50 protein-coding genes and 2 pseudogenes (2 of these 52 only partly in view) are annotated in these 57,671 nt (G+C 39.1%); 25 read left to right on the top strand and 27 right to left on the bottom strand.

All coding sequences use genetic code 11. The annotated features are described in order from the left end of the window. Positions 1–458 carry the 5' portion of a hypothetical protein gene (locus tag I6F49_RS02275; RefSeq protein ID WP_197178179.1) on the bottom strand. 85 nt of this gene lie to the left of the window's left edge, so only the first 458 of its 543 coding nucleotides appear in the window; the start codon lies at positions 456–458; the stop codon falls past the left edge of the window. A gap of 253 nt (positions 459–711) precedes the next feature. Here I6F49_RS02275 and gloA point away from each other — a divergent pair, with 253 nt between their 5' ends. Further along, positions 712–1,239 carry a lactoylglutathione lyase gene (gloA, locus tag I6F49_RS02270; protein WP_165728670.1) on the top strand — a complete coding sequence of 176 codons (528 nt, stop codon included), beginning with the start codon at positions 712–714 and terminating at the stop codon, positions 1,237–1,239. 69 nt (positions 1,240–1,308) lie between these two features. Here gloA and I6F49_RS02265 read toward each other — a convergent pair whose 3' ends face one another. From I6F49_RS02265 to bioB, 7 genes are all read right to left on the bottom strand, one after another. Beyond that, on the bottom strand, positions 1,309–1,824 hold the full coding sequence (locus I6F49_RS02265) for a hypothetical protein (RefSeq protein ID WP_165728671.1): 516 nt from the start codon (positions 1,822–1,824) through the stop codon (positions 1,309–1,311). A 246-nt stretch (positions 1,825–2,070) separates the two neighbouring features. Beyond that, the gene (gene htpX / locus I6F49_RS02260) at positions 2,071–2,934 is read right to left on the bottom strand and encodes a protease HtpX (RefSeq protein WP_197178178.1); all 864 of its coding nucleotides are present in this window, start codon (positions 2,932–2,934) and stop codon (positions 2,071–2,073) included. A 596-nt stretch (positions 2,935–3,530) separates the two neighbouring features. Next, positions 3,531–5,084: an FAD-dependent oxidoreductase gene (locus I6F49_RS02255; RefSeq protein WP_197178177.1), complete on the bottom strand. Its 1,554-nt coding sequence runs from the start codon at positions 5,082–5,084 to the stop codon at positions 3,531–3,533. A 163-nt stretch (positions 5,085–5,247) separates the two neighbouring features. Then, positions 5,248–5,931, bottom strand: a complete 684-nt coding sequence (bioD, locus tag I6F49_RS02250) for a dethiobiotin synthase (RefSeq protein ID WP_197178176.1) — start codon at positions 5,929–5,931, stop codon at positions 5,248–5,250. 28 nt (positions 5,932–5,959) lie between these two features. Then, complete coding sequence (locus I6F49_RS02245) at positions 5,960–6,823, bottom strand: methyltransferase domain-containing protein (RefSeq protein WP_197178175.1); 864 nt, start codon at positions 6,821–6,823, stop codon at positions 5,960–5,962. After that, entirely contained in the window at positions 6,820–7,977 is a 1,158-nt protein-coding gene (locus I6F49_RS02240; RefSeq protein ID WP_197178174.1) for an aminotransferase class I/II-fold pyridoxal phosphate-dependent enzyme, read from the bottom strand. The genes I6F49_RS02245 and I6F49_RS02240 overlap by 4 nt, the downstream gene beginning before the upstream one ends. Before the next feature lie 12 nt (positions 7,978–7,989). After that, entirely contained in the window at positions 7,990–9,030 is a 1,041-nt protein-coding gene (bioB, locus tag I6F49_RS02235; protein ID WP_138583949.1) for a biotin synthase BioB, read from the bottom strand. Between the two features lie 93 nt (positions 9,031–9,123). On the opposite strand from bioB, the gene bioA reads away from it, so the two are divergent. The 8 genes from bioA to I6F49_RS02195 all read left to right on the top strand — a co-directional run bounded on the left by bioA (position 9,124) and on the right by I6F49_RS02195 (position 18,050). Then, on the top strand, positions 9,124–10,425 hold the full coding sequence (gene bioA / locus I6F49_RS02230; protein WP_197178173.1) for an adenosylmethionine--8-amino-7-oxononanoate transaminase: 1,302 nt from the start codon (positions 9,124–9,126) through the stop codon (positions 10,423–10,425). A gap of 178 nt (positions 10,426–10,603) precedes the next feature. Further along, positions 10,604–11,416: a hypothetical protein gene (locus I6F49_RS02225; protein ID WP_197178172.1), complete on the top strand. Its 813-nt coding sequence runs from the start codon at positions 10,604–10,606 to the stop codon at positions 11,414–11,416. Then, the gene (locus tag I6F49_RS02220; RefSeq protein ID WP_197178171.1) at positions 11,417–12,457 is read left to right on the top strand and encodes an extracellular solute-binding protein; all 1,041 of its coding nucleotides are present in this window, start codon (positions 11,417–11,419) and stop codon (positions 12,455–12,457) included. After that, positions 12,457–13,956, top strand: coding sequence for an ABC transporter permease (locus I6F49_RS02215; RefSeq protein ID WP_197178170.1), 1,500 nt, complete (start codon positions 12,457–12,459; stop codon positions 13,954–13,956). Before I6F49_RS02220 ends, I6F49_RS02215 begins: the two co-directional genes overlap by 1 nt. A 14-nt stretch (positions 13,957–13,970) precedes the next feature. After that, entirely contained in the window at positions 13,971–14,987 is a 1,017-nt protein-coding gene (locus I6F49_RS02210; protein ID WP_197178169.1) for an ABC transporter ATP-binding protein, read from the top strand. 427 nt (positions 14,988–15,414) lie between these two features. Next, positions 15,415–16,605, top strand: coding sequence for a sensor histidine kinase (locus I6F49_RS20550; RefSeq protein WP_197178168.1), 1,191 nt, complete (start codon positions 15,415–15,417; stop codon positions 16,603–16,605). Beyond that, positions 16,580–16,945 carry a response regulator gene (locus tag I6F49_RS02200; protein WP_197178167.1) on the top strand — a complete coding sequence of 122 codons (366 nt, stop codon included), beginning with the start codon at positions 16,580–16,582 and terminating at the stop codon, positions 16,943–16,945. Before I6F49_RS20550 ends, I6F49_RS02200 begins: the two co-directional genes overlap by 26 nt. Positions 16,946–16,985: 40 nt before the next feature. Continuing rightward, positions 16,986–18,050 (top strand): HD domain-containing phosphohydrolase, encoded by a 1,065-nt coding sequence (locus I6F49_RS02195; protein ID WP_197178166.1) that lies wholly within the window; start codon positions 16,986–16,988, stop codon positions 18,048–18,050. A 104-nt stretch (positions 18,051–18,154) separates the two neighbouring features. On the opposite strand, the gene I6F49_RS02190 is transcribed toward I6F49_RS02195, so the two are convergent. After that, complete coding sequence (locus I6F49_RS02190; RefSeq protein ID WP_166419606.1) at positions 18,155–18,589, bottom strand: AAA family ATPase; 435 nt, start codon at positions 18,587–18,589, stop codon at positions 18,155–18,157. Between the two features lie 297 nt (positions 18,590–18,886). Between I6F49_RS02190 and asnS the strand changes: the two genes are divergently transcribed. Then, positions 18,887–20,284: an asparagine--tRNA ligase gene (gene asnS, locus I6F49_RS02185; RefSeq protein ID WP_024599551.1), complete on the top strand. Its 1,398-nt coding sequence runs from the start codon at positions 18,887–18,889 to the stop codon at positions 20,282–20,284. 136 nt (positions 20,285–20,420) lie between these two features. Here the strand turns inward: asnS and I6F49_RS02180 are convergent, their stop codons facing one another. Next, positions 20,421–21,347: an electron transfer flavoprotein subunit alpha/FixB family protein gene (locus I6F49_RS02180; protein ID WP_166419608.1), complete on the bottom strand. Its 927-nt coding sequence runs from the start codon at positions 21,345–21,347 to the stop codon at positions 20,421–20,423. Continuing rightward, entirely contained in the window at positions 21,348–22,097 is a 750-nt protein-coding gene (locus tag I6F49_RS02175) for an electron transfer flavoprotein subunit beta/FixA family protein (protein ID WP_197178165.1), read from the bottom strand. A gap of 221 nt (positions 22,098–22,318) precedes the next feature. Here I6F49_RS02175 and I6F49_RS02170 point away from each other — a divergent pair, with 221 nt between their 5' ends. From I6F49_RS02170 to I6F49_RS02140, 7 genes and pseudogenes are all read left to right on the top strand, one after another. Further along, entirely contained in the window at positions 22,319–23,965 is a 1,647-nt protein-coding gene (locus I6F49_RS02170; protein ID WP_197178164.1) for an electron transfer flavoprotein-ubiquinone oxidoreductase, read from the top strand. A 133-nt stretch (positions 23,966–24,098) separates the two neighbouring features. After that, entirely contained in the window at positions 24,099–24,563 is a 465-nt protein-coding gene (locus I6F49_RS02165; RefSeq protein ID WP_058550106.1) for an acyl-CoA thioesterase, read from the top strand. 267 nt (positions 24,564–24,830) lie between these two features. Next, the gene (locus I6F49_RS02160; RefSeq protein WP_166419611.1) at positions 24,831–25,400 is read left to right on the top strand and encodes an outer membrane beta-barrel protein; all 570 of its coding nucleotides are present in this window, start codon (positions 24,831–24,833) and stop codon (positions 25,398–25,400) included. Between the two features lie 203 nt (positions 25,401–25,603). Continuing rightward, complete coding sequence (gene tsaA, locus I6F49_RS02155) at positions 25,604–26,308, top strand: tRNA (N6-threonylcarbamoyladenosine(37)-N6)-methyltransferase TrmO (protein WP_197178163.1); 705 nt, start codon at positions 25,604–25,606, stop codon at positions 26,306–26,308. An 89-nt stretch (positions 26,309–26,397) separates the two neighbouring features. Next, on the top strand, positions 26,398–28,122 hold the full coding sequence (locus I6F49_RS02150) for a proline--tRNA ligase (RefSeq protein WP_197178162.1): 1,725 nt from the start codon (positions 26,398–26,400) through the stop codon (positions 28,120–28,122). A 206-nt stretch (positions 28,123–28,328) separates the two neighbouring features. Next, positions 28,329–28,985, top strand: a pseudogene (locus tag I6F49_RS20600) (UDP-2,3-diacylglucosamine diphosphatase); the annotation flags it as partial. Between the two features lie 210 nt (positions 28,986–29,195). After that, a pseudogene (locus I6F49_RS02140) lies at positions 29,196–29,531 on the top strand (UDP-2,3-diacylglucosamine diphosphatase); the annotation flags it as partial. 42 nt (positions 29,532–29,573) lie between these two features. On the opposite strand, the gene I6F49_RS02135 reads toward I6F49_RS02140, so the two are convergent. The 4 genes from I6F49_RS02135 to I6F49_RS02120 form a co-directional block, all read right to left on the bottom strand. Further along, complete coding sequence (locus I6F49_RS02135; protein ID WP_231615005.1) at positions 29,574–32,633, bottom strand: ATP-binding protein; 3,060 nt, start codon at positions 32,631–32,633, stop codon at positions 29,574–29,576. A gap of 274 nt (positions 32,634–32,907) precedes the next feature. Beyond that, positions 32,908–34,116, bottom strand: coding sequence for an ABC transporter permease (locus I6F49_RS02130; RefSeq protein ID WP_165727903.1), 1,209 nt, complete (start codon positions 34,114–34,116; stop codon positions 32,908–32,910). After that, a complete protein-coding gene (locus I6F49_RS02125; protein WP_166419614.1) occupies positions 34,109–34,897 on the bottom strand; it encodes an ABC transporter ATP-binding protein in 789 nt (262 codons plus the stop codon). Before I6F49_RS02125 ends, I6F49_RS02130 begins: the two co-directional genes overlap by 8 nt. Beyond that, positions 34,894–35,706, bottom strand: a complete 813-nt coding sequence (locus I6F49_RS02120; RefSeq protein ID WP_166419615.1) for a DUF3025 domain-containing protein — start codon at positions 35,704–35,706, stop codon at positions 34,894–34,896. The genes I6F49_RS02125 and I6F49_RS02120 overlap by 4 nt, the downstream gene beginning before the upstream one ends. Positions 35,707–35,819: 113 nt before the next feature. Here I6F49_RS02120 and I6F49_RS02115 point away from each other — a divergent pair, with 113 nt between their 5' ends. Both I6F49_RS02115 and I6F49_RS02110 read left to right on the top strand, forming a co-directional pair. Continuing rightward, positions 35,820–37,445 (top strand): M28 family metallopeptidase, encoded by a 1,626-nt coding sequence (locus I6F49_RS02115; protein ID WP_197178161.1) that lies wholly within the window; start codon positions 35,820–35,822, stop codon positions 37,443–37,445. A 126-nt stretch (positions 37,446–37,571) separates the two neighbouring features. Beyond that, on the top strand, positions 37,572–38,747 hold the full coding sequence (locus I6F49_RS02110) for a putative manganese transporter (protein WP_197178160.1): 1,176 nt from the start codon (positions 37,572–37,574) through the stop codon (positions 38,745–38,747). Between the two features lie 69 nt (positions 38,748–38,816). Here I6F49_RS02110 and I6F49_RS02105 read toward each other — a convergent pair whose 3' ends face one another. From I6F49_RS02105 to seqA, 7 genes are all read right to left on the bottom strand, one after another. Continuing rightward, positions 38,817–39,182 carry a DUF805 domain-containing protein gene (locus I6F49_RS02105; protein WP_197178159.1) on the bottom strand — a complete coding sequence of 122 codons (366 nt, stop codon included), beginning with the start codon at positions 39,180–39,182 and terminating at the stop codon, positions 38,817–38,819. 149 nt (positions 39,183–39,331) lie between these two features. Next, positions 39,332–40,918, bottom strand: a complete 1,587-nt coding sequence (locus I6F49_RS02100; protein ID WP_197178158.1) for a dihydrolipoyllysine-residue acetyltransferase — start codon at positions 40,916–40,918, stop codon at positions 39,332–39,334. An 8-nt stretch (positions 40,919–40,926) separates the two neighbouring features. Next, positions 40,927–41,904: an alpha-ketoacid dehydrogenase subunit beta gene (locus I6F49_RS02095; protein WP_008171214.1), complete on the bottom strand. Its 978-nt coding sequence runs from the start codon at positions 41,902–41,904 to the stop codon at positions 40,927–40,929. Further along, entirely contained in the window at positions 41,904–43,118 is a 1,215-nt protein-coding gene (locus tag I6F49_RS02090) for a thiamine pyrophosphate-dependent dehydrogenase E1 component subunit alpha (RefSeq protein ID WP_197178157.1), read from the bottom strand. The genes I6F49_RS02095 and I6F49_RS02090 overlap by 1 nt, the downstream gene beginning before the upstream one ends. 264 nt (positions 43,119–43,382) lie before the next feature. Further along, entirely contained in the window at positions 43,383–44,435 is a 1,053-nt protein-coding gene (gene astE, locus I6F49_RS02085; protein WP_197178156.1) for a succinylglutamate desuccinylase, read from the bottom strand. 122 nt (positions 44,436–44,557) lie between these two features. Further along, on the bottom strand, positions 44,558–46,195 hold the full coding sequence (gene pgm / locus I6F49_RS02080) for a phosphoglucomutase (alpha-D-glucose-1,6-bisphosphate-dependent) (protein WP_197178155.1): 1,638 nt from the start codon (positions 46,193–46,195) through the stop codon (positions 44,558–44,560). A 9-nt stretch (positions 46,196–46,204) separates the two neighbouring features. Further along, a complete protein-coding gene (gene seqA, locus I6F49_RS02075) occupies positions 46,205–46,801 on the bottom strand; it encodes a replication initiation negative regulator SeqA (protein WP_197178154.1) in 597 nt (198 codons plus the stop codon). Between the two features lie 219 nt (positions 46,802–47,020). Here seqA and I6F49_RS02070 point away from each other — a divergent pair, with 219 nt between their 5' ends. From I6F49_RS02070 to fur, 5 genes are all read left to right on the top strand, one after another. After that, complete coding sequence (locus I6F49_RS02070; protein WP_197178153.1) at positions 47,021–47,788, top strand: alpha/beta fold hydrolase; 768 nt, start codon at positions 47,021–47,023, stop codon at positions 47,786–47,788. Between the two features lie 95 nt (positions 47,789–47,883). Beyond that, positions 47,884–48,105, top strand: coding sequence for a DUF2788 domain-containing protein (locus I6F49_RS02065; protein ID WP_002962930.1), 222 nt, complete (start codon positions 47,884–47,886; stop codon positions 48,103–48,105). Positions 48,106–48,107: 2 nt separating this feature from the next. Then, positions 48,108–48,386, top strand: coding sequence for a LexA regulated protein (ybfE, locus tag I6F49_RS02060; RefSeq protein WP_002962928.1), 279 nt, complete (start codon positions 48,108–48,110; stop codon positions 48,384–48,386). Positions 48,387–48,400: 14 nt separating this feature from the next. Next, positions 48,401–48,928, top strand: coding sequence for a flavodoxin FldA (gene fldA, locus I6F49_RS02055; RefSeq protein WP_007586856.1), 528 nt, complete (start codon positions 48,401–48,403; stop codon positions 48,926–48,928). Positions 48,929–49,115: 187 nt separating this feature from the next. Next, positions 49,116–49,559 carry a ferric iron uptake transcriptional regulator gene (gene fur / locus I6F49_RS02050; protein ID WP_166419623.1) on the top strand — a complete coding sequence of 148 codons (444 nt, stop codon included), beginning with the start codon at positions 49,116–49,118 and terminating at the stop codon, positions 49,557–49,559. A gap of 109 nt (positions 49,560–49,668) precedes the next feature. On the opposite strand, the gene glnS is transcribed toward fur, so the two are convergent. Continuing rightward, positions 49,669–51,327, bottom strand: coding sequence for a glutamine--tRNA ligase (gene glnS / locus I6F49_RS02045; RefSeq protein ID WP_197178152.1), 1,659 nt, complete (start codon positions 51,325–51,327; stop codon positions 49,669–49,671). A 218-nt stretch (positions 51,328–51,545) separates the two neighbouring features. Between glnS and I6F49_RS02040 the strand changes: the two genes are divergently transcribed. Further along, positions 51,546–52,616, top strand: a complete 1,071-nt coding sequence (locus I6F49_RS02040; protein ID WP_197178151.1) for a DUF3083 family protein — start codon at positions 51,546–51,548, stop codon at positions 52,614–52,616. A 61-nt stretch (positions 52,617–52,677) separates the two neighbouring features. On the opposite strand, the gene sucD is transcribed toward I6F49_RS02040, so the two are convergent. The 4 genes from sucD to sucA all read right to left on the bottom strand — a co-directional run. After that, on the bottom strand, positions 52,678–53,550 hold the full coding sequence (gene sucD / locus I6F49_RS02035) for a succinate--CoA ligase subunit alpha (protein ID WP_007586864.1): 873 nt from the start codon (positions 53,548–53,550) through the stop codon (positions 52,678–52,680). After that, positions 53,550–54,716 carry an ADP-forming succinate--CoA ligase subunit beta gene (gene sucC / locus I6F49_RS02030; RefSeq protein ID WP_007586870.1) on the bottom strand — a complete coding sequence of 389 codons (1,167 nt, stop codon included), beginning with the start codon at positions 54,714–54,716 and terminating at the stop codon, positions 53,550–53,552. Before sucC ends, sucD begins: the two co-directional genes overlap by 1 nt. Before the next feature lie 177 nt (positions 54,717–54,893). After that, a complete protein-coding gene (gene odhB, locus I6F49_RS02025) occupies positions 54,894–56,411 on the bottom strand; it encodes a 2-oxoglutarate dehydrogenase complex dihydrolipoyllysine-residue succinyltransferase (RefSeq protein WP_165727884.1) in 1,518 nt (505 codons plus the stop codon). 3 nt (positions 56,412–56,414) lie between these two features. Beyond that, positions 56,415–57,671, bottom strand: partial view of a 2-oxoglutarate dehydrogenase E1 component gene (gene sucA / locus I6F49_RS02020; protein ID WP_197178150.1) — the 3' end only. Its footprint extends 1,563 nt past the window's final position; only the last 1,257 of its 2,820 coding nucleotides appear in the window; its start codon lies beyond the right edge, outside the window — the gene reads right to left on this strand; the stop codon is at positions 56,415–56,417.

Below are 57,671 nucleotides of genomic sequence, written 5' to 3'. Positions count from 1 at the left end.
TGGTTGCCCACCAGCTGTAGCAATAACCCGGTCGCTATTTGGCAATTGCCTAAGGTTGATTTTACAACCACCTTTTTGCCTATAGCGTCTTGCAGCCTTGGCTTTGGTAAATTAGGGTTAGTAACAGGTCTTAACCCTTCTGCTTTTACAAATAAATTTATGCAATAAAGTTTAGCTGCGGCAACTCTTTGTTCGTTCATTTTAGCTATATCAACATTATTCAAAAAATGAATAATGGCTTGGTTAGCACGGCTAAAGTCACTAGTAACATCGTCTAGATCTCGCCCTGCTGCCCACTTTCGGGTAACTAAATACTTGCCAGCTTCCATTCTTACTAAGGTAATTGACGCTCCAGTCATTTTACTAAACCATTCAATACAATAACTTTCTGTATTGATGTTATGAAGTAATACACTCATGCTGCCAAATTCTTTTGTACTTTCATCTAATAAAGTCATATTTGTATCTCAACGTCCTAGTTGTAAAGAGTTTATTAGTAATTATGAAAGTAAAAAATCATCCATATTCCTAATCAACCTAGGAAAATGGCTTAGTAAATAACATGTGCTATTTATAAAACACCATTTACGAGCTTAAACCCATTATTAATGGTTAAAATATTAAGCAGTGGTTTAAATTTATCGTACGGTTGATTATGATTAGTTAAGTACTATATCTCTATTTTCGCTTTATTATTTTGAAAGGATCGCCATGTCTAGCTATAACGAATCTCCAGAGCAAATTGAACAAGCCACACAAGGCTATGTAATGCAGCAAACAATGTTGCGTATTAAAGATCCAAAGCCGTCTTTAGAATTTTATCAAAATGTATTAGGTATGAAGCTGTTAGGTAAGTATGACTTTCCTGGTATGAAGTTTACGCTTTACTTTTTAGGCTACGAACAAGAGTTGCCAGAAGGCGATGATAAAGCAAAAGCTGAATGGGTGTTTCGCCGCCCTGCGCTAATTGAGTTAACCCATAACTGGGGCACTGAAAACGATGACAGTTTTGAGGGCTACCACAGTGGCAATCAAGAACCTAAAGGCTTTGGCCATATTGGTATTAGCGTGCCTGATGTTTACGAAGCTAGTGAGCGCTTTGCAAAATACGATGTAGAGTTTGTTAAAAAGCCAGATGATGGCTCAATGAAAGGGCTTGCGTTTATTAAAGACCCTGACGGCTATTGGATTGAAATACTCTCTGCTGAGGGAATTACCGAAATTATACTTTCTCAGTAACAACTGATTTGTTTATATTAAAAACCAGCTTTTTTGCTGGTTTTTTTATTTTGCTCGTAAAATTTGTCTCTATTTATAAGCCCAAGCATCGGTTATAAACACTTGGCACTTGTTGTAACTAGTAGCAGACTTTTGGGCTATGCCTCTTACTCTAAAATTAGTTAAGCCATTAGCTATTATTAGATCTTCGTCGGTTATTGATAGCGTATCGACTAGTGCGTTTTGCTCTGATAAAAAGTCGACTTTAAACTTTATATTTTTAAACGAAAAGTCTGATTCATTTTTTATTTGCCCTATACACGCAACATACAAACCATCTGTTTCATTTTTAGTGCTTATTTGGCTTACATTAGCAGTTAAGTTTTTTTGTGCTTGTTCTTCAAGCCCTGCTACATAAATATTTTGATAAAAAACAAACCCAAAAATACCAACAATACTTAAGGCCAATGCACCAATAATTATGGGATTATTTTCTAAGTTAGAGTACTTAGCTTGAAGAGAGGTGCATTGCGGGCATTTTTTAGCGCGAGAATCAATTGAGCTGAAACACATAATGCATTCTTTAGTTTGCTGAATATCTACCATTACAATAAGCATCCTTGTTAAGTATTAAAACCAGCAGCAGTGCTGACTTTTAAGGAGTTTAAGTGTACGCATGCAAAGAATATCCGTAAATACAAATAGCTTAAATAAGTAACGATTTTATAAAGCAACGCAAATAACTGTATATAAATACAGTGCATTTGTTTTTAGCATTTTAACGTAAACATAAAAAAGCCAGCGGTTAAGCTGGCTTAGTATATTTACTAATTTATATAGTTACTTACATAGCTACTTACGAAGTGCGTCTATTCGCGCATCAAGCGGTGGGTGAGATGAAAACAGCTCAGCCATACCTTTGCCACTTGCAATACCAAAGGCCATCATTGAACCTTCTAATTGCGATGGGTGGTTTTGCTTTAATCGCTCAAGCGCTGATCGCATTTTGTCTGCACCTACCAATTTAGCTGCGCCACTATCGGCTGCAAACTCACGTTTACGGCTGTAGCTTGCAACCACTATGCTGGCAAGTACGCCAAATAATACTTGGAATAACATATCGAATAAGAAGTAAGTCCAGCTACTGCCGCCCTCTTCTTCATCGCTATTTATAAAGTTATCTACTATGCCTGCCAGTACTTTTGCAGCAAATATTACAAAGGTGTTTACCACGCCTTGTATTAGGGTAAGCGTTACCATGTCGCCGTTAGCAATGTGCGATACTTCGTGGGCAAGTACAGCTTCGGCCTGATCTTGGGTCATGTTGTGCATTAAGCCTGTGCTTACTGCTACTAATGAATTGTTTTTACTCGGGCCGGTTGCAAATGCGTTCATTTCTGAGCTGTCGTAAATTGCCACTTCTGGCATTTTAATACCTGCTTTTTGTGCCTGCGCAGATACCGTTTGTACAAGCCAGCGTTCTGTTTCATTACGTGGCTGCGTAATTACTTGCGCACCTGTTGATTTTTTAGCGATCCACTTAGACATAAACAACGAAATAAACGATCCACCAAAGCCAAACACCGTAGCTATCAGTAAAATTCCGCCAAGGCTACGATGGCTCAAGCCCAGCGCACTCATTATAATTGAAAGCACTACACCTAATACCAACATAACCGCTAGGTTAGTTAATAAAAACAAAAATACACGTTTCATATTGTCCTCACAAAAATAGGTTTGATCACTAAGCGATTAATGCATTTGGAATTAAATCAGCTAAAAGCAATCACTGCGCTATGACAAACTATGTCATAGCGTTAGCGCTATTCTGTGACAAACTATGTCATAACGCAAGGGTTATTTATATGTTTATAAATATAATTTTATGAGGTAATAATACAGGGTCTGTTGATCTTTGCGGATTAAAATTCGTTCAAACTAGGGGCTATTTAATCGCGGCGCGAGATTTGTAACCTAGTGGGCTCGTTAACTGCTCCTGCGTTATTCTACTGGCTTACATCCATGTAAGAATAAGTAAAAACCGAGCAAAAAAGAGCAAATAGTCTCTAGGAAGAACCCTTTGGGCAGCGCCTGTTTGGCATTAATGCTACGTTATCGCCTATTTATGGGGAATAGCCACACTGCATAGGCTCTGCCTTGCCTAAATACCAAACAGACTGCTGCAAATTTAACCTTGAAAGTTCAACAGACCCTAGCTAAGCAGCAAGTCTTATTGTTTTGTGTTTATTACAGAAAGCCTATAAATATCATTTTAAATCAACCAATTGAAACTAAACCTGTTAGTCCACTTTTTAAATACTGTTGTTTACTAATGCCATTTCAACAGGAAAATTACGCTCTTTGGCTAATACTTGAGCTACTGCGGTTATATCTGCATGGCTCGTTTTATTTAGGTATGTCCATTGGTGGTTTTCACGATGCTTATTAATATCGGGCTGATTGCTCACTAAACCTAACTTTATAAATTCTGCAACAATTTCATCGGTTGCTGTGAGGGTTGATGACGCTTTTACATTTTCAGCACGCGCATAACTAATATGCGAATATAAGCTTACATCGGCTACGCGCAAAGTGTCGTCTTCTCCTGGTATTTGTTGGCCGCCAAACAGCGCATTATTTTGTGTATTGGCATTTTTAAATGCAGGGACAAACTCGGCTACATAATCAATGGCTGTTTGGGTGCGTGTTTGCAGTGCTGCTTTGTCCCAGCCATCTTCAATATAATGCAGGTACTTATTAGGTAGCTTAGGTTGTGCACTTATTGCTGTTGTATCTGCTAAGCCATCGTTAAATAGCGTAATGGCGTTGGTCATCCCATGTATTTGAAAATACCCATTAGGGTAAGGCGTTAACTGCGCCATACCTTCTGGCGTACCTCGCTTTCCATAAATAATAATTTCGGGTATTTGCCCACCCGCGCCCTGCCAATGTGTAATGTAGGATGCTTTAAATTCAACCATACGCTTAACATTTACCCCTACCATGTCGTCAATAATGCCGGTTTGAAAGCCACACGCATTAATAAGGTAATCTACCTCAAGTGTTTGGGTAGTTGGAGATTGCGATGATTGGTATTCAATATTCCACTTTGATATTTGCTCGCGCGTATTGGTACCGTTAGTTTTTACTGGCGATACCTGTTTAACAAGTGTGTTTGTTAAAACATCTGCATGGTCGTACTGTGCAAGCGCTAATTGCGCACTGGCCGATAGCCGAAATATATTCCAACCATATTCTTGCGCCACTATAAGTGGGTATTTTATTTTGCTTAAATTTAAATGCTTAGCTACCGGTATCATCCATTCATCAATCGTTTTGGGCTCTGTTACTTGTTGTTGCTTTTTAAGCTCAAGCATTTGCTCACGACTATATAACTGGTAGTAGTTATCGGGTTCACCTAATACTTTGTTTTTGGCGTCTTGCTGAATAAGCTCTTTATAGGCCTGAGTTAACTTATCTAGCCTTGGTAGTAAATCCTCAGGCGAGTCGTCATCACGCGTGGGGACTGCAAACACAGTTGGCCTTACATCGATGGTGTAAGGATAAAGGCGCAAAATATCTATACATTGCTTAAGTAAATCTATGCAGTCTTCGTCGGGTATTTCACGATATAAATTACCACCAGCATGTAAGTGGCACATTGGCGGGCCATCAATTAGTGACTTTTTTTTCTCAAAAATGGTTGTTTGTATGCCCAAAGCAGCTAAACGAATCGCAATTGTTGCCCCCGCTGTGCCCCCACCTAATATGCCTACACGCGTTTTTGATAAACGACTACCTAATGCGTCCATTTCTGATTTTTGGTGCACATTTTGGGTGTAGTTTTTAATAAATGGGTGCGTCATGGTGTGAGGGGCGTCCTTGGTGACATTATCGTAAATGTAGGCTGCGGTTATTAGGGTTGATATGTGTACTAAGGTAGGCTATTTCAAGGCTTAAATGTAATAAATAAGCGCATGTACTTAATACAAAAACTGCTTTGTATTTAACAAAGCAGTGTTTTAACTTTTAGGAATTTAGATCGAGAGTATTGAGTAAGCTTTTGTATATTTGTAGTTTAGGTGTTTGTTCGCTGTATGGGCTTATAGCCAAAATAGGAAATGGCAAACGTGCTTTAAGCGTATCAAGGTTTGCTTGGTATTCTTCCATATTGGGATCTACTTGATTTGCAATCCAACCAACACAATTTACACCTAGGCTTTGCATATGGGCGGCTGTAAGTAAGGCATGGTTTAAGCACCCTAGCTTCATACCAACAACGAGTATTACTGGTAGTTGCTCAGACTTTACCCAGTCGTATAAATAGTCGGTATTATTAATTGGTAGTGCCCAACCACCCGCGCCTTCGGTTAGTAGGTAATCAGCGCCTTGTTGTTTTACGTTTTGATACGCCTCGGTAAGCTTATCAACCGTGATGGTAACGCCTACTTGCTTAGCCGCTATATGCGGCGCTATAGGTGGAGCAAAGGCAAATGGATTAATTATATCGTACTTAGCACTAACGGTTGCGCTTTCCATTAGTATGAGCGCATCGGCGTTTACAAGCTGATCGAACGCCATTTCACAGCCTGCAGCAAGGGGCTTATAGCCAATAGCGTGTTTTTTATGTTGGGCAAGTAGCTTTAGTAGCAAGCTGGTAACGTGAGTTTTTCCGGCATCGGTGTCGGTACCTGTTATAAAAAATTCTTTCATGCGTTGCCTTTAATGTCTTTGGGCTTATTTAGTCTTTTTCTAATGATAACAATACCACATGGTAGGACACACATGCTTTGTTGTTTATTAGTGGGTATGCATTAAATACATGTTGTAGCGCCGATTTAGTAAGTAACCCTTGACGTGTATTGGTATGATTTTGCGTAGTTGCACCTATAGCTTTAATTGAGGCAATAGCTTTTAAAGGTGTTGTGTATTCATCGGTGTAAATACGTTTTTGAGCGCTGTTAATAGTAAACCCTGCTTTTTGGACTGATTGGTTTATATGCAACTCACTATTAAAGGTATTTATGTGGCTGTTAGAATCAAGCGCTGCAAAGGCTGTTTTTATTTCGTTAAGTGAGCCCTCTACCACAGCGCTTATGTACGCCTGCCCGCCTGGTTTTAATATGCTGTAAAGTGATTGCATTAAAGCCGAAAAATTAGCAGACCACTGCACTGCAAAATTACTGTAAATTACATCAACACTGTTTGCTTGTAGCGGTAAGTTATCCATATCGGCGCATATTTTTGGTGCGGTTAAATCACTACTTTGCAGCATATTTAAGCTCAAATCCATTGCCACAACGCTTTCAAATACGCTTTGTAAGGTATGTGTATTAACAAGTGGGCCTGCGCCTAAATCAACACAAAGCTTATTTTTATTAATGCCTGGTTTTATGAGTGAAAATAGATCGCTCGCAGCATGTTTTTGTACATTTGCATGGGTGTTATAACTCGCCGCCGCCTTTGAAAATTTACTTTGTGTGGACTTTTTAAGCTCCTTATTTAGCTCCTTGTTTAACTCTATATCCAATTCGCTACTTACTAGGCACGGTTTTACAAGTTGTGTTTGCACTAGGTCTGTTTTTAATACTGGCTGAGCAGTCATGCTATTGCACCTACTAAATGCTTAACTAAGTGCGTTATGTCTTGCTCAGTATGTGCGGCGGTTAAAGTAACGCGTAAACGTGAGGTATTATGTGCAACCGTGGGCGGCCTAATTGCAGTGAGCCAAATACCCTGTTGTTTAAGTTTATCTGCCGCTTGCAACGTTTGCTCAGCACAACCTAATACAATGGGCTGTATGGCTGTGTTTGACTCCATTACAGCAATATTATGGGTTTTAGCGAGTTGCTTAAATAACGCAATATTGGCATTTAGCTTATCGCGTTTATCATCAGCTGTTTTTATGCTTTTAATACGCGCAAGTGTGTGACTTGCCATAAGCGGCGACATAGCAGTTGAATACGTGTAATCGCGATTAAATTGCAGCATGTAATCAATAAACTGTTTACTGCCTAATACACACGCACCACTACTAGCCACTGTTTTACCAAAGGTAATGACTAATATATCGGGAAGTGTAATACCCTCTTCTAAAAGTACTTCGCAACTACCAAGCCCTGTTTTACCCAAAGCACCAAAACCGTGGGCATCGTCAATCATTAACCAGGCATTATGTTGCTTTGCCAAGGCGAGTAATTCTTTTAATGGCGCAGTATCGCCATCCATCGAAAAAACACCTTCGCTTATAATTAGCTTATCTAGCGCTTTTGATTTTTCGAGCCGTGAGCGTAAGTGGTTTAAATCGTTATGATTAAAGCGCACTAATGCGGCGTTAGAGTGCATTGCCCCGTCAATCAAGCTTGCATGATTTAACTTATCTTGAAAAATAGCGCTGTTTTGTGCAGCGGCTTTATCTTGAAACAACGCCTTAATTACGCTGCTATTAGCGCTAAACCCTGAGTTAAATAGCATCCCTGCGCCATAACCAAATTGCTCGCATAAATATTGTTCAAGCCCTTTTTGCTGCGCCTGATAACCTGTAACCAATGCGGAGCTGTGGCTGCCTAATGCTTGGGAGTTATTAAGGTTAACAGCCACATCTCCAAAGCCTAAGTAATCGTTACTGGCAAAATTAAGATAGGTTTTATTATTAACCGTTATAGTACGCGCTGTTGCATGTTGCACTACGTGGCGTTTACGAAGTAACGCATCTTGCAGGCGAGCCTGCAGATGCGTGTTTATAAAATCAAAAGGCATAGATATAAAAGCCTACGCTTCGTAAAACAATTCAGAGGTTGCTTTGTCGGCTACTTGCGATGAAAGCGAAGCTTCTACTGCTTCGTCTGAATAGTCGTGACGCTTTTCTGGGTTCATGCCTAATTTTTTAATTAGGTTCATATCGGCATCAGCGTCTGGGTTTTCGGTGGTAAGAAGTTTGTCGCCATAAAATATTGAGTTAGCGCCTGCAAAAAAGCACATTGACTGCATTTGCTCGTTCATGGCGTTACGCCCTGCCGATAAACGCACATAACTGTGTGGCATCATAATGCGCGCTGTTGCAATGGTACGTACAAATTCAAAGTGATCTAAATCGTCTGCGTTTTCAAGCGGTGTGCCTTTAACTTTAACGAGCATATTAATAGGCACGCTTTCTGGCTGTTGTGGTAAATTAGCTAGTTGCATAAGTAGTCCAAAGCGGTCGCTTGCTTGCTCGCCCATGCCGACTATTCCGCCTGAGCATACTTTCATACCGGCATCGCGTACGTGGTCAATGGTATTTAATCTATCTTGAAAAGTACGGGTTGATATAATTTGCTCGTAATACTCAGGCGATGTATCGAGGTTATGGTTATAGTAATCAAGCCCAGCGTCTCGAAGTTCATGAGCTTTTTCGTTAGTGAGTTTACCCAGCGTCATGCAGGTTTCTAACCCTAGCTCTTTTACTTCTTTAACCATTTGCGAAATGTATGGCATGTCTCTGTCTTTTGGATCTGACCATGCAGCCCCCATACAAAAACGCGTCGCACCTTTTTGTTTTGCAAGGCGTGCTTGCTCTACTACTTTTTCTACTTCTATTAAGCGTTCGCGTTCTAAATCGGTTCGGTAATGGCCAGACTGCGGGCAGTACTTACAGTCTTCTGGGCAAGCGCCTGTTTTAATTGATAACAAAGTAGAAATTTGCACTTCATTTGGGTTAAAGTTAGCACGGTGAACCGATGCGGCTTTAAAAAGTAAATCGTTAAATGGCATTTCAAATAATGCTTTAACTTCAGCGTGGGTCCAATCGTGACGAACAGGTGCAAGTTCCATAATACTCTCTTATTTTTTCTCAGCGGTGATATTGGCTTAGTCTACGAGTTGAAGTACCATTGTCAACGAAGCCCACCAAGTTAAAGTTTACATATGATTAAAAAGAATGCGATTGACCTTGATTTTGATCGTGAGCACATTTGGCATCCATATACATCTATGACTAAGCCAATTCCGGTATATCCCGTTACACATGCAAATCACAACATTATTCACCTTGAAACTGGCGAGCAATTAATCGATGGCATGGCCTCGTGGTGGAGCGCAATACATGGCTATAACCACCCTGTTATAAATAACGCCATGATTGAGCAAATTAATAATATGAGCCACATTATGTTTGGCGGTATTACACATAACAGCGCGGTAGAGCTTTGCAAAAAAATAGTAAATATAACGCCGCCGAGTTTAACTAAAGTGTTTTTAGCCGACAGCGGATCGGTAAGTGTTGAAGTAGCAATAAAAATGGCGCTGCAGTATTGGTTAAGCCAAGGCATTACAACAAAACAAAAATTAATGACGCCTTACAAGGGCTACCATGGCGACACCTTTGCAGCCATGAGCGTATGCGACCCCGTTAACTCAATGCATAGTTTATATTCAGGCTTTTTACCTGAACACGTTTTTGTACCTGCACCGGTTAGTCAATTTGGGGGCGAGTTTAACCAAGCTGAAGACAAAGAGCTTGAAGAATACTTTAAAGCAAACCACAGCCAAGTAGCCGCCTTTATCATTGAGCCTATTGTACAAAACGCGGGTGGGATGAACTTTTATCACCCCGATTATTTAGCCTGCGTTCGTAAATTGTGCACCCAATATAATGTACTGCTAATTTGCGACGAAATAGCCACTGGCTTTGGCCGTACAGGTAAATTATTTGCTGTAGAGCACGCCAATATAGAGCCCGATATAATGTGTATTGGTAAAGCATTAACTGGCGGATCAATGACGCTATCGGCCACTATAACTAGCGATAAAATAGCTATTGGCATAAGCGAAGGTGAAGCTGGCGTTTTAATGCACGGCCCTACTTTTATGGGTAACCCGCTTGCTTGTGCTGCTGCGTGTGCAAGTATCGATTTATTACTCGAGCAAAACTGGCAACAACGAATAAAGCAGCTAAATACTCAACTTCAACAACTCAATAAATGCAGTGAATTGGATGACGTTGCTGATGTACGTACTTTAGGCGCAATTGGTGTTGTAGAGCTTACCGATAAAGCAGGCAATGTGAATGTTGCTAAAATTCAGGCTTATTTTGTAGAGCAAGGTGTGTGGATCCGCCCTTTTGGTAAACTAATTTACCTTATGCCACCGTATATAAGTGATGATGCGAGTATAAAAACACTGTGTGATGCCATTTATAACGCTATTGAAGGCAAACACTACGTTTAAATACTCATATTAAGCGTATCAATGCCCGTTAATTTGTTGATTAGTGACAACAATGTGTAACTAACCGCTACATTTAGTGTTTTTATCTATTTTGACAGTTTGTGGTTATTGATCTCCTTAATCTTTAACTATATGATAATGTCTATCATTTACAATTACCTTTATGGACTCTTTTGCAATGAATTTATTATTTAAACCGGCTAAAACGTTAGGTGTAAGCCTTTTACTTGCTTCAGCTTTTATGGCGCAACCAGTATTGGCCAATGGCCCAATTGGCGAGCATGTAAATCATCTTCAAGAAAACATTAAAAGTTACAATGAAGAAGTTGAATGGATGATTGGCAAAGTTGACACCATGGTAAACGACTACGATACCAAAGGCGCTAAAGCGGTTAAAACTGATGATTTAATTGAATATTGGGAATCAGTTAAGTTTCACAGCGCAATAGAAACTAATTTCGTGCCTGTTTACGCTTCTATTTGGCAAGGTATTTATGGCGTAAAAATGGCCATTGAAAATGGCAAACCAGCTGCTGAAGTACGTAAAGAGCAAGAAGCGATGAACATAGCCTTGTGGCAGGGTCTTGGGGCTGTTAAGCTTGCTGCAAAATTCCAGCAAAAAGGCTTGTTAAAGAGCGTTAAAGCAACTGCAACTACTGAAATGACACAAAGTGCGACAATTGACGAAATTAAGCACAAATTAGACCGTGTAGTCGCTAAATTTGCTGAGCGTTTACAAGACGAAGCAACAGATATTGTTCATGATACTTACCTGCACCTATTTGAAGGCGTAGAAGGTACGCTTATTGAACAAGACGCTAACCTAGTTGAAGTGCTGGAAAAAGACTTTAACGTAACACTGCCACAAGCAATTAAAAATAGTAAAAGCGTAGACGATATACGTGATGTGGTAAGTGACATGCAAACTAAATTAGATCGCGCTAAAACGCTAATAGAAAAAGCTGAAAAGTCGCGTAAGGATGTATTTTAAGTGAAGCGTAGGACCTTTATACAAGGCCTAGCTGCGTTAGGGGTTGTTGGCTCATTGCCACTTCCTCTTTCTCGCGCACTAGCTGCCAATATAGCAAACCCTGTTTCGGTTGATGATTTACCAAAGCTTAAAGGCGAGTTAACGCTTTATTTAGGCCGTGGCGAAGGTGGTTTGTATGAAAACGTATTACAAGCAATCCAGAAAAAAAATCCCGACTTTAAATTAGGCATACGCCGAGGTCCAACAGCTGCACTTGCAAATACAATCGTAGCCGAGGCTAAGGCTGGTGTTAAACGTGCCGATATTTTTTGGGCGGTAGATTCCGGTGCCATTGGTTTAGTGACCGATTCAGGCCTTGCTCAAACAATTCCAACTGATTTATCAGACCAATTACAGCCACAATTTAGGTATAAAGAATGGGCACCTGTTACAGGTCGTATTCGTACATTGCCTTATAACACGTCGCGTTTAACCAAAGAGCAAATTCCTACAAGTATTATGGAAATTGCCGACAGCGACTTAAGCATTGGTTGGGCGCCCGCTTATGCGTCTTTTCAATCGTTTGTTACCGCTATGCGTATTTTAGAAGGTGATGACAAAACTGCTAAGTGGCTTAAAAAAGTTAAAAAACGTTCTAAAACCTACGCCGGTGAACTTGGTGTAGTTATGGGTGTTGAACGCGGTGAAGTAGATATTGGTTTTGCTAATCACTATTACACACTGCGCCTTAAGTCGGGCAAACCCGATGCAAAACTCGATTTAGCCTTTACCCAAAACGATGCAGGTTGTTTAGTTAATGCATCCGGTGTGCTTGCTTTGAATGACGATCCACTTGCTACTAACTTTATGCGTTATTTACTCAGTAAAGAAGTGCAAGGTTATTTGGCTACTGAAGCTTACGAAATTCCGTTAATCAATAATATTAGCCAACCAGAGGGATTACCTTCACTTGCTGATATTTCACCGCCTAAAATAGATTTAACCCAACTGGCAGATTTACGACCTACCATCGATTTGATGAGAAATAACGGCGTTTTATAATGCGACTACCCGCTTCTTACCCAATGGCGCTGCTTGCAGCGCTCATTACGCTTACCCCTGTTTTTATATTAATGGTGCTTGCTAGTGATGCCAGTTCCGTTTTTGATAGTCATAATTTAAAAATTTTAGGTAATACCTTAGCCCTAATGGGGTTAACGGTTTTAGGTTCTATTTTAATTGGTGTGCCACTGGCCTTTATTAGTGCGTATGTGCATTTACCATTTAAAAAACTATGGCTGGTATTTTTTGCAGCGCCTTTAGCTGTGCCCAGTTATATAGGTGCGTTTACCTTATACGCGGCCTTTGGCCCGGGCGGCGAAATAAACACGTTAACCGGTATAGAAACCCCTTCTATGTATGGCTTAACGGGCGCCGCCATTGTAATGACCTTATACACATTCCCATTTGTAATGATGACCACTCGCTCGTCCCTACTAAGCCTTGATGCAAGTATGGTTAACGCTGCACGTACACTGGGTATGTCGATGACGCAAAGCATATTTAAAGTCATATTACCCCGTGTAGTAAACGGCATAGCCGCAGGCTCATTGCTGGTAGCGCTTTATACGTTGTCAGACTTTGGTACACCTGCAATGATGCGCTTAGATACATTTACCCGTGTTATATATGTTGAATACAACGCCTTTGCGTTAGGTCGAGCTGCCATGCTCTCATTGCAATTAATGGTGATTGTTGGCTTTTTATTATTAATAGAATCGCAAATAAAAACAGCCAGTGAAAAACAAGGTCGCCCACTTATTTTGTTTCCAAGCAAATGGCAGCTAAGCGCCATGTTTGCTACCTTTGCGCCAGTGTTACTATTAGCTATTGGCTTACCGCTTGCGATATTTTCGTTGTGGTTAGCTCGCGATGGCTTTACCTCGTTCGACTTTAATATTGCATGGAACTCAGCGTATGCATCAGCTATTGCCGCTGTTGTTGCCGTAATTGTAGCCGTGCCCGTTGCCCATGCAGCACTAAGTGGCAAAGCAGGTAAGGTAATGGAACGCGTTACTTATTTTGGTTTTGGTATACCAGGTATAGTTATGGGCACAGCCCTTGTTTATGGTGGATTACAGCTGCCATTCTTATATCAAACACTAGGTTTGCTTATTATTGCTTACATGCTGCGTTTTTTACCGCTGGCGGTAGGCTCAGTTCGAACTAGCACCGAGCATTTAGATCCTAGTTTAGTAAAATCAGCTCGCGTACTGGGTGCAAGCCCGCGTGAAGTATTTACCCGAATTACGTTACCACTGACTATGCGCGGTATAATTGCCGGTGCAGCACTGGTATTTTTAGAGTCGATGCGCGAACTAGAAGCCACCCTATTGCTCGGCCCTACTGGATTTGAAACACTCTCAACCTATTTATGGCGTGTTTACGAAGCGGGTTATTTTGGTCGTGCCGCTATACCAGGGTTATTGTTAGTAGTGATTTCTGCGTGCGCGTTAGCTATTATGCTCTCAGGCGAAAAACGCAACCAGTTAGAACATTAAGGATTTAAAAACACATGCTATCTGTAAGTCAGTTGTCTATAGATTACGGCAGTAACCGCGTAGTAAACAATTTAAACTTTTCGCTAGGCGAAAGTGAAATCCTTATGCTTGTTGGCCCTACGGGTTGTGGCAAGAGTACTATTTTACAAGCGCTTGCAGGTCTTATTCCTATTAGCGAAGGCGAAATAAACGTAGCTAAGTGGCGTGCAACGCCAAAGTTAAACGTGCCGCCAGAAAAGCGTAGCGTAGGTATGGTTTTTCAAGACTTTGCATTATTCCCGCATTTAACAGTTGAGCAAAATATTTGCTTTAGGCTAAAAGATACGGCCCCTGCTGAGTATTGGATAAACTTACTTGGACTTACTGATTTTAGAGGCAAAAAGCCCGCAACACTTTCAGGCGGTCAAAAGCAACGTGTTGCCCTTGCGCGCACGCTTGCCCACCAGCCTGACTTTGTATTACTAGATGAGCCACTTTCTAACCTTGATGCCGCATTGAAAGACATGCTGCGCTGGGATATAAGAAACGCACTTAAAGATGCTGGCGTTCCGGCAATTTGGGTAACGCACGACCAAGAAGAAGCACTTTCTGTTGGGGATCGTGTTGGCGTTTTAAAAGGCGGTGAAATTCAGCAAATTGATACACCTGAGCGATGTTTTAGTACGCCTAACAATCGTTTTGTAGCTCGCTTTTTAGGTGAAGCCAGTTTTATTGCTGGTAACTTTGAAAACGGACAAGCTACTACCTCAATTGGTAATGCCCCAGCCCACGGCGTTGACTGTGAAAGTGGCGATGTTGATGTACTGCTTAGGCCAGACGATGTATTACTTGTACAAAGTAGCGTTGGTAATAACGGTGAAGTTGTATGGGTACGATTTGAAGGTGGCAGCCGTTTGTGTGCTGTAAAACTTGCGTGCTCTACTATTGTAACTAGCCGAGTGAGCCATGAAGTTGTGGTAAACCCTGGTGATGCCGTACATGTATCATTAAGTACATCGCACCCGCTAGCGGTTTACAAATTTATAGACTGATTATAATGCTAATTAAGGTATTAATTTTAAACATTAATACCTTACATTTTTATTATCTAGGCAAAAATCAATTTAGATACGTGACTTGTTAAAGCCCTACTACCTAAAAACTAATACTTTCTACCTTAAAAATCTCACTATAATTAATAAATAGCAGGTTATATTATGAACCTCTTGCTATTAATCAACTGTTGCTGTTTACTGATCAAAGATTAATGTTCTAACAGTTCCTCTCAGATATCACTTATCAGGTTACGCCTTTTATATTAGTTAAAACCACACACGCACAGCAAAACACATCATTAAGCATTGATTTTAGCGAATTTATTAAGCAAATAAAGCTATATTCACAGCAGTACTGAACCCTAATTATCCTTTAAACGTTTATAAAGTTGTTCAGCCCTTAATGGTACAAAGGAACTAGATAGTGAATAAAATAAGTACCAAAAAAGAACTATTAGAATACTCTGAAAGTATTGTAAATACGGTTCGAGAACCACTGATTGTTTTAGACCAACATTTAAGAGTAGTGACCGCGAGCCGCTCATTCTATGAGTTTTTTCGTGCTAATCACAAAGATACCGTCGGCAAATTAATATATAACCTTGGTAATAATCAATGGAATATTCCCAAGCTACGTGAATTACTAGAAACCATATTGCCTCAAAAAACGAGCTTTGATGATTACAAAGTTGAGCATAATTTTAAAACAATTGGCTGGCGAACAATGCTGCTCAACGCAAGGCAAATTAAACGTACTCAGTCGAAAGATCGCATAATTTTATTATCTATCGAAGATATTACCGAACGCAATGCAATTCAAGAAGGCTTGGTAAAAGCAAACAAAGAACTGGAAGTGCTAACCAGTGACTTGGAAAGCGCGGCTAGAGTCAAATCAGAGTTTTTAGCAAATATGTCACACGAACTCAGAACCCCACTTAATTCTATTAATGGTTTTTCTGAGGTGCTTTACGATGAAACATTTGGCACTTTAAACGATAAACAAAAGCAGTACGTTAAAAATGTATTGGTGAGCGGCAAACACTTACTGTTACTTATTAACGAAATACTGGATATGGCAAAAATTGAAGCAGGCAAAATGACTTTGACTATCTCTCATTTGCCGATACGTCAGGTATTACATGAAATTACAGGGCTAACAGCCGATACCGCTAATCAGAAAAAATTAGATATGTGCCTTGATATTGCTGATGACTTGCCACCAATTGAAGCTGACTCTTTGAAGGTTAAACAAATACTTTATAACTTGCTTTCAAATGCAGTGAAGTTCACACCAGATGAGGGTCAAATTGGCGTAAAAACACGACATACTGATACAGAAATAGAGATAATAATTTGGGATACGGGTATAGGCATTGCTGCTGAAAATATGGAAAAAATCTTTGAAGGTTTTTTTCGTATAGAGACCCCCTACTCTAGATTAACAGAAGGTACAGGGCTCGGACTGCCTATCGCAAAAAGTCTAGTAAAGTTGCATGGAGGCGAGTTTGTTATTGAATCTGAAGGTGTTAATAAAGGCACATCAGTTCGTATAACTTTGCCAATTAAACAAAAATCTGTGGTAAAGCATAATGAAATCCAAAATAGTTGTAGTTGATGATAATGCAAATAACCTATTGCTAGAGGAAGATCTTTTACTCATGGCAAATTTTGAAGTATTTACTGCTATGAATGCAAAAGATGCGCTTTTGACAATAAAGCGTGAGACTCCAAAAATTATTATATTAGATGTTCAACTCCCAGATATGTCTGGAACAGAAGTTGCTAAAATTTTGCGAGGTGAAAAAGAAACGGCAAATATCCCTATTGTTTTTGTTACGGCTTCTGTTTTACCCGCTGATATAGACCAATTACTGTGTATACCTAACAGTGCTTATATTTCTAAACCTATAGATACACGCACATTCGCCCAACAAATAAGTTTATACATAAAGTAATAACCGATTAGGTTTAAACTTTAATACACAGGAAAGTCTAATGAAAGACGATGCTTTAATTTTGGTTGTAGATGACAACCTACAAAATATTGAACTTATGCAAGCTTATCTTGAACCCAAGGGATATAAAACGGTTACAGCAACTAGTGGGCAAGAAGCATTAGACATTTTGGCACAACAACCAATCGATCTTATTTTACTCGATATTATGATGCCGGGTATGAACGGCTTTGAAGTAACGCGCCGTGTTAGAGAAGATGCTTTATTAAAGCTATTACCTATCGTACTTATTACTGCTTTAAGAGAGACAAAAGAGCGAGTTAAAGGAATTGATGCTGGTTGCGATGATTTTATTACAAAACCTGTAGACAAAAATGAGTTGTTATCGCGCGTTAAATCCCTTCTTAAAATTAAAGACTATAACGATTTAAGAACAAATTATCAGAGACAATTAGAAGCTGAAGTAGCCCAAAGAACGCAATCTTTAAAACAAGCAATGCAAAGCCTAAAAAATGCATCTCTTGAAACAATAAATAGATTAACCAAAGCTGCTGAATATAAAGATGAAGAAACAGGTGCGCATATTCAACGGATGAGCTTATATTCTGAAGCCGTCGCGCGTAGTGTTGGATTAGATGAGACGACAGTTGAAAATATTTTATTTTCAGCATCTATGCATGACCTTGGTAAAATCTCAACGCCTGACCATATTTTGCTAAAAGCGGGTCAATTAGATGCAGCAGAATGGGAAATAATGAAACAGCATACTGTTGTAGGCGCTAATATACTTTCAGGCTCTGACTCAGAAGTTATTAAGCTAGGTGAAATTATTGCCCGCTCACATCACGAGAAATGGGACGGCTCTGGTTATCCTGATGGTTTAAAAGGCACTGACATCCCTATTGCAGCACGCGTGGTTGCTATTGCTGATGTGTTTGATGCTCTTTCATCTAAGCGTCCTTATAAAAAATCATTTTCACAAGAGAAAACATTTGCCATTATTAAAGAAGGAAGTGGTAATCACTTTGATCCCGCAGTAGTTGATGCTTTTTTTGCAGTTCAAGAAGAGATTTTAGCGATTAAACAGAAGTATGCTGAAAAGTAATATAACGGCGAACTGGAGCAGCGATTGGATCACTGCTCACTAAAATAATATTTTACAATACGATTAAAACGCTTTAACTAAATTTTAGATGATAGTTAAAGTGACTACCATTCAAACATGTACGCCATTTTACTTATTGTTTTAAGCGGGACATTATGCGAATTACGTTTAGCATATAAGTGCTGCATTGATTTGTCTTTCACTTCACCCACTATCACTTCTTTTACTTGATAGCCTAAAGCAATAGCGGCTTGCGAGTACGCTATAAATTCCCACTTTTTAATATTGGTATTATCTACAATTACCAATGGCATATTTTGAGCAAGTGCATTTATAAAACGCGCTAAGTTTAAATTATGAAATTGCGACAATTTAAATTTATCGAAATGATATTCGCCCTGCTCATTAATAAAGTAATCATCAGTTGAGCAGATTAGGTATTGGCTTTCGTCAACTCCACCTAATTCGTCAGCAAGGCTTTGCGCATAATAAGACTTACCACTTCCTGGTAGTCCTCGTAAAATAAAAACTTGTTTCATAGCATCGATTTTTTAAGTGTGAATAAATATTAATTTAATTTGTTTGTTAATAATGCCACAAAATCATTAAATTTAAGAGTAACAAATAACAATAGTGGCAATTAAACTCTAAAAACTGTTTAAAAATAAACCGCATGCATAAAAACTTTTAAAGAGTTGCCCACAATAGTTTTTTTATTCAACTTTACTAGGTAAGATACAGGGTTCAAGTGCAGCGCCGTTTATGTGCAATTTATGCCCGAGTGTTGCGCACAGTTAAAATAAAATAGTTAGGCAACTTATATCATTGGAGTGAAGATGAGCCATTTAGCGATTTCAGAGCTATTAAAAGGCAATGTTGCGGTAGACAGCCAAGTAACAATTAAGGGCTGGATCCGTACTCGCCGCGATTCAAAAGCAGGAATTTCATTTTTAGCCGTTCATGACGGTTCGTGTTTTGATCCTATTCAAGCGGTAGTTCCTAATTCACTGAATAATTATGATGAAGTTACTAGCTTAACAGCCGGTTGTTCTGTGTCGGTTACTGGTGTTTTAGTGCAATCTGCTGGCCAAGGTCAGTCTTTCGAAATTCAAGCTAATACTGTGACTGTATTAGGTTGGGTAGAAAACCCAGATTCTTACCCAATGTCGGCAAAGCGCCACAGCATTGAGTACTTACGTGAGCACGCTCACCTTCGCCCTCGTACAAATATGATTGGCGCGGTAACACGTGTACGTAACTGTTTAGCACAAGCTATTCACCGTTTTTACCACGAGCAAGGCTTTTATTGGATCAGCACGCCAATCATTACGGCAAGTGACTGTGAAGGCGCTGGCGAAATGTTCCGTGTATCAACGCTTGATATGCAAAATTTACCGCTTACAGACAAAGGCGAAGTTGATTACAGCGAAGATTTCTTCGGTAAAGAAGCATTCCTTACTGTATCTGGCCAGTTAAATGGCGAGACTTACGCGTCTGCAATGTCAAAAATTTACACGTTTGGTCCTACGTTCCGTGCAGAGAACTCAAATACATCTCGCCACCTTGCAGAATTTTGGATGGTAGAGCCTGAAGTTGCATTTGCTGATTTAGAAGACATCGCAAAACTTGCTGAAAACATGCTTAAGTATGTATTCAAAGCTGTACTTGAAGAGCGCCGTGATGACATGGAATTTTTTGCACAACGTGTAGAAAAAACTGCAATTACGCGTTTAGAAGAGTTTGTAGATAAAGACTTCGCACAAGTTGATTACACCGACGCTGTAGAAATTCTTAAAACGTGTGGTAAAAAGTTTGAGTACGCTGTTGAATGGGGTGTAGATTTACAGTCTGAGCACGAGCGTTACTTAGCAGAAGAACACTTTAAAGCACCAGTAGTTATTAAAAACTACCCGCGCGATATTAAAGCATTTTACATGCGCCAAAACGAAGACGGTAAAACCGTTGCCGCAATGGACGTAGTAGCGCCTGGTATTGGTGAGATCATTGGTGGTTCACAACGTGAAGAACGCCTTGATGTACTTGATGCTCGCCTTGAAGAAATGGGCTTAAACAAAGAAGACTACAGCTGGTACCGCGATTTACGTAAATACGGTAGCGTGCCGCATTCAGGCTTTGGTTTAGGCTTTGAGCGCTTAGTTGCTTATGTAACAGGTATGGGCAACGTACGTGACGTTATTGCCTTCCCTCGTACTAAAGGCAGCGCAACTTACTAATTAGTAAGTAAACTGTTTAAAATATTGAAAACCAGTCAATTGGCTGGTTTTTTTGTGTCTTTAATTTACCGTATAAAAAAGCCGCAGCACTCAAAGAGCACCACGGCTTTCAACCAGAATAAATTTAAATTAGATGCTATAAAGCATTTTCTAACTGTGGCAGTACTTCAAATAAGTCAGCCACTAAACCGTAATCAGCTACCTGAAAAATAGGTGCGTCTGGGTCTTTATTAATAGCGACGATTACTTTTGAGTCTTTCATACCAGCTAAATGCTGAATTGCACCGCTAATACCTACTGCAATATATAAGTTAGGCGCTACAATTTTACCTGTTTGCCCTACTTGCATATCGTTAGGTACAAAGCCTGCGTCAACTGCTGCGCGCGATGCACCAATGGCTGCACCTAGTTTATCGGCAATGCCATTAAGTAGTGCGAAGTTTTCACCATTTTGCATACCACGACCACCTGATATAACAACGGTGGCTGCTGTAAGCTCTGGGCGTTCTGATTCGGTTTGTTCAACACTTACAAAGCTGCTTAATTGCGAATCAGATACTGTATCAATACTTGTTACAGCGGCTGCTGATTGCTCGCCTTGTAAATCAAAGCTACTTGCACGCACGGTAATTACTTTTTTGCTATCGAGTGACTTAACCGTTGCGATTGCATTACCTGCATAAATAGGACGTTTAAATGTGTCTGCGTCCACTACTGCGATAATTTCAGAAATTTGTGCAACATCTAATAACGCAGCAACACGTGGCATAAAGTTTTTGCCCGTTGTAGTGGCACTTGCAACAATATGGCTGTAACTGTCGCTAAGCGATAAAACTAAATCGGTCATGCTCTCAGCTAACTGATGCTCATACACGCTGTTATCGGCAACTAAAACATTAGCTACGCCATCAATGCTAGCAACTTGTGAGCTCATTGCACTTAAGCTGTTGCCGGCAATAAGTACATCAACAGGAAAACCCATTTTTACTGCGGCGTTAATAGTTTTTGAGGTTTCTGGTTTTAAGGCACCGTTGTCGTGCTCTGCAATTACGAGTGTTTTCATTTAAATCACCTTTGCCTCTGTTTTTAATTTTTCTACAAGCTGCGCTACGTCTTCAACAATAATTCCTGCGGTGCGTTTAGCTGGCTCTTCTACACTTACTAATTGAATGCGCGGTGTTAAATCAACACCAAGCGAATCAGCAGCTATTACTTCAAGCGGCTTACGTTTGGCTTTCATAATATTTGGTAGTGATGCGTAACGAGGCTCGTTTAAGCGTAAATCAGTTGTAACAACCGCTGGTAAGTTAAGTGCTACCGTTTGCAGGCCGCCATCAACTTCACGGGTTACGTTTACTTTGCCATTTTCAATAACAACCTTTGATGCAAACGTACCTTGGCCACGTTTAGTTAAAGCCGCTAACATTTGACCTGTTTGGTTGTTATCAGAGTCAATTGACTGTTTACCCAAAATAACCAGCTCTGGTGCTTCTTGTTCTACAATTTTGGCAAGAAGTTTTGCAATATGAAGTGACTCGAGCTTTTCATCGGTTTCGATGTGAATGGCTTTGTCGGCGCCAAGCGCTAGTGCGGTGCGTAATTGCTCTTGCGATGCTTTTGGACCAATAGTAACAGCAACAACTTCGCTTGCCGTGCCTGCTTCTTTAAGGCGGATTGCTTCTTCTATGGCAATTTCACAAAACGGGTTCATTGCCATTTTTACGTTAGTTAAATCAACGTCGCTGTTATCATTTTTAACGCGTGCTTTTACGTTGTAATCAATCACTCTTTTTATTGGTACGAGAACTTTCATAGGAACTCCATAATTATTTAAACCTACAAGGTAACGTGCACGTCAACCTATTTATTTTATGAAATTAGACTACTTCCTGTTGACGTAAACGTCAACCTAAAATAACCTTTAACTATTCACAGTCTGTAACGTTTAATTTGCAAGGTTAATAATAGGCTGTACACCTTATTTAAATGTGTAGTAAACATTCAAATAAGTCCGTCATAGATAAAGAGGTTATTATGGTCGAACGTGAAACCATGGAATTTGATGTAGTTATTGTTGGTGCAGGCCCTGCAGGGCTTTCAAGTGCAATTAAACTCGCGCAACTAGCACAAGAAAAACAACAAGAGTGCATGATCTGCGTCGTCGAAAAAGGGTCTGAAGTGGGCGCACATGTACTCTCTGGCGCGGTTTTTGAAACCAAAGCTTTGGATGAATTACTACCAAATTGGCAAGAACTGGGCGCCCCTGTTACGACAAAAGTAACTAACGATGAAATTTATTGGTTTAATAACGAACAAAAAGCGACATCAATCCCCCACTTTGCAACGCCTAAAACATTTCATAATGTCGGTAACTACATTGTGTCTATGGGTAACGTGTGTCGATGGCTTGCTGAGCAAGCAGAAGCGTTAGGCGTAGAGATATTTCCAGGATTTAGTGCTCACTCTTTAATAATTGAAGATAAAGCAGTGAAAGGCATTATTACTGGCGATATGGGAGTCGATAAAGACGGTAATGAAAAAGATGGTTACATGCCCGGCATGGAGCTTCGTGCAAAATACACTATTTTTGCAGAAGGCTGCCGAGGTCATTTAGGTAAGCAGCTAATTAATGAGTTTGCGCTTGATGCAGATTCATCGCCACAGCATTACGGTTTAGGCTTTAAAGAAATTTGGCAAATAGATGAAAGTAAGCATGAGCTTGGCAAAGTAGTTCATGGTACAGGTTGGCCACTAAGTGGTGACACAAATGGTGGTGCATTTATGTATCACAGCGAAAACAATCAAGTCGTTGTTGGTTTAATTGTTGATTTAAATTACTCAAATCCGCATTTAAGTCCATTTGATGAATTTCAGCGCATGAAGCATCACCCTGTATTTAAAAGCGTACTTGAAGGCGGTGAGCGTGTTGCATACGGAGCACGTGCAATCGCCAAAGGCGGCTTACATTCATTACCCAAAATGCATTTTGCTGGTGGTTTAATAGTGGGTTGTGATGCAGGCACACTTAATTTTGCAAAAATTAAAGGTAACCACACCGCAATGAAATCGGGAATGATTGCCGCTGACGTTATTTTTGAAGCGCTGCAAAGTGAGTTCGCAAATACCGATTTAGCTAATTACCAAAAAGCCTTTGAGCAATCGTGGGCTTATAAAGAGTTATATCAATCTCGTAACTTTGGCCCTGCAATGCACAAACTCGGTAAGTTTGTAGGCGGAGCATACAACACGCTTGATCAAAACATTTTTAATGGCGGTTTGCCGTTTACATTTAAAGATAATACGCCCGATCACTCTACCCTTGTTGATGCTAACGCCGCTGACAAAATAGCGTATCCAAAGCCAGATGGACAATTGAGCTTTGATAAACTCTCGAGCGTGTTTTTATCAAATACCAATCACGAAGAATCACAGCCGTGCCATTTAAAGCTTAAAGATGCGTCGATTCCTATCAACGTAAACTTAGTAAAATTTGATGAGCCTGCTCAGCGCTATTGCCCAGCAGGCGTATACGAAGTGCAAGAAGTAGAAGGCAGTAAAGAGTTTGTTATAAACGCTCAAAACTGTGTGCACTGTAAAACCTGCGATATTAAAGACCCTAGTCAAAACATTACATGGGTAACGCCAGAAGGCGCTGGCGGGCCAAACTACCCTAATATGTAGCTAAATTATGCGCAGAGTGGCTAACTAAGCACATTTTTTACATACAAATTATAAACATATCCTAAATTGCAGGGGCTTCGGCCCCTTTTTTACGTTATGCTTATGATAGTTTTAATAAATGTGAGTGTTAACTATGCCGTCGTCAAAAGTTGTTTTTCGTTTTTTAGCCGAGCCTACCGATGTAAATTTTGGTGGTAAAGTTCATGGTGGGGCCGTCATGAAATGGATTGACCAAGCTGGTTATGCATGTGCTGCTGGTTGGAGTGGTCATTATTGTGTAACAGTTTCGGTAGCGGGTGTTAAATTTAGACGCCCTATTCTCGTGGGTCAAATTGTAGAAGTAGAAGCTAAAATTGCCCATACGGGTAGAAGTAGCATGCAAATATTTATTCAAGTGCGTTGTGGCGATCCTAAAACACAAAATATGGTTGAAACAAATCATTGTGTTATTAGTTTTATTGCTATGGACGAAACGGGCTACCCAATAGAAGTCCCTTCGTTTAAAGCCGTAACCGAAGAAGATATTAAATTAGAAAACTACGCTATAAAAATGAAAGAAATAGCTATTGAAACAGAAAACTTGCTTCATAAAGTTTAAATTCCAATTAACACTTTAGAGATGTACCTAATAGGTATGTAAAATACTCATAATGTTTTGTAAAACATGCAACGTGCCTTTGAAAGTAAAATCATAGAAAAGTTCAATTTGTTTGCAAAACAACCTAAACGTCATAATAACCAATACAAAAGTAGTTGTTATGGCGTTTTATTAGCCTCTTTTGAAATTGGCATATTAGCTGCAATTAGATAATTGTCGTTTGATAAATTTAATCAAACATTTAAATTATTTTAAAGGAGCTATTCAATGATTAAAACACTTTCTCTTTCTGCGCTTGCTTTAGCAACAATGGGTTTTAACTCTGCAGCACACGCTGACATTTCTGATTTCGATTCTCCACGTATCTATACAGGTATTGGTTACGGTCAATATTCTTTTGAGTTTGAAGATAGCGACAACGACACTGACTTTGACGACGATGCACAAATGCTTAAAGGCTATGTTGGAGCACAATTTAACGAGTACTTGAGCTTAGAGCTTGCTTATCAAGATTTTGATGAAGTAAGTGATATTAGCAGTAAAGCTGAAGTTGATGGCGTATCGCTTGCCGCACGTTTAGGGTACCCAATAACAGAGAGCTTTTCTGTATATGCAAAAGGTGGTTGGCTTGAGTGGGATGCAGATTACACACAAGACTTACCAGTAGGTAGTGTATCAGCCTCTACAGATGGTGGTGATGCATTTTACGGCGCAGGTATTGAATACGCACTTACAACAAATGTTCAATTTCGTTTAGAGTACGAACGTTATAAACTTGATGACGATATTGACCCAGATATGGATGTAGCATCTGTGTCAGTTCAGTACATGTTTTAATTAATATTCAACGTGTATATAAAAGGTAAGCTTAGGCTTACCTTTTTTGTTTTAGGCTCTTTTTAAATACATCAATATAAATCAATCAGTCTAATAAATAACTTTAAACCGTATGGTCTATAAGCAATAAACTTACTTACATTAATGCCATAAACGCTAAATACGGGTAGAATAGCGCTCTATTTTATTTGTACCCGAGTACTATGAGCGATTACACCATTTCGGCTATTGGCCACATTGAATCTCCTTATAAACAAAAGTTTGCTATACCTAGGCAACCGCGTTTAGTGCCACAAGCTAAAGCAAAGCTTATATTTGCCCCCGATTTTAATCGCGAAGAATTTGTACGCGGGCTCGATGAGTTCACTCATATATGGTTACTATTTCGTTTCCACGAAACAGCAGATAAAGGCTATTCAGCGATGGTACGCCCTCCTCGCTTAGGTGGTAATGAGCGAAAAGGCGTATTTGCAACGCGCGCTACATTTAGACCCAACGCCATTGGTATGAGCGCTGTAAAGCTTGAAGGTATTGAGTATAAAAATGGCCAGCTTAGTTTATTACTCGCTGGTATTGATTTACTTGATGGCACACCGATTATTGATATAAAACCGTATTTGCCGTACTCAGACTCTATGCCTGATGCCAGCGCTGGTTTTGCCGATACTCGTCCAGAAACCGAGATGACGGTTGAATTTAGCCCTCAAGCAATCGAGTTTATTAATGCACAAACCCAGTACCCAGACTTACAAGAATTTATAGCCAATGTATTAAAGCAAGATCCTCGCCCCGCATACAAAAAACAAAAAGAAGGTGAGCAAAGCTATGGGATGACTTTGTACAACTTTAATATTCGTTGGCAGGTTAATGACTCGCATAACGTAGTAACAAACATAGAAAAAAACTAAATAACTCACTTAGCGCTTTAGTGTAAAAGCATCCGCTGGTAAACTTAAGCTCTATTAAAAGAATATAATTACTCTATTTCGGAAAAAACATGCGTACAAGCCAATATATACTCGCAACACTTAAAGAAACGCCATCAGATGCTGAAATCGTATCGCATCAGTTAATGCTTAGAGCCGGTATGATCCGTCGCGTCGCTTCGGGTTTATACACTTGGTTACCCTCTGGTTTACGCGTGCTACGTAAAGTAGAAAACATTGTACGTGAAGAAATGGACAAAGCTGGTGCCATTGAAATGCTAATGCCTGTTATTCAACCTGCTGATTTGTGGGAAGAGTCTGGCCGTTGGAATGAATTTGGTCCTGAGCTTATGCGCTTTACAGACCGTCATAACCGTACGTTTGCACTTGGTCCAACACACGAAGAAGTAATAACTGATTTCGTACGTAAAGAAATAAGCAGCTACAAGCAGCTACCAGTTACTTTATACCAAGTACAAACTAAAGTACGTGACGAACGTCGCCCTCGCTTTGGTGTTATGCGTGCCCGTGAATTTACAATGAAAGATGCGTACTCTTTTCACTTAAGTGAAGAATGTTTAGATGCAACTTATCAAGCAATGCACAAAGCATACTGTAATATTTTTGAGCGCCTAGGCCTTGATTACCGCCCTGTACTTGCAGATACAGGCTCTATTGGTGGTAGCTTGTCTCATGAGTTTCATGTACTTGCTGAATCTGGCGAAGATGCCATTGCATTTAGTGATGGCAGTGATTACGCCGCTAATATTGAAAAAGCAGAAGCACTGGCACCAAGCGAGCCGCGCCCTGAAGCATCAAAAGAGCTTAAAGCGTTTCCAACGCCTGATGCTAAAACAATTAACGAACTTAAAAAACACTATGGTGTTAAGCCACATCGCGGAGTTAAAACGTTAATCGTTTATGGTACGCCTGATGAAAACGAAGTACGTGGTTTAGTAGCCTTAGTACTGCGTGGCGATCACGAATTAAACGAGTTAAAAGCTGAAAAACACCCATTAGTAGACTCTCCGCTTGAAATGGCAACAGAGGCAGATATTGTTGCTGCTATTGGTGCAAAACCAGGCTCATTAGGACCTGTTGGCTTATCAATGCCTATTATTGTTGATAGAGCAGCTAACATACTTGCTGATTTTGTTGCCGGTGCTAATAAAGACGACGAGCATTACAGCGGTATTAACTGGGATCGTGACGTAACTGATTATGACGTTGCTGATATTCGTAATATTGTTGAAGGCGATATGAGCCCATGTGGCCAAGGCGTTTTACAAATTAAACGTGGTATTGAAGTGGGTCATATTTTCCAACTTGGCACTAAATACTCAGAAGCCATGAAAGCCGGCGTATTAAACGAAGGTGGTAAAAACCAAACCATGACGATGGGTTGTTACGGCATTGGTGTTTCACGTATTGTTGCTGCTGCTATTGAGCAGAACAACGATCAATACGGGATCATTTGGCCGAAATCAATCGCGCCATTCGACTTAGCAATTGTTCCTATGAACATGCACAAATCACATCGTATTCCTGATATTGCAAATAACCTTTACCAAGGTTTAAAAGATGCAGGTTTAGACGTGCTATTTGATGACCGTAAAGAGCGCCCTGGTGTTATGTTTAACGACATGGAGCTAATTGGTGTGCCATTTACACTGGTAATTGGTGAGCGTAACCTTGACGAAAACAAAGTTGAGCTTAAAAACCGCCGTACAGGTGAAAAGCTAATGATTGATATTGATACAGCAATTGATGCAATTAAAGCAGCTGTTAAAGGTTAACAAAACGCACGCTTAAAAAAGACTATAGGCCGCATTTAAAATGTGGCCTTTTTTATGCGTAATCATAGCTGATCATCAACTCACCTTTCCTCGATGTTTTAATTACGTGACTTTGTATAAATTGTCATGGAGGCTTCGCTAAAGTGTCTCATAAGTGTCATTAGATTTATCTACAGTGTTTAATTATTACAATATAGATGACGGGCATGACAAACAATCAGCTGCGTAAAAAACAACACTACCCTACTATTTGGATATCTGATGTTCATTTAGGTTACAAAGACTGTAAAGCCGATTACTTACTCGATTTTTTAAACTCAGTAGAATCTGACACTCTTTATTTAGTGGGAGACATTATTGACTTATGGTCAATGAAACGACAGTTTTATTGGCACCCCTCGTATTATCAAGTATTAAACTCTATACAAAAAAAGCAGCTAGCGGTACACGCGTCATTTATATTCCCGGTAATTATGATGAAACGTTTAGGAACTATATAATACCAACCTGCATAAATCTCTGATCAATTTAACGAATTAAATTGCACTATAACGTCGTTAAAAATTTTTTATTTAGAACAACTAGATACAAAAATTTTTGCCTAGTTTTAGCGTAATTTTCTTAACGTTAAATAGACCTCATATAAGCAGATTGGTATAAATCAAACATTATTTGGTATTGAAATCCACCAGCAGTTTATTCACACCACTAAAGCTAATAAACGTTTTTTACTCGTACATGGCGATGACTTTGATTCTGCAACGCGCTACAAAAAATTGATTAGTATAGCGGGTGATGTAGGGTACGACTTACTCTTGTTTTTAAATCGCTGGACCAATCGTATACGTAAAATGTTTGGAGGTAATACCAATTCGCTTAATTAAGTGTTCTATTCTGAGGTGAGAAAATCGTGTCGATAACCAGGCAAAAATTTCGTTATTTAGTTGTTCTCGGCAATTGCTCCTGCATTGCTCTACCTCCTGCATCCATGCAGTCGTATATCAGAAATTTTTAACGCAGTTAGCGTCAGATTTAATCCCTCAAATTGATTAAGTATTAATGCGGATTGGTATAATTACTACTCGCTCGCATCATTGATAAAAGCTCGCGTACACAAAGCACGTGAAGCGATTAAAGCGTTTGAGAATGCTGCAATTCATGAAGCTAAAAAACAAAACGTAGACGGTATTATTTGTGGACACAGACATCATCCCAAAATAAAAGTTGATGACGGAATTATTTATTGTAACGATGGAGATTGGATTGAGAGCTGTACAGCGCTTGTAGAGCAGCAAGATGGAAAAATTGAATTACTGCACTGGTCAGATACACAAACCGTACTCGATAGCGCCGACATAACAAAGTTAAATATATCAACTGATGCTAAACCAAAAAAATCAGCTGCATAAGCAGCTGATTCTCATTTTATGGTGTTTAACTTTGCCAAGTGATTAACTTAGCCAAGTGATTAACTTATCTTTTAGCGTTACTGGCTTGATTGGTTTAGTAATATAGTCGTTCATGCCTGCAGTTAAACAGCGCTCTCTATCACCTTCCATCGCGCTTGCTGTCATAGCAATAATAGGTATGTAAGTGTAATCTACCCCGGCCTTACTATTTCTGATTTCACTTGTTGTATCGTAGCCATTTAAATTAGGCATTTGGCAATCCATTAAAATAACATCAAAAGCTTGCTCTGTATTTTCTCTCAATGCTTCTAATGCCTCTACACCGTCTGACGCACAAGTGATTTTTGCTTTAGTGCGTTTTAAAATCGCCTTAGCTACTTCAATGTTTATCATATTATCGTCTACTAGTAATATATGATAAGCAGATAAGTCAGGCTCTACTTGTTCTTCTGTTACGCCTTTAGGTGGCGCTATAATGCAGTCATTACTAGCACCAAATAAGCTGGCTAATTTATAACTAAATTGATCTTGGGTAAGCGGTTTATTTAAAATATGACTACCTTCCGGTAACACTATTTTTGTTGGTTTGTCGGTCACCATGTCGCGTAAAATTAAGACATACTTTTTATTAAATTGTTTACAGTGATCAATTAACGCATCAATTTGAGGGTGCTCATCATCAATTAACAATAAGTCAGCTTCAAACTCTTTATGCTCACTAAAGTAGTCGAGTCTTACAATGTTTTCTGCATTTACTTTACAGGTTAGTAGCAATAAATCGCACACGTTTTTATAAACGTTATCGCGCGCTATTAATGCCGCTACGTTAATACTTGTAGCAAGTTCAATACCTGTGTTTAGTTTTTTCTCTTGTGCTACATGTAGCTCAACTGTTGCGGTAAACGTACTACCAGCGCCCTTTTCACTTATAACCGTAATATTACCACCCATTAACTGAGCAAGTTTTTTACATATAGATAAGCCTAAGCCTGTACCACCAAAATGACGGGTTGTACTTGAGTCTTCTTGTGTAAACACTTCAAATAGTTTGTCTATGTTCTCTGGCGCTATACCAATACCCGTATCTTTTATTGTAAAGCTCATTAATAGCTTTGAATCGGTAATATACTTAGAGCCAACAGTTAGACTTACTTCACCTCGGTGGGTAAATTTAAATGCATTATTAACTAAATTAATTAAAATTTGTTTAAGGCGATGGCTATCACCAATAACCATTCTGTCTACTACGTCTTTAGTATCTAAAAATACTTCAAGGCCTTTGCGCTGGCCCTGTAACGCTAAAGAGCTAATCATATCGCTACATACTGTAACAACATCAAATGTATGATTATCAATATCAAGCTTACCCGCTTCTATTTTAGAAAAATCGAGAATATCGTTAATCAGATTCATCAATGAGTTAGCACTGCTGTTGGCTAGCTTTAAGTAATGATATTGTTGTTCACTTAAACCATCTTCTTTGAGCATTTCAAGCATACCCAAAACGCCATTCATCGGTGTGCGTATTTCGTGAGATATATTTGCTACAAAATCACTTTTTGCTTGGCTAGCTGCTAATGCTTGGTCAATTGCGCGCTCTAACTCAATAGTCCTTTGTGATACTTTTAGCTCTAAAGTGCTATTTAATCCTTCAAGCTCTGATTGAGTATTTTTTAATGAGCTAATATTTCTCAAAATGGCCGCAACTTGGTAACGGTTATTGTAAACATCAAAAATACTGCTTAGCGTAATTGAAAAATATTGTTTGTTGCCATAACCATCTGTGTAGATAGCTTCAAATGGCATTTTTGATCCGTTTGAAATAGTCTCTTCAATACAATTATTGTCAGCGTCATTTAAATTAAACAGCGAAACAAAGTCAGGACTATTACCAGTAATTGAAGTACCAAAAATATCTTTAGCTGTATTATTAAAGTGTACAACCTGACCGTTTTGCTCAATTGTAAAAATAGCATCGAGCGAATTTTCAATTACTTTGTTATTTTGCTCTTTTAAAGAATGTATTAGCAACTTACGGTTTATAAAACGTTGGTATAAAAAGGCAATAACTAAAAATACGCTAAAAAACACCACTAGTATTGCAATAAAGTTTTGACGCCTTTCGTTCACCTTTACAAACAACGTTTTAGTATTAACACTTACACCAAGCTCTAAAGGTAACATGGCAATATCACCATCAAACGAAATACGCTTTTTTAATGTATAAGCAATTGGATAATTACTTAGCGGTAAAGTACCTTGCTCTGCCATTGTAGTGTCAGTTGTAAACTCTTCAGCCCACGTTTTAGCTTTATTAAATTCAAAACCAAAGCGTAGTTGAGGGTTTGGATGATATAAAAATTCACCTTCATTGTTCATAAGGTAAATTTGTATTCCTTGAGGGGATTCTACCGTTAAGCTTTTTATTAATTTATCTGCAAAGTAGTTAGTGACTAATATTGCAAATATTTTATTTTTTTCATCAAAAACTGGTTTAGCTACACGAAAAGTACTGATGTAAGGTTCTTGTATTTGTCCATTTTCACGATTGTAGTTAATTGGTGAAATATAAACACTTTTCTTATCAAGCATACTCGCTTTGATTATGTAGTCGCGTTGGCCTTTCTGTTGTAATTGCAGGCCTTGTAAGCGATTAATCTCTCCGAGTTGATTTCTATCAACCCTGACAACCTCTTGACCACCATCTTCGAGCGTAATATAGCGGGCTTGCAATATACTGTCATCAGTTTGCATAAAGCCTGTAAATATACTTGCTAAGCGCTCTTGCCAAATATCAATAGGTGTTCCAAGAATTGGATCAATGAGTTTATTTTCTTTTGCGCGAGTAATACCTTGAATAGGAGGCGTTGCATCTAAAAAGCGGATTGCGGTAACACTATCTTTAAGATGTTTTTTTAGTGAAAGGCTTTTTGTTTCAAGCTCACGCTTTAACTCTATTTGAGCTGAATGGTAAACATCACTTCTTACTTTTTGATCGAACAGGTATAGAGAAGGCAAAGCTATAAGAGCAAATATTATTGTTGCAACTAGCATTAATTTATTATTTTTTGTTACATTCAACAAAATATTTCTTTTTAACATTTACCTTCACCATAAATTTTTATTGTTATTAGTATAGAGCATTAAAGTAAAAAATGGACCCTCTAACTAATTAGTTATCGTTATAATTTTTATAATAAAAAGACTAAATCATTAGTTTTTTTAAAGCGAACTTCTTATATGAATTATAAATGAATAAGAGCGATAATATTGCTAGATATAATTTATAAAAGAACTGGTTTCATGATTGATCGGTTTAAAATATAAAAGGTAGCAATTGCTACCTTTTATAAGTTTTTAGGTCACTAAGTATATATTATCTAAATAATACATCTTCTCGATTAAACCATTTAACGCAAAATGCCAGTAGCCCAGCTGCAATGATTGCTGTTGCTAAAAATATTAAGCCTACAAAGGTGTAATCAACTGTCCCTTTTACTATTTCTTTAATTGCTAATGCTACGTTTGTAACAGGAATGAATGCGGTTTTAGCAGTAAGCTCCATATTTGGCATTATTGAAATAATAATAGGGAAAAACACGCCCATGCTAAGTGGGGCCATATAGTTTTGTGCTTCTTTAAACGTACGTGCATAGATAGATATAGCCAAGGCTAAAGCCGAAAATATAGCTGCAACAGGTAATAGCAGTACAAATATCATCAGTAAATCGGTTACCGCTAATGTACTAAATGCCGCTTTAATAAAATCAAGATCAGCAAATGCTAATGCCAGTGCTATCCAGCAGCCCATACTTAAGACCGTTATGGTTGTGGAGGCAATGGATGTAGTTAACAAGGTTATAAACTTACCAAGCACGAGCTCTGTACGCGTAATAGGTGTAAGCAGAAGTGTTTCTAGTGTGCCACGTTCTTTTTCGCCTGCGCCTAAATCAATAGCCGGATAAGTTGCTCCCATTAATACCAGAGGTATAAGTAAGTAAGGTAGGAAGCCGCCAATTTTTTCGCCTAGATTTTCACGTTTATCGGCTGTATCTACTTTTATTACTTCAATTGGGTTAAGAATAGATTTTTGTACAGACTCTTCAATACCAAAACTGATTAGCTTTTGAGTTTGGAGCACGTCACTGTATTCTTTTGCGAGTTCTTTAACTCGTTCGAATAAAAAGTTGATAGATTTTGAATCGTTAAACACAACCTGCCACTGGCTTTGTTCACCGCTATCTAAAGTTTGCTCAGCATGGCTTGGTAAATAAATACCCATATCAATATCGCCAGCTATAACGCCTGCTTTAAGCTCTTCGATGTTATTAAAGGTTTTAGCACCTTTATAAAGCTCAAAACTTTTGTGATAAAACACTTTGTCAGTAAATTCTTGTGCGTATTCACCGTTAATAATAGCGTATGTATTTACTTTTTGTTCTGCGTCCATTGCTGCTTGTGAGCTTATAAATGCCATTACGGCAAACAATAATGGAAATATAGCAACAGGTAGCGCTACAACAAACAGTAGCGTTTTTTTATCGCGAAGGAGTTCTCTTAATTCCTTTTTAAATACTTCAAACATCATGTTTCTCCGTTAATATATTCATAAAGGCTTGGTTTAGCTCTTCGCTATTACCTGCTTGTTTAAATTCTTCTACTGTCCCGTCAAAGCAGCTAACGCCTTCGTTAATTACAGCAACTCGGTCACATAAAAGTGCAACTTCATCTAAATGATGGGTAGAAAAAATAACAGGTGTACCTTGCGCCTTTAAGCCTTTAATAAATTGAATAACGGTTTGAGTTGTCATTATATCGAGCCCAGTTGTTGGCTCATCGAGCACCACTACTGCTGGGCGATGTACAACAGCACGCGCTATATTAGCTTTTTGCTTCATACCAGTTGATAGGTTTTCAGCACGTTTATCAATAAACTTATGCATATCAAGCAATGTGAATAGCTCATCACAACGCGATGCAATATCGTTTTTGCTCATACCGTGAAGCTTTGCAAAATATTCTATGTTTTCTTTTACCGTTAAGCGACCATACAAACCGGTAGAGCCCGATAAAAAACCGATAGACTTACGCCCCAGTAGCGGTTTTTTTACAATGTCGTTTCCAGCAATTGTTATTGAACCTTCATCTGGCTTTAATGCGGTTGAAATCATTCTAAGTGTTGTTGTTTTACCTGCGCCATTGGGTCCTAGTAATCCAAGTACCTCACCCTTCGCGCAGCTAAAGCTGACGTCTCTTACTGAGTGAAAATAGTCTTTATCTTCACGAGGATCGATGTCGTCTATTTTATTTTTTTTGTGATCTTTAGTTAGCTTAAATTTCTTTTTAAGCCCAGCAACTTCTATCATATTCGTATCCTTCGTTTCGCTCTAAAATAATCTGTATTGTTATAAAAAGAGTCGTCTTTGTTTTCATCATGCCAGCCAGGCACGCCTAATAAAGGCAGTGGTGAAAGCTGTTTATTATCGGCTAAGCAGTTATCTATTTTAATCATCTCATAAAGGGCTTGGTCTAGGTACTGATATTGCGTTACTAAATCTTTACAAAATATTTCATCTGGTACACAAACAAACAATGCTTTACCCGTTAAACCTATATAAGGTTTAGTGAGCATTTCATAATTAGCATGGCCAAACATAAACGCTTTAATGCTTTTTCCCCATTCACTTTTATGCTTAACAAATGCTGTTTTCCATTGGTGATCGCGAAGCAACTCTTGCCATTTAGTATCGCTTATTGCCAGTACAACGCCACATTCGTCAAAGAGCGTTAATGCATTACGATGTTTGGTACGCTTTTGCAAACCATGCTCAGCTATATCTTGTACATGTCGCTGGTTTATAAGGGCTTTAGTTTTAGGAAATAAACACCAAATAAAGCCACCAAACAAGTCATGCCAATTTTCGCTTCGTGTAGGTACAACGCCAGTTTCAAAAATAACCTGTTCGTAATAACGATCGCCAAAATCTACCTTTGCATCATCTTCAAAAGTAATAGGAATATTATTCGCATTAATAGCGGTTAAAAATGGAGTAAACCACTGCGGCGCAGGCCAATCTGTTAGTTCGTTAACTTTAAACAGCTCACGTAAGTGCGAAAATGCACCGGTTTCTAAACTGCTGATTTGCCACTGCTCGGGGGGAGTAAAACGCTTCATTTAAACCTTTAACAATTTATGCCTATAATTTACGAGAAGTTTACCGCAAAAACTGGTTCTACTTAATAGAAGTTAATATACTAATCACAACTTAAAACAAAAAAAGAGCTGACATGAAACATTATTTCTCTCTCACACTCCTTGCCACTGCTGTTTTAGCAGGCTGTGCAACAACAAGTATTACGCCTACTGATGTAACCAATGGTTATAACAGTATTCAAGCTGATGAACTGGCTAAACATGTAAAAGTACTCGCTTCGGACGAATTTGGTGGCCGTGCTCCTTCATCGCCTGGCGAAAAGCTAACGCTTGATTATTTAACTGCGCAGTTTAAAGCTTTAGGTTTGGCTCCTGGTAACGGCGATAGTTACTTACAAGAAGTACCGTTAGTTTCTTTAGAAGCAGATTCGAACATGGTGCTTAATATTGGTGGTAAAGATTACCAATACAAAAAAGACATGGTTATGGGTAGTAGCCGAATTAGCGCACAAGAAGGCATAGAAAACTCAGAACTTGTATTTGTGGGTTATGGCGTTAATGCACCTGAATATAACTGGAATGACTACGAAGGCTTAGACGTTAAAGGCAAAACAGTGGTAATGCTGGTTAACGATCCGGGCTTTGCAACAAAAGATCCCGCTTTATTTACTGGCGATGCGATGACCTATTATGGTCGTTGGACATACAAATACGAAGAAGCGAGTCGCCAAGGTGCCGCTGGTGCAATTATTATTCATGAAACAGCACCCGCATCTTACCCGTGGTCGGTTGTTGAAAACTCGTGGAGCGGCGAGCAGTTTGGTTTTCAAAAAGAAAACAACAATATGGACCGTGTTGCAGTTGAAGGCTGGGTTACAACTGACGTAGCAAAAGAACTTTTTGCTAAAGCCGGTTTAGATTTTGATACTGCGAAAGTAAACGCAGCTAAAGGTGCTTACCATGTTGATATGGGTGACTTAACCGCTTCTGTTAGTATTAAAAATACGATTAAAAAGTCGGTGTCGTACAACTTTATTGCTACTTTACCAGGAAGTGAGCAACCAGATGAGCATGTTATTTACTCAGCTCACTGGGATCACTTAGGTACAGATAAAACGCGTAAAGGCGATCAAATTTATAACGGTGCTCACGACAACGCAACTGGCACAGCCGGGCTAATTGAAGTAGCCGAAGCCTTTACTAAATTACCTAAGCATCCTAGCCGCTCAATGACCTTTTTAGCGGTAACTGCTGAAGAGCAAGGTTTATTAGGCTCTAAGTACTATGCAGCTAATCCAGTAATTGCAGCTAATAAAACAGTGGCTAACATAAACATGGATAGCTTAAATTTATTAGGCAAAGTAAAAGACATGAATGTGGTTGGTATTGGTAAATCACAAATGGATGAGTTTTTAGAAACTGCGGCTAAAGAGCAAGGCAGAACAATATCTGGCGATCCTAAACCATCATCAGGTGGCTATTACCGCTCTGATCACTTTGCATTTGCTAATATGGGTATTCCAGCCATGTACGCAGGTGGCGGTACTGTTGCTGCTGATGAAGAAACAGCTAACTACCGTAAACGCATGAGCTTAGTACTTCGCGGTTGTTACCATCAACCGTGCGACCGCTACCGTGATGAATGGGATTTATCGGGTGCTGTTCAAGACTTACAATTATTTTATAAAGTAGGTTTTGATATTTCTGAAACAGAACAGTGGCCAACATGGAATACAAACTCTGAATTTCAGCGTAAGTAGCCTTATTTGAGTTTACTTATCGAAAAATTCAAAGTGAGTAATCGATTTAAATAGATGTAAATGATATTGATTATCATTTAATTAAAATATACAGTGTGACCTAGTTAATTTATTAGGTCGCATTGTATGATTTCACTCCCTCACATTGGTTTTATTACTCCTGCCTCAAAACGATTTTTGAGCCAAAATAAACGCTTACTGCTGCCTTTATTTATTTTAACTTGCCTTGCAATACCGCAATTACGCGAAATAACAATGACCGCACTGAGTGATGCATTTTTTCAAGTGAGTGTGTTTGTTGCTGCTACCCTTTTAATTTATTACTACGCTATAGAACACTTACCTCAATTAGAGCTTAGTTATTTAAGTGCCAAGTCCCCTATTTTAGAAATTAGCTTTGCAGCGGTTTTAGGTGCATTACCTGGCTGTGGTGGCGCTATTATTGTGGTTACTCAATTTACAAAAGGCCAAGCAAGCTTTGGTGCTATTGTTGCTGTGCTAACAGCTACAATGGGAGATGCAGCATTTTTATTACTTGCTACCCGCCCTACTGAAGGCTTGTTAATTATGGGAATAGGGTTAGTTGTGGGTACATTCAGTGGTTTACTGGTTAATACAATACACAAAAAAGACTTTTTACGCCCAACAGCGCAAGAACAAAACCACCAAATTAAAATACTCTCAACTAACATTATTAAAATCAGCAAACCGGTTTGGATGGCAGCAATTATCCCAAGCCTTATAATTGCCTTTTTGATTGCGTTTAATGTTGATTTTTCACAGTTTGGTTCAAGCACAAGTACTGTAATTACGCTATTTGGTGCATTAATGGCTTTATTTATTGTTAGTATTTGGGCACTTTCGTCAAGAGGTGAAAGCTATCAAGAAGTAACGTCAGAAGACGATGCATGTAACCCCCCTTCTAAAATAATAAAAGTATTACAAGATACCCATTTTGTAACGGCATGGGTTGTAGCCTCTTTTATGCTATTTGAGATTTTGGTTAATATTGCAGGACTTGATTTAAAAACGTGGTTTGTACATTACGCCTATTTAGCCCCATTAATTGCAGTGCTTATTGGATTTTTACCCGGCTGTGGCCCGCAAATAATTGTTACAACGCTTTATATTCAAGGCATTATTCCCTTTAGTGCTTTAGCAGGAAACGCAATTTCTAACGATGGTGATGCGTTATTTCCAGCAATAGCAATGGCGCCCAAAGCTGCAGTTATAGCTACGCTTTATACGTCTATTCCCGCTTTAGCTGTAGGCTACGGGTTATATTTTTTTGCTGATATTTAAAAAGTGAGATTTAAAAACACAAAAAAGCTCAGCAATTGCTGAGCTTATTACATGTTGAGTTATTCTTACTTATACAGTTGTAGGTTCTACTGCTAATTCTTTTGGATTTGGACCAAAATCGTTTTCGCCTTCGTGTGAATCTTGAGCAAGGAAAACAATTAAAACAATCCAGCCAATTACTGGCACTAACCAAAGTAGCTGCCACCAGCCTGAACGACCAGTATCATGAAGACGACGAGCACCCGCACTCAATTGAGGGATCAATAAAGCCAAGCTATATATTGTGCTTACGAACATTGTGTCTGTAATACCATCTATAACACCTGTCAAAAACGAAAAACCAATATTAATTAGTATAAACATCCAATATGCTTTACGACGATTACGGCCTGAAAAATCTGCGTAGCTACGCAACGCGTTCATATAATGTTCCATGAAATTTCCTTAGTGTTATTATTTATATTCCCTAACGGGGTTAACTATATTACTTTTTAGTAACATTTGTATCTTAATTAAAAACAGCGCACATTAAAACAAAAAACCAGCTAAAAGCTGGTTTTTATCACATATTAGCAATTTAGCTATTAACTCATAGCCATCATCATTGCAGATGGGTTTTCTAAGTACGATTTCCATAGGTTATTGAAGCGAGCAATAGTGCCGCCATCAATAACGCGATGATCGCCAGACCAACTTACTTGCATAATAGCTTTACTTACAACCTGCCCACTTTCGTCAAAACGCGGTAAATGCTGTAGTTTACCAAGCGCAACAATCGCCACTTCAGGCTTATTAATAATAGGGGTCGCGATAGTGCCGCCAATCGCACCAATATTAGAGATGCTAATTGTCCCACCTTTTAAATCATCGGGTGCAACACGCCCTTCTCTTGCTGAATGAGTTAAGCGTGTTAAATCATTTGCCACATCAACAATGCTCTTACTCTGACACGATTTAATATTAGGCACTAATAAACCAATTTTTGAATCAACCGCTATACCAATATTATGGTCGTTATAATAAGTAAGCTCTGAGCATTCATCGTTCACTTTTGAATTAAGTACTGGGTATTCTTTCATAGCCAGTGACAATGCTTTTACAAAAAATGGCATCATGGTGAGCTTAACGCCCTGTGCTTTGTACTGCTCTTTTAAAGAACTACGCAAAGCTATAAGCTGTGTTAAATCTATTTCGTCACTGAACGTAAAGTGCGGAATAGTTGAAACCGAAGCTACCATTTGCTTGGCCATGGCCGCTTTAATGCCTTTAATTTGCTCTACCCGTACGCCACCGCTTTGATTCTGTGTTTGGTTTTGTACTGCACTTTGAGAAGCATCGCTATTAAGCTGTGAAGTATCAATAGTATTTGGCACTTCGCCTTTTACAAACTCTTCAATATCTTGCTTGTAAATACGTCCATTTTTACCACTACCTGGTACACAGGTTAAATCAACATCTAGTTCGCGAGCTTTACGACGAACCGCAGGTGATGCAACCGCTTTTTGATTGATAATTTTAGTAGCTTGCTGCGTTTTAACAACAGGTGCAGTTTTTTCAACAACAGCATTAGTTTGTGCCTTTACGACCGCTTGGTTTATATCAACATTTGGCTTAGCTGCACTGCCCGCAATTGTCATTTGAAACAACGGGCTATGTACTTTAGCTATTTCGCCTTTTTGATAATATAACTTTTGCACTGTACCTGTATATTTTGCCGGAATTTGTACTAATGCTTTATCCGTCATTACATCGCAAACAGCTTGGTCTTCTTCTATTTCGTCGCCTTCAGCAACTAACCAATCAACAATCTCACACTCAACAATACCTTCACCAATATCCGGTAATATAAAGTCCTCAACCACATCAGCTGCATCATTAGTTTTATTTTCAGCTTGTACTGGCTCTTGTACTACTTCATTGCTAATGCTTTCACCTGCTACATCCATAGCGAATAAAGGGGCATGTACTTTAGCAATCTCACCTTTTAGATAATATAGCTTTGAAATAACGCCATCATGCACTGCCGGAATTTGTACTAATGCTTTGTCTGTCATAACATCGCAAATTGGCTGATCTTCAGATACGGTATCGCCTTCTTGTACTAGCCATTCAACTACTTCGCATTCAACAATGCCTTCACCAATATCGGGTAATATAAAATCTTTAGCCATGGTAACCCCTAAAAATCCATTGATTGTTTAATTGCAGCCAACACTTTTAGTGCATCCGGTACGTATTCTTTTTCAAGTGCCAGCGGGTATGGCGTATCTAGACCACATACACGTAAAATTGGCGACTCTAAATGCAAGAAACACTCTTGTTGTATTGTCGCGGCTATCTCTGCACCAAAGCCATTGGTTATAGGCGCTTCATGACTCACGATTAAACGGCCGGTTTTAATAACCGATTTAGCAATCGTTTCAACATCCCATGGTAAAATACTACGAAGATCAATAACTTCACAGCTTATACCTTGCTCACTTGCTTGCTTTGCTGCATCTTCAATAATCTCCATTTGAGCACCCCACGCTAAAAGCGTAATATCGGCCCCCTCTTGTACTACTTCAGCCGTGCCTAATTCAATACTATAATCTTCTTCTGGCACTTCGCCAATTGATGCACGATATAAACGCTTAGGCTCAAAAAATATGACCGGGTTATCATCTTTAATTGATGCACGTAATAAACCTTTAGCTTGATAAGGGTTACGCGGTACAACTACTTTCAAACCAGGTGTGTGCGCAAAATACGCCTCGGGTGATTGTGAATGGTATAAACCACCGGCAATACCGCCACCATAAGGTGTACGAATAGTTAAGTTACCGACATTAAATTCATTACCACTGCGATAACGAAATTTAGCGGCTTCATTTACTATTTGATCAAACGCTGGGAAAATATAATCAGCAAATTGAATTTCTGCCAATGCAGGCGCACCAAAAGCAGCTAAACCATTAGCAAAACCTAAAATACCTTGCTCGGTTAAAGGCGTATTAAAAACACGATGTTTACCGTACTTTTCTTGCAAGCCCGATGTTGCTCTAAAAACACCACCAAAGTAACCCACATCTTCACCAAAAATACAGGCTTGAGGGTGTTCGTTCATTGTAATGTCGAGCGCAGAGTTAATTGCGTGTAGCATATTCATTTTAGCCATTACTTAATTCTCCCTGCTGTTACTGGGTAGGCATCTGGATGCTGTTTTATATGTTCTTTTAGCTGCTCGTATTGGCGTTGCAATAATGGAATAGGTGTATCGTAAACGTCAGATACCAATTCTTCTAAAGCGGGCTTTGCAACAACTTCAGCACGCTTAAGCGCGGCTAAAATTTCTTCACGAATCGACTCTTTTGCTTTTATATCGTCATCTTCGTTTAGCCAGTCTTGCTTAACAAGCCATTTTCTAAACTTTTCAATAGGACACGTTTGATGATTCGCTTCTTCATCTTTAGAGCGATAACCACTTGGATCGTCTGACGTAGAGTGCGCACCTAAACGATACGCAATCGATTCAATTAATACAGGTTCACCTTGTGTAGAGGCTATTTCACGTGCTTTCTTAGTCGCCGCATACACAGCAAGTGCATCTGTGCCATCAACACGGATTGTTTTAATGCCATAGCCCACGCCACGAGATGCAATACCGTCACCTTTAAATTGCTCATCAGCAGGGGTTGATATTGCATAGCCGTTATTACGTGCAAAAAATATAACCGGCGCTCTGTGAACCGCTGCCATATTTAAACCAGCATGAAAATCACCTTCAGATGCAGCACCTTCACCAAAATAACAAATAGTCACGTTATCAATTGTGCTGGCAAGCTCACCTGTTTTAGCGTCGATGTGTTTGATTTTTTGACCATATGCATATCCTGTTGCCTGTGGTATTTGTGTACCTAGCGGCGAAGAAATAGTCATATAGTTCAATTCTTTAGAACCATAGTGAATCGGCATTTGACGACCTTTGCCTAAATCCAATTCGTTTGAAAACATTTGGTTCATAAATTGATCGAGGGTAAAACCACGATAATGAAGAGCGGCTTGTTCGCGATATTGCGCCATAATCATATCGTCTTGATCAAGCGCCGCAGCAGAGGCTGTAACGGCCGCTTCTTCGCCTAAACACTGCATATAAAAACTTACGCGGCCCTGGCGCTGTGCGCCTTGCATACGTTCATCAAGCAAGCGAATAAAACGCATGGTTTCGTATAATTTAAGTGCGGTATGTTTTGAAATATCAGGTGCGTTTGCACTAGGATGAATGTCGCCGTCCTCAGTTAAAATACTAAGGGTTGGAATATTAAGCGCATTACCATCTATAAATTCTAGATCATGATTAATATTCAGCGATACGTTATTGGGATTACTCATAACCTACCTTCTTTTGTTGTCGGAAAAACAGCGCCCCTGTGGATTATTATTATGGGTGATGGTTGCGAATAAACTTTGCAACATCTGCACTGTCTTTAATTAAAGCTGCCAACACTTTACGTTAACGTAAAGTGTTATTCAACAGATCTGTGACGAAAGAAAAGTAAATACTGTTTAAAAAACTGGCAAGTTAACGATACGCTTACTTTAATTAATATTAATCATATAGTTAACTTTAAGTTACTGGTGGTCTGATGAGTTAAATTAGACGAAATTGCTATCAATATCCATTGGAATAACAGTAAGGAGTGCTCTTTGCCCTAATGCTACGCTCGCATTTGGAAAAATAATAGCCTCTCCTTCAACGTCAGCGTAAATCGCTGTATCACCGTCGGTTGCAAGTAGTGCACCTTTCGCAAAGCCAGTAAAGTTCTCGGCATCGTCAGAAAAAGGAAAGCTAAAATCGTTCTGCGTTCTATTTATTGTGCGATGGACAGCAAACAATTCAAAATCGTTTGCATTAAATTCAGGATATTTAACTTCATTTTGACTAATTAATGCAGTTAAGGTTTGCTTTGTTTTTTCAAAGCGAGCCATGTCGTTTTCACCAAATGGCTTAACTTGGCCCAGCTCTACAGTAAACGAATCAGCACCATGTACAAATGATGAGTAATAGCTAAATGTTGTTGCTGGAGATTTCATCATAAGCACGGTATTTACACCACAGCTCAATAAAAATTGTAACTGCGATTTTTTCCAAGGCTTACCATGCAAATAGGGATATACAGCAAATTTTTCGTTTTTAGAACCACGAATAGCCGTATGTAAATCGTAATGGCATCGGCTGCTGCCCTGCTCACCACGTGCATAAAAGTCGCTTACGTACTGCTCAAGCTTTGCAGCACGGGTACGCTCATTATTCATTGGTACACCTTCAACTGTATGGTGACCGTTAAATAATCTATTTAGGTTTTCTTCTACAAAACGCAGGCCAATATTAATTGATTGTGGATTGCCGTAAATAAACAAAGCGCGCTGTTTAAGTATCAGCTCACCTTTTATAATTTGTTTAATGAGTGAGTCACAAATTTCAATTGGCGCGGTTTCGTTACCGTGTACAGCACTTGAATACACTACGTCTTTTGTTGTTGTAACGGCCGGTTGAAATTCAATAACGCCAGTATCGTGAATAGTAACTTGGGTGCCATTATTTAAAGTAAATTCACCAGCATCTAAATGCCATTCGTTATTACGGCTAAGCGTTAAAAAATCGCCAGTTTGTTTTAATTCATTTAAGTAAGATGGATTGGCTGACATGCAATAAGCCCTTTAAAAAATAATGTGAGAGTAGACTCTTATGCATATATTTTATAAATACATAAGGTATAAAAACAAAAACGGCTGAATAAATCAGCCGTTTTAAAAATCATTAGATTGAGTTAGCTAATAACTGAATCTACAAGCTTTTTAGCTTCTTTTTCAAGTAGCGCTAAATGCTCTTCACCTTTAAATGATTCAAGGTATATTTTATAAATATCTTCGGTACCTGATGGGCGCGCTGCAAACCAGCCATTTTCGGTGACCACTTTTAAACCACCAATAGCGGCATCGTTACCTGGTGCATGAGTCAATTTTTGCAAAATAGGCTCGCCAGCAAGTGTATCTGCTTTAACATCAGAAGCACTCAATGCTTTTAAACGTGATTTTTGACCGCTTGTGGCTGGTGCATCTAGGCGTTTATAAATTGGAGAGCCAAACTCTTGTTCTAATTCTTTATAAAGCGTTGATGGTGTTTTACCTGTTACTGCTAATATTTCTGCAGCGAGTAGACCCATAATAAAGCCGTCTTTGTCTGTACACCATACAGAGCCATCAAAACGTAAGAATGCAGCACCTGCGCTTTCTTCGCCACCAAAGGCAAGCTTACCTTTGCTTAAACCTTCAACAAACCATTTAAAGCCTACTGGTACTTCTTTAACTTTACGGTTGTTACGAGCAGCTACTTTATCGATCATTGAGCTAGAAACGAGTGTTTTACCAATTTCTACGCTTGAGTTCCAATCACGGTGCTTAAGTAAGTAATCGAGTGCCACTGCTAAAAAGTGGTTTGGATTCATTAAACCATCTGGCGTTACAATACCGTGACGATCGTAGTCAGGGTCGTTACCAATAGACACATCAAAATCATCTTTTAGTGCAATAAGGTTCGCCATTGAATAAGGCGATGAACAATCCATACGAATTTTGCCATCTTTATCAAGTGGCATAAAAGCAAAACGAGGATCGACCGCGTCATTAACAACGGTTAAATCTAAATTATATTTTTTTGCAATAACTGGCCAAAAATTAATACCTGAACCACCTAATGGATCAATACCAATTTTGATACCTGCATCGCTAATTGCTTTTAAATTAACGATATTTGCTAAATCATCAATGTATGGCGTCATTAAATCTTCGTAACGAATAAAACCAGAACGCGATGCTTTAGCAAATGGGAATAGTTCAACTTCAACTAAATCTTCTAATAAAAGTTGATTAGCTCTGTCTTCAATCCATTTCGTTACGTCTGTATCAGCAGGTCCGCCGTTAGGTGGGTTATATTTAAAACCACCATCTTCAGGAGGGTTATGCGAAGGTGTAACCACAATCCCGTCGGCAAGCTCATTTGGATGAAGCTTATTATGGCTTACAATTGCATGGCTGATAACGGGTGTTGGCGTAAAATCGCCGTCTTCTTGTGTTATCACTTGCACTTCGTTAGCAACTAATACTTCAATAGCAGAATTAAATGCAGCCTCACTCAAAGCGTGTGTGTCTTTACCTAAAAATAACGGACCAAAAATATCATTTTGTTTTCTATAATCACAAATAGCTTGAGTAATGGCTAAAATATGAGACTCGTTAAATTTAACATCGTAAGAACAACCACGGTGGCCTGATGTACCAAAGGCAACACAATGCTCTGGATTTTGTTCAAGATCAGGTTCGTTTAAGTAATACGCAGATACTAATTTAGGTACGTTAACCAGTGCCGATTGTGGAGCAGTTTTGCCTGCGCCTGAATGAATAGCCATTATATTTCCTTACAGGTAATCGCGAATTTTTTCAGCTTGCTCTGCACTATAACCAAGGCAAAGAGCCACTTCATGAAGCATCATTTTTTTACGCGTAGTATTAGAATTCGTCATAACCCAGTATTCGCTATCGGTTATGTTTTTAGGATTCATGCTACTGCCGCTATTGACCAAGTCTTCTTTACTGGTAGCAAAGTAAACACGGTCACGCCCTTTTATATCTAATACAGCCGAAAAATCAGATTTATGTGTGCGGTAAAATGCACTTAAAATAAACAAAAAGCGTCCAACAACGCCCTTTTGCATTGCCAGCTCTTCTTTATTTAATACATTAAAAACATTATCGCTTTTTTGCTTCACTGGTATGACAGCTAAAGGCGTTTGTTTTTTTGAAGTCTCAGTAGCAGATGGCTCTGAGCTTTTTAATGTGGCGGTAGACGTAGTCGCAGTTTGATTGTTTTGAGTTAGTTCTACGTTTGCGGTTTGAATTTTTTCGCCGCTCAGATTTAATAAACGACGTAAAATAGTGGATGCACTTTCACCAATACTTTGAGTATTGCTTGCAATATATTGATATAACTCGTCGTCTATGTCGATTTGTTTCATGTTCTTCCTGTCATTACGGGTCACATTTTTTTCTCCCGTGTGATTATACCCAAACCAATCAAAAATGCGAGTTACAACAAGCACTCCCATAAACATATTAATATTTACCTAATTGTTGTTGATTTAACGCCCAAAAGCCCAATTTAACAAATAGTGACTGTATTTTTTGCTTTTTAGCGCAATGCTCGGCAAACTATGCGAAATTTTTAGGAGGCGGGTATGCAGTTAAATTACAAGCAACAAGGGCAAGGTCCTAATGTTGTTTTGATCCATGGGCTTTTTGGCTCCTTAGAAAACCTAAATGTAATCGCAAAACCACTAAGTGAAAACTTTAATGTGATTAATGTCGATCTGCGCAACCACGGACTTTCACCTCATAGTGATGAAATGAATTACCCGGCAATGGCACAAGACATTGTTGAGTTATTAGCGCATTTAAACATAGATAAAGCACATTTAGTTGGGCATTCAATGGGCGGTAAAGTGGCAATGGAATTAGCACTTACGCATCCTGAACTTGTAAATAAACTTGTTGTACTTGATATTGCACCTGTTAGTTACCCTGCTCGCCACACAAAAATATTACAGGCTCTAAAAGCAGTTTCAGCGCAGTCAATAGATGATAGAAAACAAGCTGATTTAATAATGCAGCCTTATATAGAAGATCTGGGAGTTCGACAGTTTTTACTTAAGAGCCTCGCTAAAAATGATGAAGGTCATTTTGCATGGCGATTTAACTTAAATGTGCTTGACGAAAAATATTCGACAATCACATCCAATGTTAATGAAAATAATTCTTGTTTGTGCGATACTCTCTTCATTAAAGGTAATGATTCTGACTATATTTTACCTGAGCATCGTATTGCAATTACAGCACGCTTTAAAAACACTAAGGCTAAAATTATACATGGCGCAGGCCATTGGCTTCATGCTCAAAAGCCCCTTGCTGTTAATAAAGCGATAAATGACTTTTTAACTGCGGTTTAGAGCAATTTTAATCGCGTGTTTTTGATTCTGCGCACTAAATATATGTATATTTATATGCTATAGTACGCGCCGTTTAATTTAAAGGTTATACGTTGATGGTCAGTCAGTTAATTAACGAATTTGATACCCTAGGGTTATATTTTGGCTTAGCCGGTATTTTCATATTCATCGGCATGGCAATTAAAGACGTACTAAAAAGTGGTAATGTGCCAAAGTTCGGACAATATATTGTCTGGGGCGTACTCTTTTTAGGTTGTTCGGGCTTTATTGCTAAAGGGCTTATTCAAGTATTTTGGCAAGGCGCAGGTGTAGGTTAGGCATGGCGAAGTCAGAAACAGATAGAACTACACTCGATTTATTTGAATACGAAAAACGCCCAGGCAGACCTAAAACCAATCCCCTTTCACGGGATATGCAGTTAAAGGTAAATAAACGTAATCAAATAAAAAGAGATAAAGCACGTGGTTTAAAACGTGTTGAATTTAAAGTTTCATCGCAGTTATATCAAGCATTAAGTGATATGGCAGATGCACAAAATATTAGCCGCAGTGCGCTGATTGAAACGATTTTACAAGAAAGATTGGCTATTGATACATAAAAGGTTTTAAATCCATGGCAAGTGTAGGCATTTTTTTCGGAAGTGACACAGGTAACACAGAACACGTAGCAAAAATGATCCAAAAAGAATTGGGCAAAAAGCTTGTGGCTGTTCATGATATTGCAAAAAGCTCTAAAGAAGAGATTGCTGAATTTGATTTGATCTTATTCGGTATCCCTACTTGGTACTACGGCGAAGCACAATGTGACTGGGATGACTTTTTCCCAGAACTTGAAGAAGTAGACTTTGAAGGTAAGCTTGTTGCTATTTTTGGTTGTGGAGACCAAGAAGATTACGCTGAGTACTTTTTAGATGCGATGGGCATGATCAACGATATTGTCACTGAACGTGGCGCTATTGTTGTTGGTCATTGGCCAAGTGAAAGCTATGACTTTGAAGCTTCTAAGGGCATGGCAGACGATAAGCATTTTGTAGGTTTAGGCATCGACGAAGACCGTCAACCAGAACTAACAGAACAACGCGTTAAAGCATGGTCTGCTCAAGTATATGAAGAAATGTGTTTAAGCGAATTAGCTGACTAATTTCGACCCTTCCAACGCTAACTGTTTAAATAATTATCAAACAGTTAGCGTTTTAAGCTTTAGTAGCAATATATATCAATTGTTCTTTGCACTTAATGCTTAGGCACGTTATCCTGTTCGTTGCTAATGTGTCGTGTACATCTTTGCAAGATGTCTAGTATAACCAAATAAAATTGAGACAGATTTAATGACTGATCATAACTTGGAACTTAAAAAAGCCGGTTTAAAAGTAACTTTACCGCGAATTAAAATATTAGAGATTTTACAATCTCCAGATAACCAACACATCAGCGCTGAAGATGTTTACAAAATTCTTTTGGACCTAGGTGAAGAAATTGGTCTTGCAACGGTATATCGTGTACTTAACCAATTTGATGATGCAGGTATTGTAAGCCGTCATCACTTTGAAGGTGGAAAGTCTGTATTTGAACTTTCTGGAAGCACTCACCACGATCATTTAGTATGTTTGAAATGTGGTAAAGTTGTAGAATTTGAAGATGAAATGATTGAACGCCGTCAATTAGAAATTTCTGAAGCAAATGGTATAACACTGACAAACCATTCTTTATATTTATACGGTGAGTGTAACGATAAAGCAGCGTGTAAAGAATTTAGCGACGCAAACAGCTAATACCGCTTTTAAAAGCAATAAAAAACCTGCTAAGTGCAGGTTTTTTTGTGTCTAAATTACGATAGTATATAGTGAGCCGGTATAAATACAGGCTCATTATTAAACGTAGCTACTGTGTTTTAGACCATGAATCGCGAAGACCCACTGTTTGGTTAAATACAACGTTCTCTGATTTAGAATCACGAGAGAAATAACCTGTACGCTCAAACTGGAAGCCCTGCTCTGCTTGTGAATTAGCAAGCGATGGCTCTAATTTAGCGTTTGATAAAACAACCAGTGACTCAGGATTTAATGTTGTTTCAAACTCATCAGCGGCTGCTGGGTTTGGCACACTAAACAAACGGTCGTATAAACGAACTTCTGCTGTAATAGACTCTGGCGCTGAAACCCAGTGAATTACACCTTTTACTTTACGTCCGTCACTTGGGTTTTTACCGAGTGTTTCTGTATCGTAAGTACAAAAGATAGTTGTTATTTCACCATTTTCATCTTTTTCAACACGCTGTGCTTTAATAACATAAGCACCACGTAAGCGTACTTCTTTATCAAGCACTAAACGTTTAAACTTGTTATTCGCTTCTTCTTTAAAGTCTTCTCGTTCAATGTAAATTTCGCGAGTAAATGGTACATCACGACGACCCATTTCTTCTTTATTTGGGTGGTTAGCCACAGATAAAACCTCAACCTTGTCTGCATCGTAGTTTTCAATAACAACTTTAACAGGATCGAGCACAGCCATTGCGCGTGGTGCATTTTCGTTTAGATCTTCACGGATACACGCTTCTAGCATGCCCATTTCGACCATATTTTCTTGCTTTGTCACACCAATACGTAAGCAAAACTCACGGATTGAGCCCGGTGTATAACCACGACGACGTAGACCTGCAATTGTAGGCATACGTGGGTCATCCCACCCCTCTACATGGTTGTTTACCACTAAGTCGCTTAGCTTGCGCTTAGACATAATTGTGTATTCAAGATTTAAGCGTGAAAACTCAATTTGTTGCGGATGACATTCTAAGCTGATGTTATCAAGTACCCAGTCGTACAAACGGCGATTATCTTGAAACTCAAGTGTACATAATGAGTGCGTAATACCTTCTAGCGCATCAGAAATACAGTGTGTAAAGTCGTACATTGGGTAAATGCACCACTTGTCAGCTGTTTGGTGATGATGGGCAAAACGTACGCGATAAATAATTGGATCGCGAAGCACCATAAATGAGCTTGCCATATCAATTTTAGCACGCAGAACACATTCACCTTCTTTGAATTCACCAGCACGCATTTTTTCAAATAACGCTAGGTTTTCTTCAACTGATGTATCTCTGTAAGGGCTGTTTTTACCTGGCTCTTTTAATGTGCCACGATATTCACGTGCTTGATCGGCTGTTAAAAAACAAACGTACGCTAAGCCTTTTTCAATTAACTCAACAGCGTAGCCATATAAAGTATCAAAATAATTAGAAGAGTACTTTATATCGCCATCCCAGTTAAAACCTAACCACTGTACGTCTTCTTTTATAGAATTAACGTAGTTAATATCTTCTTTTTCTGGGTTTGTATCGTCGAAACGTAGGTTACATAAACCATTGTAATCTTTTGCAATACCAAAATTTAAACAAATTGATTTGGCATGACCAATATGCAAAAAGCCATTTGGTTCAGGTGGGAAACGTGTATGCGTAGTGGCATGTTTTCCACTTGATAAGTCTTCATCAATTCGGGTTCTAATAAAGTTACTTGGGCGATTCTCAGTTTCCGCCATAGGAGTGCAGTCCTCTAAATATTACGTAATAACAAAACTAATGCATTATTACAAAAACATACACTAACATACAGCAATAGATTAAGGTTTATTTTAGATATTGGTTAACTTTAATTCACCTGAACGCTTGTTTATGAATAAAATTTGTTTTAACGCAATATTTAAGTCATCAAAGCCAATTATAGTGGCCTAATAACCTACTTTATAAGGATTAGAAGATGGCTACACTTAATCAACATCGTGTATATATTCCAACCAATGCGCGCGCCAATCACTACTTACTAGCCGAAATAACGCCTGATGAGGCATTTTTTAATAGCTTTAGTAATATTAACTGCTGTTATAAGCGCATTGCTCGTCAGTTATTTGCATGTTGCGATGAATATGAACTTTATAATGTGCATTTACTAGCGAACGATAAACTACCCGTTGTGCGTTTTCATGATGAGTCATACCAGCTAGAAACCGATAAGCAAATGCTGTTTTTTTATAACCCTCGTTATCACGAAGCACATAAACTACATTACACACCAGACAAAAAAAGTAAAAAAATACGTTTGTTGTTTTTAGCCACGGGTGACGATTTACGTGCAAATTCGGCCTTGTTCCACAATAAAGTACAAAAAGTATTAAACCTGCTACAAGAACAGTTATTTTTAAATCAACCTCAATTTAAACTTAGAGATCACCAGCATTTAACTTACGATTTATTTGCTAAACATAAAGGTAATAAAGAGAGCTACGGATATAAACTAAGAAGCCTCTACCCTCGTTACCAGTCAAGGCACTGCAATATACCGGGTGACTATGCTGAAATGACTTATGCAACATTTACTATCCCGGTCTCTCGTGCAATCAAAACACAATTTCAAACATTAATGAACAATAACGATTTTGATAAGTTTTATGATTATTTTGCTTATGCATTTATTCGTGCGTGTCAAAATAACAAACTAAACCATGGTGCGATGGTAGCTAATGGTGCTACGCCTATTGTTCGAAATAGTAAAATAGATAAAAGCGAAAGTAATACAGAGTTACAAAAGCTTAGCTTTGATATCGAATCAAAAGATAATCAAATCAAATATTTTTATGAAGCCGATAAATTAGTAGAAACACTTCACTTTGTTATTGTTGCGACGAGCCAGGATAAGCATGAAATGGGGTATGGTCGGTTTATGAACCAAGTAGAAAAAACTATTCACGCATTATCCGATGAGCTTACTATAAATAAACAGCGCCAAGATTTGTCAGTGCGCTTTTTTCAGCATATTAGTTATCCATTCTAAATATTTTTCGCCGATAACAAAAAGGCCCGCATAAGCGGGCCTTTTTAAAAGAAACAAGCGATTACCAGCCTGTTTTCTCTTTAAGTGCTTTACCAATATCAGCAAGTGAACGTACAGTTTTTACGCCCGCAGCTTCTAATGCAGCAAATTTTTCATCAGCAGTACCTTTACCGCCTGCGATGATTGCGCCAGCGTGACCCATACGCTTACCTTCTGGTGCAGTAACACCAGCAATGTAAGATACTACAGGTTTAGTTACGTTAGCTTTGATGTACTCTGCAGCTTCTTCTTCTGCAGTACCACCAATTTCACCAATCATTACGATTGCTTCAGTTTGTGGATCTTTTTCGAACATTTCTAAAACGTCGATAAAGTTAGTACCTGGAATTGGATCACCACCAATACCAACACACGTAGACTGACCAAAACCAGCATCAGTAGTTTGCTTAACTGCTTCGTACGTTAAAGTACCAGAGCGAGAAACAATACCTACTTTACCAGGTTTGTGAATATGACCAGGCATGATACCAATCTTAGTTTGACCAGGAGTAATAACACCTGGGCAGTTAGGACCGATCATACGAGTACCTGTTTGATCTAGTTTGATTTTAACATCAACCATATCAAGTGTAGGGATACCTTCAGTGATACAAACTATTAGCTCGATGCCAGCATCGATAGCTTCTAAGATTGCATCTTTACAGAAAGGAGCTGGTACGTAGATAACTGAAGCAGTTGCGCCAGTTTCTTTTACAGCATCACGAACTGTGTTGAATACAGGAAGACCAAGGTGCGTTTGACCGCCTTTACCTGGGCTAACACCACCAACCATTTGTGTACCATACTCAAGCGCTTGCTCTGAGTGGAAAGTACCTTGGCCACCAGTGAAACCTTGACAGATAACTTTTGTATCTTTATTGATTAATACAGACATTATTTGCCCTCCGCAGCAGCAACAACTTTTTCAGCAGCGTCTGTTAGTGATTCAGCAGCAATGATATCTAGACCAGAGTTCTTAAGAACTTCACGACCTAATTCAGCATTAGTACCTTCTAAACGTACAACTACTGGTACGGTTACGCCAACTTCTTTAACTGCGCCAATGATGCCTTCAGCAATCATGTCACAACGTACGATACCGCCAAAGATGTTTACTAAAACAGCTTTAACATTGTCGTCAGAAAGAATGATTTTGAATGCTTCAGAAACACGTTCTTTAGTCGCGCCGCCACCAACATCCAAGAAGTTAGCCGGTTTGCCGCCGTGTAGGTTTACGATGTCCATAGTACCCATTGCTAGGCCTGCACCGTTAACCATACAACCAACATTACCGTCTAGAGCAACGTAGTTAAGCTCGAAGCTTGCTGCGTGTGCTTCACGAGCATCTTCTTGAGATGGATCGTGGAATTCACGGATTTTAGGTTGACGGTAAAGTGCATTACCATCAATACCGATTTTTCCGTCAAGACAGTGAAGGTTGCCTTCGTCTGTAATTACTAACGGGTTGATTTCAAGTAGTGCGAAATCAAAATCAGTGAACATTTTACCAAGACCCATAAAGATCTTAACAAACTGTTTCATTTGTACTGGGTTAAGACCCAATTTGAAACCTAGTTCACGTGCTTGGTAAGCTTGAGGACCTACTAACGGGTCGATCTCTGCTTTGTGGATAAGCTCTGGTGTTTCTTCAGCAACAGTTTCAATTTCAACGCCGCCTTCAGTAGACGCCATGAAAACTACTTTACGAGATGCACGGTCAACTACTGCACCTAGGTACAATTCGTTAGCAATGTCAGTACAGCTTTCTACTAAAATTTTAGCTACTGGCTGGCCTTTCTCGTCTGTTTGGTAAGTAACTAGGTTTTTACCTAACCAGTTAGCTGCAAACGCTTTTACTTCTTCGATAGTTTTAACTAGCTTTACACCGCCAGCTTTACCACGTCCACCTGCGTGAACCTGAGTTTTAACAACCCACATATCGCCGCCAATTTTTTCAGCAGCTGCAGCAGCTTCTTCAGGTGTATCGCAAGCGTAACCTGTAGAAACTGGTAAACCATATTCGGCAAAAAGTTGTTTTGCCTGATACTCATGCAAATTCATGATGCTTTATCCAATTTTTTATACTAAAAGAGCTGAATATTTTTTCAAATAAACAACTATCCCAAATTGCGCACCTAGTATAGATCCCAAGGCTTAACATGAAAACCCCAGTAAGACCAAAGGCGCAAAAAAAAAGCTGTGAATGTTCATTCACAGCTTACATTTCATACAACTAGATTAAACATCTAGCAATAAGCGAGTTGGATCTTCAAGTAACTCTTTAATAGTCACTAAGAAACCAACAGATTCTTTACCATCAATGATGCGGTGGTCATAAGAAAGTGCTAAATACATCATAGGAAGTATTTCAACTTTACCATTTACTGCCATAGGACGGTCTTGGATTTTATGCATACCCAAAATCGAAGATTGTGGCAAGTTAATGATAGGTGTAGATAGTAATGAACCAAATACACCACCATTAGTAATAGTGAAGTTACCACCCGTCATATCAGCAAGCGTTAGCTTACCATCACGACCTTTAAGTGCTAGTTCACGAATACCTTTTTCGATTTCAGCAACAGATAGCTTGTCACAATCTTTAAGTACTGGAGTAACTAGACCACGTGGAGTAGATACTGCAATGCTGATATCAAAATAGTTGTGGTAAACAATATCGTCACCATCAATTGATGCGTTAACATCTGGGAAACGCTTAAGTGCTTCAGTTACCGCTTTCACGTAGAAAGACATGAAACCTAAACGAATACCATGACGCTTTTCAAACGTTTCTTGATACTGCTTACGAAGGCTCATGATTGGTCCCATGTTCACTTCGTTGAATGTTGTTAACATTGCAGTTGAGTTTTTAGCTTCAAGAAGACGTGTCGCAATCGTTTTACGTAAACGAGTCATAGGAACACGTTTTTGAGTACGATCGCCCATCGGTGCTGCTGGAGCAGAAGCTTCTGCTTTTTTAGCCGCTGGCGCTGGTGCTTTTAAGAAAGTATCAACGTCTTCTTTAGTTACACGACCATTTTTACCCGTGCCTTTAATTTTAGAAGCGTCTAAGCCTTTCTCAGCGATTAAACGACGAACTGATGGAGTTAACACATCTGAACTTTCGCTTGAATCCGCTGCTGGCGCTGCGTCTGCTTTTGCAGCTGGAGCCGCTGGTGCACCGCCTGCTTTAACCGAACCAATTACTTGCTCGCCTAATACAGTATCGCCTTCGCCGTGAATGATATCACCCATGATTCCATCTTCTTGAGCTACTACTTCAAGAACAACTTTATCTGTTTCAATATCTACCAAGTTTTGGTCGCGTGTTACAGCGTCACCTGGTTGTACATGCCATGTAGCAATTGTTGCGTCTGCAACTGATTCTGGAAGTACAGGTACTTTAATATCCACTTCTTTACCTTCTGATGCTGGTGCTGATTGCGCCGCTGGCGCGTCTTCTGATTTAGCGGGTGCTGATTCTTCTTTAGTTGAACCTTCACTTGCTGGCGCTGCATCAGCATCACCAAGTAAACCCATAACTTGATCGCCAAGTACGGTTGCACCTTCTTCTTGTGATATCTCTGTAATTACACCGTCGTGCTGTGCAACAACTTCTAGAACCACTTTATCTGTTTCAATGTCTACTAAGTTTTGATCACGAGTTACTTTGTCGCCAACACTTACATGCCATGTAGCAACGGTAGCATCTGCAACCGACTCAGGAAGAACAGGAACTTTAATTTCTGTGCTCATTGCTTATCCTTTATTTTCTATAGTAAGCGCGTCGGCAACGAGCGCTTGTTGTTCTTTAGTATGTACTGACATGTAACCACACGCTGGTGATGCAGATGCTTTACGTCCTGCATATTTTAATTTAGCACCTTGTGGGATTGCATCAATAAAGTGATGTTGTGAACAGTACCATGCACCTTGGTTTTGTGGCTCTTCTTGACACCATACAAAATCAGTTACGTGTTGGTAGCGCTCTATAATTGTTTTCATTTCATCGTGCGGGAACGGATATAGCTGTTCAACACGTACAATTGCAACATTATCTTGCTCAAGCTTACGACGTTCTTGTAATAGTTCGTAGTAAACTTTACCACTACAAAATACAACACGTTCTACTTTCTCCGGGTTAATATCATCAATTTCATCGATCATATTATGGAAAACACCGTGTGAAAGCTCTTCAAGTGATGAAGTAGCAAGAGGGTGACGAAGTAACGACTTAGGTGTCATTACAATCAGTGGACGACGAAGTGGTCGAACTGATTGACGACGAAGCATAGCGTAAACTTGTGCCGGAGTAGACGGAACACACACTTGCATGTTGTGATCAGCACATAGTTGTAAGAAACGCTCTAAACGCGCTGAACTATGCTCTGGGCCTTGACCTTCGTAGCCGTGCGGTAACAAAATTGTAAGACCACATAAACGGCCCCATTTTTGCTCACCAGAACTTAAGAATTGGTCAAATACAACCTGTGCACCATTGGCGAAATCACCAAACTGCGCTTCCCAAAGTATTAGTGATGTAGGCTCTGCTGTTGCATAACCATACTCAAAAGCAACAACTGCTTCTTCAGATAAAACCGAATCAAATACTTGGAAAGTACCTTGGTCTTTACTTAGATGCTCTAAAGGAGTGTACGTAGCACCATCAGTTTGACTATGAACAACAGCATGGCGATGGAAGAATGTACCACGACCAGAATCTTGTCCAGTTAAACGAATGTCAGTGCCTTCTGTCGCAATTGTTGCATAAGCAAGTGTTTCTGCCATACCCCAATCAAGCGCTTTTTCACCACTTGCCATTAACTTACGATCATCGTAAATCTTTTTAACACGAGATTGAGCAACATATTGCTCTGGGTAAGTTGCAATTTTTTCACCCAGTTCTTTTAGTCTTTCAACAGAAACACTCGCGTCGTAATCAACATTCCACTCGTGGCCAACATATTTAGCCCAATCTGAAGAATGCGAAGTCTCTGGCTGAATTTCTGAAACAAC

Origin of the sequence: Pseudoalteromonas sp. SWN166, assembly GCF_015864485.1 — a bacterium.
Classification (GTDB): Bacteria; Pseudomonadota; Gammaproteobacteria; order Enterobacterales; family Alteromonadaceae; genus Pseudoalteromonas.
This window is presented reverse-complemented; position numbering and strand designations above follow the sequence as displayed.

Bases quoted from the DNA above. Each gene is read 5' to 3' on its own strand.
- gloA (WP_165728670.1), top strand. From the start codon at position 712: ATGTCTAGCTATAACGAATCTCCAGAGCAAATTGAACAAGCCACACAA.
- I6F49_RS02265 (WP_165728671.1), bottom strand. From the start codon at position 1,824: ATGGTAGATATTCAGCAAACTAAAGAATGCATTATGTGTTTCAGCTCA.
- htpX (WP_197178178.1), bottom strand. From the start codon at position 2,934: ATGAAACGTGTATTTTTGTTTTTATTAACTAACCTAGCGGTTATGTTG.
- I6F49_RS02255 (WP_197178177.1), bottom strand. From the start codon at position 5,084: ATGACGCACCCATTTATTAAAAACTACACCCAAAATGTGCACCAAAAA.
- bioD (WP_197178176.1), bottom strand. From the start codon at position 5,931: ATGAAAGAATTTTTTATAACAGGTACCGACACCGATGCCGGAAAAACT.
- I6F49_RS02245 (WP_197178175.1), bottom strand. From the start codon at position 6,823: ATGACTGCTCAGCCAGTATTAAAAACAGACCTAGTGCAAACACAACTT.
- I6F49_RS02240 (WP_197178174.1), bottom strand. From the start codon at position 7,977: ATGCCTTTTGATTTTATAAACACGCATCTGCAGGCTCGCCTGCAAGAT.
- bioB (WP_138583949.1), bottom strand. From the start codon at position 9,030: ATGGAACTTGCACCTGTTCGTCACGATTGGACCCACGCTGAAGTTAAA.
- bioA (WP_197178173.1), top strand. From the start codon at position 9,124: ATGATTAAAAAGAATGCGATTGACCTTGATTTTGATCGTGAGCACATT.
- I6F49_RS02225 (WP_197178172.1), top strand. From the start codon at position 10,604: ATGAATTTATTATTTAAACCGGCTAAAACGTTAGGTGTAAGCCTTTTA.
- I6F49_RS02215 (WP_197178170.1), top strand. From the start codon at position 12,457: ATGCGACTACCCGCTTCTTACCCAATGGCGCTGCTTGCAGCGCTCATT.
- I6F49_RS02210 (WP_197178169.1), top strand. From the start codon at position 13,971: ATGCTATCTGTAAGTCAGTTGTCTATAGATTACGGCAGTAACCGCGTA.
- I6F49_RS02200 (WP_197178167.1), top strand. From the start codon at position 16,580: ATGAAATCCAAAATAGTTGTAGTTGATGATAATGCAAATAACCTATTG.
- I6F49_RS02195 (WP_197178166.1), top strand. From the start codon at position 16,986: ATGAAAGACGATGCTTTAATTTTGGTTGTAGATGACAACCTACAAAAT.
- I6F49_RS02190 (WP_166419606.1), bottom strand. From the start codon at position 18,589: ATGAAACAAGTTTTTATTTTACGAGGACTACCAGGAAGTGGTAAGTCT.
- asnS (WP_024599551.1), top strand. From the start codon at position 18,887: ATGAGCCATTTAGCGATTTCAGAGCTATTAAAAGGCAATGTTGCGGTA.
- I6F49_RS02180 (WP_166419608.1), bottom strand. From the start codon at position 21,347: ATGAAAACACTCGTAATTGCAGAGCACGACAACGGTGCCTTAAAACCA.
- I6F49_RS02175 (WP_197178165.1), bottom strand. From the start codon at position 22,097: ATGAAAGTTCTCGTACCAATAAAAAGAGTGATTGATTACAACGTAAAA.
- I6F49_RS02170 (WP_197178164.1), top strand. From the start codon at position 22,319: ATGGTCGAACGTGAAACCATGGAATTTGATGTAGTTATTGTTGGTGCA.
- I6F49_RS02165 (WP_058550106.1), top strand. From the start codon at position 24,099: ATGCCGTCGTCAAAAGTTGTTTTTCGTTTTTTAGCCGAGCCTACCGAT.
- I6F49_RS02160 (WP_166419611.1), top strand. From the start codon at position 24,831: ATGATTAAAACACTTTCTCTTTCTGCGCTTGCTTTAGCAACAATGGGT.
- tsaA (WP_197178163.1), top strand. From the start codon at position 25,604: ATGAGCGATTACACCATTTCGGCTATTGGCCACATTGAATCTCCTTAT.
- I6F49_RS02150 (WP_197178162.1), top strand. From the start codon at position 26,398: ATGCGTACAAGCCAATATATACTCGCAACACTTAAAGAAACGCCATCA.
- I6F49_RS02135 (WP_231615005.1), bottom strand. From the start codon at position 32,633: ATGTTAAAAAGAAATATTTTGTTGAATGTAACAAAAAATAATAAATTA.
- I6F49_RS02130 (WP_165727903.1), bottom strand. From the start codon at position 34,116: ATGTTTGAAGTATTTAAAAAGGAATTAAGAGAACTCCTTCGCGATAAA.
- I6F49_RS02125 (WP_166419614.1), bottom strand. From the start codon at position 34,897: ATGATAGAAGTTGCTGGGCTTAAAAAGAAATTTAAGCTAACTAAAGAT.
- I6F49_RS02120 (WP_166419615.1), bottom strand. From the start codon at position 35,706: ATGAAGCGTTTTACTCCCCCCGAGCAGTGGCAAATCAGCAGTTTAGAA.
- I6F49_RS02115 (WP_197178161.1), top strand. From the start codon at position 35,820: ATGAAACATTATTTCTCTCTCACACTCCTTGCCACTGCTGTTTTAGCA.
- I6F49_RS02110 (WP_197178160.1), top strand. From the start codon at position 37,572: ATGATTTCACTCCCTCACATTGGTTTTATTACTCCTGCCTCAAAACGA.
- I6F49_RS02105 (WP_197178159.1), bottom strand. From the start codon at position 39,182: ATGGAACATTATATGAACGCGTTGCGTAGCTACGCAGATTTTTCAGGC.
- I6F49_RS02100 (WP_197178158.1), bottom strand. From the start codon at position 40,918: ATGGCTAAAGATTTTATATTACCCGATATTGGTGAAGGCATTGTTGAA.
- I6F49_RS02095 (WP_008171214.1), bottom strand. From the start codon at position 41,904: ATGGCTAAAATGAATATGCTACACGCAATTAACTCTGCGCTCGACATT.
- I6F49_RS02090 (WP_197178157.1), bottom strand. From the start codon at position 43,118: ATGAGTAATCCCAATAACGTATCGCTGAATATTAATCATGATCTAGAA.
- astE (WP_197178156.1), bottom strand. From the start codon at position 44,435: ATGTCAGCCAATCCATCTTACTTAAATGAATTAAAACAAACTGGCGAT.
- pgm (WP_197178155.1), bottom strand. From the start codon at position 46,195: ATGGCTATTCATTCAGGCGCAGGCAAAACTGCTCCACAATCGGCACTG.
- seqA (WP_197178154.1), bottom strand. From the start codon at position 46,801: ATGAAACAAATCGACATAGACGACGAGTTATATCAATATATTGCAAGC.
- I6F49_RS02070 (WP_197178153.1), top strand. From the start codon at position 47,021: ATGCAGTTAAATTACAAGCAACAAGGGCAAGGTCCTAATGTTGTTTTG.
- I6F49_RS02065 (WP_002962930.1), top strand. From the start codon at position 47,884: ATGGTCAGTCAGTTAATTAACGAATTTGATACCCTAGGGTTATATTTT.
- ybfE (WP_002962928.1), top strand. From the start codon at position 48,108: ATGGCGAAGTCAGAAACAGATAGAACTACACTCGATTTATTTGAATAC.
- fldA (WP_007586856.1), top strand. From the start codon at position 48,401: ATGGCAAGTGTAGGCATTTTTTTCGGAAGTGACACAGGTAACACAGAA.
- fur (WP_166419623.1), top strand. From the start codon at position 49,116: ATGACTGATCATAACTTGGAACTTAAAAAAGCCGGTTTAAAAGTAACT.
- glnS (WP_197178152.1), bottom strand. From the start codon at position 51,327: ATGGCGGAAACTGAGAATCGCCCAAGTAACTTTATTAGAACCCGAATT.
- I6F49_RS02040 (WP_197178151.1), top strand. From the start codon at position 51,546: ATGGCTACACTTAATCAACATCGTGTATATATTCCAACCAATGCGCGC.
- sucD (WP_007586864.1), bottom strand. From the start codon at position 53,550: ATGTCTGTATTAATCAATAAAGATACAAAAGTTATCTGTCAAGGTTTC.
- sucC (WP_007586870.1), bottom strand. From the start codon at position 54,716: ATGAATTTGCATGAGTATCAGGCAAAACAACTTTTTGCCGAATATGGT.
- odhB (WP_165727884.1), bottom strand. From the start codon at position 56,411: ATGAGCACAGAAATTAAAGTTCCTGTTCTTCCTGAGTCGGTTGCAGAT.